General features: G+C 69.8%; 53 protein-coding genes, 1 tRNA gene, 1 pseudogene and 1 riboswitch (1 of these 56 cut by a window edge). Of the genes and pseudogenes, 14 read left to right on the top strand and 41 right to left on the bottom strand.

The window, feature by feature from the left end; translation table 11 throughout:
- Window positions 1-825: the 3' portion of an oleate hydratase gene (locus G6048_RS01465; protein WP_165337562.1), read on the top strand. Its footprint begins 747 nt before the window's first position; only the last 825 of its 1572 coding nucleotides appear in the window; the start codon falls outside the window, past its left edge; it ends in the stop codon at window positions 823-825.
- 345 nt (window positions 826-1170) lie between these two features.
- On the opposite strand, the gene G6048_RS01460 is transcribed toward G6048_RS01465, so the two are convergent.
- From G6048_RS01460 to G6048_RS01430, 7 genes are all read right to left on the bottom strand, one after another.
- Window positions 1171-2349: a PAS domain-containing sensor histidine kinase gene (locus G6048_RS01460; protein WP_165337561.1), complete on the bottom strand. Its 1179-nt coding sequence runs from the start codon at window positions 2347-2349 to the stop codon at window positions 1171-1173.
- Between the two features lie 38 nt (window positions 2350-2387).
- On the bottom strand, window positions 2388-3404 hold the full coding sequence (locus tag G6048_RS01455; protein WP_165337560.1) for a SpoIIE family protein phosphatase: 1017 nt from the start codon (window positions 3402-3404) through the stop codon (window positions 2388-2390).
- Window positions 3405-3417: 13 nt separating this feature from the next.
- Window positions 3418-3849 carry an ATP-binding protein gene (locus tag G6048_RS01450; protein WP_328825646.1) on the bottom strand — a complete coding sequence of 144 codons (432 nt, stop codon included), beginning with the start codon at window positions 3847-3849 and terminating at the stop codon, window positions 3418-3420.
- Window positions 3846-4232 (bottom strand): STAS domain-containing protein, encoded by a 387-nt coding sequence (locus G6048_RS01445; protein WP_165337559.1) that lies wholly within the window; start codon window positions 4230-4232, stop codon window positions 3846-3848. The genes G6048_RS01450 and G6048_RS01445 overlap by 4 nt, the downstream gene beginning before the upstream one ends.
- A complete protein-coding gene (locus G6048_RS01440; RefSeq protein WP_165337558.1) occupies window positions 4229-5449 on the bottom strand; it encodes a PAS domain S-box protein in 1221 nt (406 codons plus the stop codon). The genes G6048_RS01445 and G6048_RS01440 overlap by 4 nt, the downstream gene beginning before the upstream one ends.
- 24 nt (window positions 5450-5473) lie before the next feature.
- Window positions 5474-6568 (bottom strand): tyrosine-type recombinase/integrase, encoded by a 1095-nt coding sequence (locus G6048_RS01435; protein WP_165337557.1) that lies wholly within the window; start codon window positions 6566-6568, stop codon window positions 5474-5476.
- Window positions 6569-6685: 117 nt separating this feature from the next.
- Window positions 6686-6759 (bottom strand) — tRNA-Pro (locus tag G6048_RS01430).
- A 140-nt stretch (window positions 6760-6899) separates the two neighbouring features.
- On the opposite strand from G6048_RS01430, the gene G6048_RS01425 reads away from it, so the two are divergent.
- On the top strand, window positions 6900-7601 hold the full coding sequence (locus G6048_RS01425) for a thiamine pyrophosphate-dependent enzyme (RefSeq protein ID WP_165337556.1): 702 nt from the start codon (window positions 6900-6902) through the stop codon (window positions 7599-7601).
- 76 nt (window positions 7602-7677) lie between these two features.
- Window positions 7678-8595 carry a transketolase family protein gene (locus G6048_RS01420; RefSeq protein ID WP_165337555.1) on the top strand — a complete coding sequence of 306 codons (918 nt, stop codon included), beginning with the start codon at window positions 7678-7680 and terminating at the stop codon, window positions 8593-8595.
- A gap of 18 nt (window positions 8596-8613) precedes the next feature.
- On the opposite strand, the gene G6048_RS01415 is transcribed toward G6048_RS01420, so the two are convergent.
- On the bottom strand, window positions 8614-8973 hold the full coding sequence (locus tag G6048_RS01415; RefSeq protein WP_165337554.1) for an MmcQ/YjbR family DNA-binding protein: 360 nt from the start codon (window positions 8971-8973) through the stop codon (window positions 8614-8616).
- 161 nt (window positions 8974-9134) lie between these two features.
- Here G6048_RS01415 and G6048_RS01410 point away from each other — a divergent pair, with 161 nt between their 5' ends.
- A complete protein-coding gene (locus G6048_RS01410) occupies window positions 9135-11018 on the top strand; it encodes a DUF2264 domain-containing protein (RefSeq protein ID WP_165337553.1) in 1884 nt (627 codons plus the stop codon).
- Window positions 11019-11138: 120 nt separating this feature from the next.
- Here G6048_RS01410 and G6048_RS01405 read toward each other — a convergent pair whose 3' ends face one another.
- The 6 genes from G6048_RS01405 to G6048_RS01380 all read right to left on the bottom strand — a co-directional run bounded on the left by G6048_RS01405 (window position 11139) and on the right by G6048_RS01380 (window position 16891).
- Window positions 11139-11741 carry a GAF domain-containing protein gene (locus G6048_RS01405; protein ID WP_165337552.1) on the bottom strand — a complete coding sequence of 201 codons (603 nt, stop codon included), beginning with the start codon at window positions 11739-11741 and terminating at the stop codon, window positions 11139-11141.
- Window positions 11738-12337 (bottom strand): GTP-binding protein, encoded by a 600-nt coding sequence (locus G6048_RS01400; RefSeq protein ID WP_165337551.1) that lies wholly within the window; start codon window positions 12335-12337, stop codon window positions 11738-11740. Before G6048_RS01400 ends, G6048_RS01405 begins: the two co-directional genes overlap by 4 nt.
- Complete coding sequence (locus G6048_RS01395; protein ID WP_165337550.1) at window positions 12315-12686, bottom strand: DUF742 domain-containing protein; 372 nt, start codon at window positions 12684-12686, stop codon at window positions 12315-12317. Before G6048_RS01395 ends, G6048_RS01400 begins: the two co-directional genes overlap by 23 nt.
- Window positions 12687-12688: 2 nt before the next feature.
- Window positions 12689-13123 (bottom strand): roadblock/LC7 domain-containing protein, encoded by a 435-nt coding sequence (locus G6048_RS01390; protein ID WP_165337549.1) that lies wholly within the window; start codon window positions 13121-13123, stop codon window positions 12689-12691.
- An 83-nt stretch (window positions 13124-13206) separates the two neighbouring features.
- Complete coding sequence (locus G6048_RS01385) at window positions 13207-15333, bottom strand: ATP-binding protein (RefSeq protein ID WP_165337548.1); 2127 nt, start codon at window positions 15331-15333, stop codon at window positions 13207-13209.
- 355 nt (window positions 15334-15688) lie between these two features.
- A complete protein-coding gene (locus G6048_RS01380) occupies window positions 15689-16891 on the bottom strand; it encodes an MBL fold metallo-hydrolase (protein WP_328825645.1) in 1203 nt (400 codons plus the stop codon).
- A 327-nt stretch (window positions 16892-17218) separates the two neighbouring features.
- Between G6048_RS01380 and G6048_RS01375 the strand changes: the two genes are divergently transcribed.
- Window positions 17219-18412 carry a glutamate dehydrogenase gene (locus tag G6048_RS01375; protein ID WP_165337547.1) on the top strand — a complete coding sequence of 398 codons (1194 nt, stop codon included), beginning with the start codon at window positions 17219-17221 and terminating at the stop codon, window positions 18410-18412.
- Between the two features lie 59 nt (window positions 18413-18471).
- A complete protein-coding gene (locus G6048_RS01370) occupies window positions 18472-19071 on the top strand; it encodes a TetR/AcrR family transcriptional regulator (RefSeq protein ID WP_165337546.1) in 600 nt (199 codons plus the stop codon).
- 226 nt (window positions 19072-19297) lie between these two features.
- On the opposite strand, the gene G6048_RS01365 is transcribed toward G6048_RS01370, so the two are convergent.
- From G6048_RS01365 to G6048_RS01350, 4 genes are all read right to left on the bottom strand, one after another.
- On the bottom strand, window positions 19298-20083 hold the full coding sequence (locus G6048_RS01365) for an SGNH/GDSL hydrolase family protein (protein ID WP_165337614.1): 786 nt from the start codon (window positions 20081-20083) through the stop codon (window positions 19298-19300).
- 122 nt (window positions 20084-20205) lie between these two features.
- Window positions 20206-20937 (bottom strand): DUF6250 domain-containing protein, encoded by a 732-nt coding sequence (locus G6048_RS01360; protein ID WP_165337545.1) that lies wholly within the window; start codon window positions 20935-20937, stop codon window positions 20206-20208.
- Between the two features lie 182 nt (window positions 20938-21119).
- Complete coding sequence (locus tag G6048_RS01355; RefSeq protein WP_165337544.1) at window positions 21120-22052, bottom strand: LysM peptidoglycan-binding domain-containing M23 family metallopeptidase; 933 nt, start codon at window positions 22050-22052, stop codon at window positions 21120-21122.
- Window positions 22053-22054: 2 nt separating this feature from the next.
- A riboswitch (cyclic di-AMP (ydaO/yuaA leader) is annotated at window positions 22055-22218 on the bottom strand.
- Window positions 22219-22519: 301 nt separating this feature from the next.
- On the bottom strand, window positions 22520-24619 hold the full coding sequence (locus G6048_RS01350; RefSeq protein WP_165337613.1) for an alpha-galactosidase: 2100 nt from the start codon (window positions 24617-24619) through the stop codon (window positions 22520-22522).
- 192 nt (window positions 24620-24811) lie between these two features.
- On the opposite strand from G6048_RS01350, the gene G6048_RS01345 reads away from it, so the two are divergent.
- Complete coding sequence (locus tag G6048_RS01345) at window positions 24812-25609, top strand: tyrosine-protein phosphatase (protein ID WP_165337543.1); 798 nt, start codon at window positions 24812-24814, stop codon at window positions 25607-25609.
- A gap of 39 nt (window positions 25610-25648) precedes the next feature.
- Here the strand turns inward: G6048_RS01345 and G6048_RS01340 are convergent, their stop codons facing one another.
- The 20 genes and pseudogenes from G6048_RS01340 to G6048_RS01250 form a co-directional block, all read right to left on the bottom strand.
- Window positions 25649-25774, bottom strand: coding sequence for a DUF6126 family protein (locus G6048_RS01340; RefSeq protein ID WP_033329364.1), 126 nt, complete (start codon window positions 25772-25774; stop codon window positions 25649-25651).
- Window positions 25771-25869 (bottom strand): annotated as a pseudogene (locus G6048_RS49130) (XRE family transcriptional regulator); the annotation flags it as partial. The pseudogene G6048_RS49130 and the gene G6048_RS01340, both read right to left, overlap by 4 nt.
- Window positions 25870-25945: 76 nt before the next feature.
- Window positions 25946-27352, bottom strand: coding sequence for an aspartate aminotransferase family protein (locus G6048_RS01330; RefSeq protein ID WP_165337542.1), 1407 nt, complete (start codon window positions 27350-27352; stop codon window positions 25946-25948).
- Entirely contained in the window at window positions 27349-29289 is a 1941-nt protein-coding gene (gene dxs / locus G6048_RS01325) for a 1-deoxy-D-xylulose-5-phosphate synthase (protein ID WP_165337541.1), read from the bottom strand. Before dxs ends, G6048_RS01330 begins: the two co-directional genes overlap by 4 nt.
- 28 nt (window positions 29290-29317) lie before the next feature.
- Window positions 29318-30475: a flavodoxin-dependent (E)-4-hydroxy-3-methylbut-2-enyl-diphosphate synthase gene (gene ispG / locus G6048_RS01320; RefSeq protein ID WP_165337540.1), complete on the bottom strand. Its 1158-nt coding sequence runs from the start codon at window positions 30473-30475 to the stop codon at window positions 29318-29320.
- A 4-nt stretch (window positions 30476-30479) separates the two neighbouring features.
- On the bottom strand, window positions 30480-31502 hold the full coding sequence (gene hpnH, locus G6048_RS01315) for an adenosyl-hopene transferase HpnH (protein ID WP_033327214.1): 1023 nt from the start codon (window positions 31500-31502) through the stop codon (window positions 30480-30482).
- A gap of 5 nt (window positions 31503-31507) precedes the next feature.
- On the bottom strand, window positions 31508-32149 hold the full coding sequence (locus G6048_RS01310) for a phosphorylase family protein (RefSeq protein ID WP_165337539.1): 642 nt from the start codon (window positions 32147-32149) through the stop codon (window positions 31508-31510).
- Window positions 32149-34155, bottom strand: a complete 2007-nt coding sequence (shc, locus tag G6048_RS01305) for a squalene--hopene cyclase (RefSeq protein ID WP_165337538.1) — start codon at window positions 34153-34155, stop codon at window positions 32149-32151. Before shc ends, G6048_RS01310 begins: the two co-directional genes overlap by 1 nt.
- A 119-nt stretch (window positions 34156-34274) precedes the next feature.
- Complete coding sequence (locus G6048_RS01300) at window positions 34275-35348, bottom strand: polyprenyl synthetase family protein (RefSeq protein ID WP_165337537.1); 1074 nt, start codon at window positions 35346-35348, stop codon at window positions 34275-34277.
- Between the two features lie 59 nt (window positions 35349-35407).
- A complete protein-coding gene (hpnE, locus tag G6048_RS01295; protein WP_165337536.1) occupies window positions 35408-36826 on the bottom strand; it encodes a hydroxysqualene dehydroxylase HpnE in 1419 nt (472 codons plus the stop codon).
- A complete protein-coding gene (locus G6048_RS51730) occupies window positions 36823-36963 on the bottom strand; it encodes a DUF6380 family protein (RefSeq protein WP_408056107.1) in 141 nt (46 codons plus the stop codon). The genes hpnE and G6048_RS51730 overlap by 4 nt, the downstream gene beginning before the upstream one ends.
- Window positions 36963-37913 (bottom strand): presqualene diphosphate synthase HpnD, encoded by a 951-nt coding sequence (hpnD, locus tag G6048_RS01290; protein ID WP_165337535.1) that lies wholly within the window; start codon window positions 37911-37913, stop codon window positions 36963-36965. Before hpnD ends, G6048_RS51730 begins: the two co-directional genes overlap by 1 nt.
- On the bottom strand, window positions 37910-38812 hold the full coding sequence (hpnC, locus tag G6048_RS01285) for a squalene synthase HpnC (RefSeq protein ID WP_165337534.1): 903 nt from the start codon (window positions 38810-38812) through the stop codon (window positions 37910-37912). Before hpnC ends, hpnD begins: the two co-directional genes overlap by 4 nt.
- 414 nt (window positions 38813-39226) lie before the next feature.
- Window positions 39227-40009 (bottom strand): ABC transporter ATP-binding protein, encoded by a 783-nt coding sequence (locus G6048_RS01280; RefSeq protein WP_165337533.1) that lies wholly within the window; start codon window positions 40007-40009, stop codon window positions 39227-39229.
- Window positions 40002-40940, bottom strand: a complete 939-nt coding sequence (locus G6048_RS01275) for an ABC transporter permease (RefSeq protein ID WP_165337532.1) — start codon at window positions 40938-40940, stop codon at window positions 40002-40004. The genes G6048_RS01280 and G6048_RS01275 overlap by 8 nt, the downstream gene beginning before the upstream one ends.
- Before the next feature lie 96 nt (window positions 40941-41036).
- Entirely contained in the window at window positions 41037-41921 is an 885-nt protein-coding gene (locus G6048_RS01270) for a glycosyltransferase family 2 protein (RefSeq protein ID WP_165337531.1), read from the bottom strand.
- Window positions 41918-42697 (bottom strand): CDP-alcohol phosphatidyltransferase family protein, encoded by a 780-nt coding sequence (locus tag G6048_RS01265; protein ID WP_206341025.1) that lies wholly within the window; start codon window positions 42695-42697, stop codon window positions 41918-41920. The genes G6048_RS01270 and G6048_RS01265 overlap by 4 nt, the downstream gene beginning before the upstream one ends.
- A complete protein-coding gene (locus tag G6048_RS01260; RefSeq protein WP_165337529.1) occupies window positions 42675-43748 on the bottom strand; it encodes an iron-containing alcohol dehydrogenase family protein in 1074 nt (357 codons plus the stop codon). The genes G6048_RS01265 and G6048_RS01260 overlap by 23 nt, the downstream gene beginning before the upstream one ends.
- Window positions 43736-44488 carry a phosphocholine cytidylyltransferase family protein gene (locus tag G6048_RS01255; protein WP_165337528.1) on the bottom strand — a complete coding sequence of 251 codons (753 nt, stop codon included), beginning with the start codon at window positions 44486-44488 and terminating at the stop codon, window positions 43736-43738. The genes G6048_RS01260 and G6048_RS01255 overlap by 13 nt, the downstream gene beginning before the upstream one ends.
- A complete protein-coding gene (locus G6048_RS01250) occupies window positions 44485-46296 on the bottom strand; it encodes a DUF5941 domain-containing protein (RefSeq protein ID WP_165337612.1) in 1812 nt (603 codons plus the stop codon). Before G6048_RS01250 ends, G6048_RS01255 begins: the two co-directional genes overlap by 4 nt.
- A 291-nt stretch (window positions 46297-46587) precedes the next feature.
- Between G6048_RS01250 and galE the strand changes: the two genes are divergently transcribed.
- The 3 genes from galE to idi all read left to right on the top strand — a co-directional run bounded on the left by galE (window position 46588) and on the right by idi (window position 49763).
- Complete coding sequence (gene galE, locus G6048_RS01245) at window positions 46588-47559, top strand: UDP-glucose 4-epimerase GalE (protein ID WP_165337527.1); 972 nt, start codon at window positions 46588-46590, stop codon at window positions 47557-47559.
- Window positions 47560-47790: 231 nt separating this feature from the next.
- Window positions 47791-49041, top strand: coding sequence for a bifunctional class I SAM-dependent methyltransferase/N-acetyltransferase (locus G6048_RS01240; protein ID WP_165337526.1), 1251 nt, complete (start codon window positions 47791-47793; stop codon window positions 49039-49041).
- Window positions 49042-49169: 128 nt separating this feature from the next.
- Window positions 49170-49763 carry an isopentenyl-diphosphate Delta-isomerase gene (idi, locus tag G6048_RS01235; RefSeq protein WP_165337525.1) on the top strand — a complete coding sequence of 198 codons (594 nt, stop codon included), beginning with the start codon at window positions 49170-49172 and terminating at the stop codon, window positions 49761-49763.
- A 6-nt stretch (window positions 49764-49769) separates the two neighbouring features.
- Here idi and G6048_RS01230 read toward each other — a convergent pair whose 3' ends face one another.
- Window positions 49770-50273 carry an ATP-binding protein gene (locus tag G6048_RS01230; protein WP_165337611.1) on the bottom strand — a complete coding sequence of 168 codons (504 nt, stop codon included), beginning with the start codon at window positions 50271-50273 and terminating at the stop codon, window positions 49770-49772.
- A 212-nt stretch (window positions 50274-50485) separates the two neighbouring features.
- Here G6048_RS01230 and G6048_RS01225 point away from each other — a divergent pair, with 212 nt between their 5' ends.
- Complete coding sequence (locus G6048_RS01225) at window positions 50486-51250, top strand: enoyl-CoA hydratase/isomerase family protein (protein ID WP_165337524.1); 765 nt, start codon at window positions 50486-50488, stop codon at window positions 51248-51250.
- Here the strand turns inward: G6048_RS01225 and G6048_RS01220 are convergent.
- Complete coding sequence (locus tag G6048_RS01220; protein WP_165337523.1) at window positions 51237-51872, bottom strand: DJ-1/PfpI family protein; 636 nt, start codon at window positions 51870-51872, stop codon at window positions 51237-51239. The two genes, G6048_RS01225 and G6048_RS01220, sit on opposite strands and share 14 nt — an antisense overlap.
- A 105-nt stretch (window positions 51873-51977) precedes the next feature.
- The gene (locus G6048_RS01215) at window positions 51978-52970 is read right to left on the bottom strand and encodes a GlxA family transcriptional regulator (RefSeq protein ID WP_165337522.1); all 993 of its coding nucleotides are present in this window, start codon (window positions 52968-52970) and stop codon (window positions 51978-51980) included.
- 150 nt (window positions 52971-53120) lie between these two features.
- Here G6048_RS01215 and G6048_RS01210 point away from each other — a divergent pair, with 150 nt between their 5' ends.
- The 3 genes from G6048_RS01210 to G6048_RS01200 form a co-directional block, all read left to right on the top strand.
- Window positions 53121-53987 (top strand): SCO6745 family protein, encoded by an 867-nt coding sequence (locus G6048_RS01210; protein WP_165337521.1) that lies wholly within the window; start codon window positions 53121-53123, stop codon window positions 53985-53987.
- Between the two features lie 170 nt (window positions 53988-54157).
- Window positions 54158-54301, top strand: coding sequence for an LPFR motif small protein (locus G6048_RS01205; protein ID WP_165337520.1), 144 nt, complete (start codon window positions 54158-54160; stop codon window positions 54299-54301).
- A gap of 139 nt (window positions 54302-54440) precedes the next feature.
- The coding region (locus tag G6048_RS01200) for a Tex family protein (RefSeq protein ID WP_165337519.1) at window positions 54441-56686 on the top strand (2246 nt) is incomplete at its 3' end.

Below are 56686 nucleotides of genomic sequence, written 5' to 3'. Positions count from 1 at the left end.
TCCGGCCACGACGAGAAGATCGCCGTGTCACCCGAGGACCTGATCCTGGTCACCAACGGCTCCATGACGGACGCCTCCAGCCTCGGCTCGCACACCGCCGCGCCCCCGCCGGCTCCCCACCGCTCGGACGCCTGGCTGCTTTGGCACCGCCTGGCCAGGGGACGTGACGACTTCGGTAACCCGGACGCCTTCGACAAGCACGTCAAGGAGTCCCGCTTCGAGTCGTTCACCGTCAGCGCCAAGGACCCGGCCTTCCTCGACGCCCTGGAGAAGTTCAGCGGCCGCGAGACCGGCCGGGGCGGCCTGATGACCTTCACCGACTCCAACTGGCTGCTCACCCTCGTCGCCAACCGCCAGCCCGTCTACCGCGATCAGCCCGAGGGCGTCTCCGTCTGGTGGGGCTACGGCCTGCACCCCGGCCGAGCCGGCAACCACACCCCCAAGCCGATGACGATGTGCTCCGGCCGGGAGATCCTCGAAGAGGTCCTGCACCACCTGCCGTTCGACGAGCCGACAGCAGCCCGGGTCCTGCAGACCTCCACCGTCGTGCCCTGCCTGATGCCGTACGTCACCAGCCAGTTCCTGTCCCGCCGCCGCGACGACCGGCCCAAGGTCGTACCCGAGGGATCGGTCAACCTCGCCTTCATCGGCCAGTTCGCGGACGTGCCGGACGACGTCGTCTTCACCGTCGAGTACTCCGTACGCACCGCCTGGACAGCCGTGGCCCAACTCCTCGACCTCGACAAGCACCCGCCGGCGGTCTACAAGGGCCACCACGACCCCCACGTCCTGGCCGCCGCGCTGGAAACCATGCACCGCCGGTAACCGCGTGGGGCGATCGACCGACGTATTCGGGTGGCGTCGGGCCCTTAACGCCGCATGTGAGCGCCTCGAGCGCCTCCGCCGGACGGTCGGGGTAGCCGACGCGGCGGCAACTCGTCGCGCAGGTGCGGGAGCCGGTGCCAGGGTCGGTCGTGGCAACTGTCGCCTGCCACGCCGCCTCACCGTGCCCGCAGAGTGGCTTGGTAACCGAGGGCGGGAGTCGACGCCATGCCGCAGGCGGCTCTGGATGCGTCGGCCAAGCAACGGAACACCGCCCAGCGGATCTTCGGTCGGCTGACCTTCAGCAGCACGATCATCCAGCCCTCGAGCCGTCCGCTGCCGCCAGGGTCAGCGGGTGCGGGCCGCGTCCTCAGTGGTGAGAGGGATGCGCCAGCGCAGGCGGGTACCGCCTTCGGGGCGGTCGGCGACCTCGAACGTGCCGCCGAGCTTCTCCGCGCGGCGGCGCAGGTTGGTCAGGCCACTGCTTCGGGTGGGCCGGCCCAGACCGCGGCCGTTGTCGGTAACGTCCAGGAGCAGTTCGTCTCCGGCGTGGACGGCGACCCAGGCGGCGGTGGCGTGAGCATGGCGGGCCACGTTGGACAGGGCCTCACGCAGCACAGCGAGCAGGTGCGCGGCGGTTTCGTCGGGCAGGGCGGCGTCGACGGGGCCGTCGAACTCCACCGAGGGGGCGAAGCCGAGCCGGTTCTGTGCGGTGGAGGTCTCGTCGAGGACCTGGGAGCGGAGGCTGGCCGCCTTCTGGGTGGGCTGGTTGAGGTTGAAGATGGTGCCCCGCAACTCCCGGATGGTGGCGTCGAGTTCGCCGATGACCGTGTGGATCCGCGTTGCGGCGTCGGGGCGGGTGATGCGGGCGGTGATGCTCTGCAACGCGAGGCCGGCACCGAAGACCCTCTGGATCACCATGTCGTGCAGGTCGCCGGCGATACGGTCGCGCTCGGCCATCACCTCGCGGTCGGCGCGGGCGGCGGCCAACTCGGCCTGGGCGACCAGCTGGTGGGTGATGTCCCGGGCCACCGTCGAGAAGCCGATCAGGACCCCTTCCGCGTCACGCATCGGCGAGACGGTGACCGCCACGTCGAGGCCCGTGCCGTCGGTACGGCGCCAACGGCTCTGGTAGGAGTCGGCATGCCCTTCGGAACGGATCTGCTCCACCACTGCCTGGAAGACGTGGAAGGCCGCGTCGGGCATGAGCGTGTCGATGGTCTGGCCGACGATGTGCTGCTCGGTGTGGCCGAACAGCCGCTGGGCGCCGGGGTTCCAGGTCTGAATGAGGTGGCTGGGGTCGACCGAGATCATGGCGTCGTCGGAGGAGGCCACGATGGCTGCGAGCCTGGCTTCGGCGCGACGGGCGGCCTCCAGCTCGGTGTGCAGGGCTATCAGGCCGCGATTGGTGTCGTCCAGCTCCTGGCTCAGCTCGTCCACCAGCTGCGCGCGGCGCGCCAGTTCGGCCTGCTGGGCGGCCGCGTCGTCCGTGCCGTCGGCGGTCCGGAGGCCAGATACGTCCCCCATGTCTGACCGCCCTTCGGGTGGTGAAGAGAACCGGTTCATCATGCCATGGCGGTGACTTGGCGGACCACGAGCACGGTGGCGTCGTCGGTGGCCCGGCCGTACTCGCGGTGGAGCACGGCGGCGATGATCGCCGGATGGTGGTCCAGCAGGCCCGGGTGGTCCTCCAGGCTCCAGGCGGAGCGGATGCCGTCGGAGACCAGGATGAGGTTCGATCCTGGCTCCCACGGGCCGTGCTGAAGGCGGACGGCGGGAAGGGTCAGTTGGGTGCCGAGGGTGCCGGGGCGGTCCAGAAGGTGGACGGACCGGCCGCGGGTGAGGACCCGTCCGGTGATGTTGCCGACCGCCGCGTAGGCGAGTTCGCCCCGCCCGGGATCGATCAGGCTCGCGCCGAGGACGCCGCCGCGGGTGGCGCGCATCGCCTCGTGGGTGTGCCGGACGAGCCGGTCGAGGTCGGTGACGGCAGCGCCGTCGAACGTGGTGATCGCGGCCCGGGCCGCTGCGGCGGCTCCCGGACCGTGGCCCAGTCCGTCGACGACCAACGCGGCTGTCCGTGAGCCGGGCGCGACCGCCCAGGCGTCCCCGGACTCGCCGTCGCCGCCGAGGGGCACATTGACCCCGCCGAAGAGCCACCCTGTGTGCCCGGCCGGTGCAGGGGCGCCAAGCCGGGCGTAGACGACGGTGCCACGGCGGGTGGCGTACCAGTCGAACTCGGCGGCGTTCCGCCTGACCACGCTCAGCCCCGCCTTCAGACCGCCCCCGCGGGACGAGGGCAGCGCGACGGGCGACGAGGCGAGCGCCGCGGCGGTCATCCCCGGGCCATGGTCGACGGACAGCAGCTCGATCCCGTCGCCGGCCTTCCGAGCCAATACGTACCCGCCTGGGTGGGCGTGCCGGAGCAGATTGGTGCCCAGCTCGGTGGCCACCAGCTCGGCCACGCCCGGGCGCACCGCGTGCTGTCCGGCGGCCATGCGGGCCACCGCACGGCGCAGGGCGCCGACGTCCTCCTCTGCCGCGACGGCATGGCGGCGGTGTTCGCTCTCGCTCAGGGCCGCCACACCCTTACCACCCTCACCGCTGCCATTTCACGATCACCACGGTCGTGCCCGACCCGGCGGCGGAAGTGAGGGTCATGTCGTCCACCAGCCGCCGCGCCCCCGGCAGGCCCAACCCCATGCTGCCCCGGGTGCTGAAGCCATCGGTCAGCGCCGCCTCGATGTCCTCGATGCCCGGACCGTCGTCGGCGAACGTGGCCCGCACACCCCGCCGACTCTGCCGGTACACCTGCTCGACGGTGACCCGGCCACGGTGGCCGGTTGCGTAGTTGAGGATGTTGCGGGCCAGCTCGCTGCCGGCCGTGATCAGCTTTGTCGCGTCCACCAGGTTGAGCCCCACCGCCTCGGCCTCGGTGCGCAGCACCTTGCGGACGCGGATCAGGTCGGACTCGTCGACGATGTCGAAAACGGACGGTTCCCTGTCCGTCACAGCACCAGCGGCGGTCACGGGCGATCCGTACCGGTATCGGCGCGTCGCAGCCGCTCCAGCAGGGCCAGGCCCTGTTCGGCGTTGAGCGCGGTGTCCAGATGCCCCATCGGCACGCCGAGTTCCACCAGGGTGATGGCGACCGCCGGCTGTATCCCCACCACGGCCGCCTGCGCCCCCAGCAGCCGGACCATTGCCACGATCCTCGCCAGTACCCGGGCGATGAACGAGTCGACCACGCTCAGCCGGCTGACATCGATGAGCATGCCCGACACACCGGTGCGCGCGACCTCCCGGGTGAGCTGCTCCTCGATCTGTATCACCGTGGTGTCGTCCAGGTCGCCCTGCAATGCGACCAGTAGCGTGTCACCGATCTTCATGACCGGAACCACGTCCTCGGTCACAGCGACTCCCCCGACGTCAGCGCCCGGGCAGCCGCCGCTACGGTCCCGGCCCGCTCGGCCAGCACCGCCAACGCCAGCTGCAACGCGTCCTGCAACGTGTTACGGGAGCGCAGGCGTCCCATGTCGATGCCCAGGTGCACCATGGACTGGGCCGTCTCGGGCCGCACCCCGCTCATGATGCTCACCGTCCCCATCAGGGCGGCCGCCTGCACCGTCTTCAGCAGATGCTGGGCGACCTGAGTGTCGATGGTGGGCACCCCGCTCATGTCCAGGATGGCCACCTCGGCCTGGGTCTGCGCGATCTTCTCCAGCAAGCCCTCGGTCAGCCGAGTGGCCCGCAGCGTGTCCAGGGTGCCGATGATCGGCAGGGCCAGCACCTTGTCCCACACCTGGATCACCGGCGTGGACAGCTCCAGGATCTCGTCGCGCTGCCGCAGCAGCCGCTGCTCGGTCTCCCGGCGCTCGGTGACGTCCCGGATCGCCGCCGCCACGAGCGTCCCCTCGGCGGTCTCCAGCGGACTCAGGCTGATCTCGACGGGGAACTCGGTGCCGTCCCGGCGCATCCCGAACAGCTCCAGCCCCGCCCCCATCGGCCGCAGCCGGGGATCGGCGAGGAAGCCGGAGCGGTGGCCGACGTGGCGGTCGCGGAACCGCGCGGGCACCAGCACCTCGATCTCCCGGCCCACCAACTCGGCACGTTCGAAGCCGAACAGCGTTTCCGCTTGCCGGTTGACCAGGACGATCCGTGCGTCCGATCCCACGATCACCATCGCGTCAGGGGCCGACTCCAGCAACCCATGGAACAACGACTCTGCCCGCGCGCTCTCCGTGACGTCCCGGAAGACCTTGACGAAGCCGCTCACCGCACCATGCTCGCCGCGCACCGGCGTCAGGGAGATGTGGGCCAGGAATCGCTCGCCGCCCTTGCGGACCCGCCAGCCCTGGAACTCCCGCCGCCCGTCCTGGCGGGCGGACTCCAGTTCCTGCTCCATCAACCCGGCGCCGCGGTCTTCCTCGGTGTGAAGCGCCGACACCGACTGCCCCACCATCTCGGGCTCCGTGTAGCCGGTCATCGCCTGGGCACTGCGGCTCCAGCGGACCACCTCACCGCCCGGCCCCAGCTTGACGACGGCATGGTCCGTGACCGCGTCCAGCATCGCCTCAAGATCACGCAGGCTCGCCGGCGGATCCTGGCTACCTCCCGGTGGCGTCGTCATGCCCGGCCCCGCCCTTCCGCATCATCAATCCCCAAGCCGGGCCGCCTGCCTGACGGCGCCCCTGATCCCCGGCGCGGCCGATGCTACCCGCCCCCGCTGCAACCGATCAGGAACCCGGCACACCGAACCGGTCAAAGGCCGCGCACCGACAGCCATGGCATCGGCACAGGCAAGGGCACCGGGCGCTGCCTCCGCACCGCACCTCCGGGACCGACAACACCCCGACCGCCTCGGCGCGCCGCTGTTGACCGCTCTGGAAGCGCAGCGAACCGACACGTTCACCGCACTCCAAACTCTCGACGCGCACTCATGCGCGAAGGTGTGCCGCCACCGGTGCGCGTGCAGCTCGACCAGCCCGGCAGCGAGCCCTCGCCGCTTGAGCATGATCTTGATGCCGTTGGGCGCCAGCCCTCGTACACCTCGCTCGGCCAGCCACAGATCCGGCAGATGAGCCGCCTTGTGCTTGGCCCGGGCCCGCAGGTAGCGGCTGACCGCCCGCGCGGTCTTCGGCCCGAAGCGTACGCGCCGGTCCTTGCTGCCCTTGCCGTGGAAGTGCACCGATTCGGTGGTCAGGTCAATGTCGTCGAGCATGAGGTTGCCGACCTCGGACAGTCGCGCCCCCGTGTTGCAGTACAGGCGGATGATCGCCTCATCTCGCAGCTGGACAAAGTCTTTTCCATTGCAGGTGCCGAGGATCTTCGTGGTCTCGTCGTCACGGATGACCGGGACCAGCTTCTGCGGCAGCTTCGGCTGCCTGACCCGCTCCATCGGCGACCGGTCGATCTCCCCCTCGTCGAGCATCAGCCACTTGAAGAACTGCTGCAGACCCTTGTGCTTGTTCAGCGCCGTCGACGCCGACCGCGTCTCGGTCATCCACGCCTGGAAGGCTTCGACATGCGCCCGGCTGACCTCGACCGGATCGTCGGCCGCCGCGTCCGCGTCCGGATCTGGCGAGTACTCCCCCAGGTACCGCGCCAACTGCGCGGCCGCCGGCAGATAGTTGTACCGGGTGGTCTCCGGATAGTTCCCCGACCGCAGCGAGCGGTCCCAGTCCCGCAGGAACCCCGACCAGGTCGTCGACAGCCCCGCAGTGATCTTGTTCAGGTCCAGCAGCGGCATCCTCGCAAACCTCCGAGTAAAGGCGCCTATGAGCGGCGTGCTCAACCTCGAAGATCGGAAACGACCCATACGAAAAGGGCCCTCACAGGCTCTCGCCTGCGAAGACCCTTCACACTGTCGGGACGACAGGATTTGAACCTGCGACCCCTTGACCCCCAGTCAAGTGCGCTACCAAGCTGCGCCACGTCCCGATGCCCGCTGTGACCTGGGGTTTCCCTGGTCGAACGTGCATGGAAACAATACCGCACTCGGACCGGTGGTCGCGCACTCCTTTTGCGCCGGGGAGACGCCACTTGACCTCAATCTTGCTTGAGGTTGCACGATCGTCGGCATGACCAAGACAGCGGAACGGCGATACACATACGAGGACCTTTCCGGGCTGCTGAGCCTGATGAGCGGCGACGAGAAGCACGGGCCCGCCGCCACATCCACCCTCGACGCGCTCTGGGTGCTCTACGACCGGGTCCTGCGAGTCACCCCGGGGCGGGTGGACGATCCGGAGCGGGACCGGTTCCTGCTTTCCAAGGGGCACGGGCCGATGGCGTACTACGCGGTGCTCGCCGCCAAGGGCTTCGTACCGGTGGAGTGGCTGCCGGCGTTCGGCTCGTACGACTCTCCGCTCGGCCACCACCCCGACCGGGTGCTGGTGCCAGGCGCCGAGATCGGCAGCGGTTCGCTCGGGCACGGGCTGCCGATCGCGGTCGGGACGGCGCTGGGGCTGCGGGCCCAGGGGTTGCACGAGCCAGCCGTGTGGGTGCTGGTCGGGGACGCGGAGCTGGACGAGGGCAGCAACCACGAGGCGATCGCGTACGCCGGGCCTGCCGGGCTCGACCGGCTGCACACCGTGGTGATCGACAACTCCTCCGCCAGCTATGCCCGGCCGGGCGGGATCGCCGCGCGGTTCGAGGCCGCGGGCTGGTCCGTCGAGAGCGTCGACGGGCGGGACCACGAGGCCCTGTACGCAGCGTTCACCGCGCCGCATCCCGGGCGGCCGCGGGTGGTCGTCGCGCAGGTCGAGCCCAAGTCCGCCTGAGATCCACATCCCTCAACCACGCACCGCCGCCCTGAGATCTCTCATCAACACCAGACCAGAAAGGCAGTTCCGAATCATGGACACCATGCGTGACCGCTTCGCGCCCGTAGTCTCGCGGCTGCTCGACGAGGATCCGCGCGTCGCGGTAGTTCTCGCCGAGATCGGTATGGCCGACTTCGAGGAGACCCGGACGCGGCATCCGGACCGGGTGATCAACGTCGGCATCCGTGAGCAGCTGCTGGTCGGAGCGGGCGCCGGCCTGGCGCTGACCGGGCTGCGGCCCGTGGTGCACACCTTCGCGAGCTTCCTGGTCGAGCGGCCCTTCGAGCAGGTCAAGCTGGATCTCGGGCATCAGGGCGTGGGGGCGGTGCTGGTCAGCGCCGCCGCCTCCTTCGACTGGCCCGCGGGCGGCTACACCCATATGGCACCCGGCGATGTGGCGCTGCTCGACACACTCGACGGCTGGACCGTCCACGTCCCTGGCCACCCGGACGAGGCGGAGACACTGCTGCGGCAGGCGGTCGCGGCGGGCGACGACAAGGTCTACGTACGCCTGTCGGTGCAGTCCAATGCGGAGGCCCTGCCGGTGGACGGGTCGCGATTCCTGACCGTTCGCGAGGGGCGCGCCGGTGTCGTCGTCGCCGTCGGGCCGATGCTCGACGGAGTGCTCGCGGCCACCGAGGGGCTCGATGTCACCGTGTTGTACGCGACGACCGTACGGCCCTTCGACGCGGCCACCCTGCGCCGCGCCACGGAAACAGCCGGCACCGATGCCGTCCTCGTGGAGCCGTACCTGGCGGGAACGTCGACCTCCGCCGCCAACGACGCCCTCGCGGACCTTCCGCACCGGGTACTCGCTCTCGGCGTCGGCCGCCGCGAGCTGCGCCGGTACGGGCAGATCGCTGAGCACGTGGCCGCGCACGGGCTGGGCGCGGGCTCCCTGCGGACGCGGATCGGAGAGTTCCTGAGGGCCGGAGCGGGCGCCCAGTCGTGATCCGTACCCACAGCACCCTCAGTCGGCCGCCGGAAGGCCCAACTCCGGGTAGGACTCAAGAAGTCGGGTCGGAGCGGCCTGGCGCCAGGAGTCCGCGAGGATGTCCCGCAGCTCGCCGTCGTCCTCCAGGGCGGCGAGCCGGACGCGCACCCAGGCGAAGCCCGCCTCATGGTCGGCGATCCAGAACTTCCCGGGCTCCGCCAGAACGAGTTCGTCCCGCTCCTCCTTCGGGCAGCGCACGGCGATGGACGTCTCGTCCTCGGGCAGTGTGGCGAACATCTTCCCCGCGACCCGGAACGTGGGCATGCTCCACGCGATCTTCTCGGTCGTGTCCGGCAGGGAGAGGGCAACACGGCGTACATCTTCTGCGTCCGGCATGGCTCGCACCGTAGCCAATCCCACTGACATTCACCTGCTCAGCCAAGTTCAAGCCAAGGCTGACGCCTCTGCCCGCTCTATTGATCTATCCAGGGCATCCAGCCGTATCCCTCCTCGGAACCCTCACAACGACCGGCAACCCGAGGAGTCAGGACTCTTACATGCCCGCACCGCATCTGGCCCTGCCACCCACGGACCGCGTCCTGTCGCCGCTCACCGGCTGGACGCGGGCGCACTGGGAGGCGCTCGCCGACCGGCAGTTGGAGGCGCTGGTTCCGTATGCGACGCCGGGCTTGGCGCAGTATCGGCTGCCCGGCAGAACCTCCTGGTCGGGTGTGGTGTCGGACGGCCTTGAAGGTTTCGCACGGTCATTTCTGCTGGCCTCTTTCCGGATCGCGGGAGCGCGCGGCGAGGTGGATCCCCGTCTCATAGAACGGTACGCGCGGGGTCTGACAACGGGCACGGACCGCGACAGCGGCGAAGCCTGGCCCGAACTCACCGACTGTTCCCAGCAGATGGCCGAGGCCGCCCTGATCGCCGTCGGACTGCACGAGACCCGCCCCTGGATCTGGGACCGCCTGGACGGTGATGTGCGGGAGCGAGTCGTGGACTGGCTGTGGGGTTTTGTGGGGCGCCGTACCTGGGACAACCACTGGCGGCTGTACCAGGTGGTGGCCGAGCAGTTCCTGGCCTCGGTCGGCGCGCCGTACCGGCAGGACGACATCGACGCCGGGCTCGACCGCATCGAGGACTGGTACATCGGGGACGGCTGGTACAGCGACGGCGAGGGGCGCGCCTTCGACTACTACAACGGCTGGGCCATGCACCTGTACCCGCTGCTGTGGGCGCGGATGACGGGCGGCGAGGGCGGTGGCCGTGGCCGCGTCTACCGCGACCGGCTCGCCCAGTTCCTCGCCGTCTACCCGCAGTTCTTCGGTGCGGACGGCGCACCGGTGCTCCAGGGGCGCTCCCTGACGTACCGTTTCGCCACCACGGCCCCGGTGTGGCTGGGCGCCCTCGCCGGCTGCACTCCGCTGGCGCCGGGGCTCACCCGCCGAATGGCCTCCGGCGCGGTGAGCCACTTCGTGGAGCGCGGGGTGCCCGATGAGCGGGGGCTGCTGCCGCTGGGCTGGTACGGCACGTTCCTGCCGATGACGCAGCCGTACTCGGGGCCCGCGTCACCGTACTGGGCGAGCAAAGGCTTCCTCGGGCTGCTGCTGCCCGCGGACCACCCGGTGTGGACGGAGCGTGAACTGCCGCTCCCCGTCGAGGAGTCGGACCAGTACACCGCGCTCCCGGCGCCCGGCTGGCTGCTGCACGGCACGAAGCACGACGGCCTCGTCCGCCTCGTCAACCACGGCAGCGACCACAACTCCCCCGACCGGCCTCCCGAAGACGACCCGCACTACGCGAAGTTCGGGTACTCCTCGGCCACCGCTCCCGAGTCGGGCGCGCATGCCTGGGAGCGCACGATGGACGGACACATCGCGCTGCTCGCACCGGACGGCACCGCCTCCCGCCGGCGCCTGATCCTTCCGCTGCACTGTTCCGGGCGTACGGCGGCGTCCCGCTACCAGGCTCAACTGCCGGGCAACGACACCGAGTTCCCGATCGAGACGACGAGTGTGCTGCGCGGTCCGTGGGAGATCCGCGTACACCGGGTACGGGCTCCGGCCGGTGTGGCGGTGCGGGAGGGCGGTTACGCGGTCGCCGCCGAGGACCGGCCCACGGCGGAGCGGGGTTCGGGCTGGGCGCTGGCGCGAACTGCGGACGGGCTGACCAGCGTGGTCGTCGCGCTGCACGGCTGGGACGAGGACGCGGGCATCGCACGCGAGGTGGATGCCAACGCCTTGGGCCCGCATTCGGCGACACCGTACGTGCGTTGTGCGGCCGGTCGTCCGGAAGGCCGCGGTGTGTACGTCACGCTGGTCGCGCTGACCCGGGACGCCATACATCCCCAGGCGCTGCGGGAGTCGGTGTCCTGCGCGGTGGAGGAGCACGAAGTCAGGATCACCTTCCCCGAAGGGGACACCGTTTCCGTGTGAAGGTCCCTAGGAGGCCACTTTCCGGATGAGGACCCTAGGAGGGCACTTTTCAGAGGGTCATCCCTGGAGACCGCCTAAGAAGACCTCTCATATGAAGGGCCCTCAGAACATGAAAGCCCCTCAGAACCCGCCGCTCTCCCGCAGCTCGATCCGCTCGACGAGTTCCGCCGCCATCGCCTTGATGGTGTCCAGGCCCGCCCGCCCCCAGGGCCTCGGCTCGATGTCCTCGACGCACACCGTGCCGAGCACAGTGCCTGTGTGGTCGATGAGCGGGGCGCCGAGATAGGAGCGGATGCCGATCTCGTCGACGACCGGATTCCCGGCGAACCGCGGATAGTCGCGGACGTCCTCCAGGGCCAGCGCCTTCCCCCGGACCACCACATGGGGGCAGAAGCCGTGGTCGCGGGCCATATGGCGACCGAACCGGTACTCCGTACCGTCCGCGGCGAGGATCACGGCGGACCGCCCACCGGAGTCCGCTCCCGTGCCCGCGCCATCAGGAGTATGGAGCCCTGCGAAGAACTGCCCGTTCTCGTCAATGAAGTTGACCATCGCGTACGGCACCGCGGCGATCTGGGCGAGCCGGTCCGCGAAGGCGTCGAAGGCCGGCTCGGCCCGCTCGCCCAGACCGAGCCGGCGCAGCCGCCGCGTCCGGGCGGGGGCGTCCTTGTCCTCGGGGGTGAGCAACAGCCGACCGGCCACGCGCGGCGGGTCGTACCTCATGTGCGGGCTCCGTAACTGGGGGCGCGGGTGGGCGCGTGGGCGATCAGGTGGCGGACGAGGGTCAGCAAGGTCTGCACCCCTGAGCTGGAGATCCGCGCGTCACAGCGCACGATGGGGATCTCCGGGTCGAGGTCGATGGCCGCCCGTACCTCCTCCGGGTCGTAGCGGTAGGCGCCGTCGAACTCGTTGACGGCGACGATGAACCCCAGGCCGCGCTGCTCGAAGAAGTCGACGGCGGCGAAGCATTCCTCCAGGCGGCGGGTGTCGGCGAGGATGACCGCGCCGAGTGCACCCTCACAGAGCTCGTCCCACATGAACCAGAACCGCTCCTGTCCAGGCGTACCGAAGAGGTACAGCACATGTTCCGGATCGAGCGTGATGCGCCCGAAGTCCATCGCGACGGTCGTCTCGACCTTGTTCTCGATACCGTCGAGATTGTCGGTCGAGGCGCTGACCGTGGTGAGCAACTCCTCCGTACTCAGCGGCGCGATCTCGCTCACCGCGCCGACAAAGGTGGTCTTGCCTACCCCGAACCCTCCCGCCACCAGGATCTTCAGTGCGGTGGGAAAGGGGTCAGAGCTGTCGTCGTAGTCCATCGAGCACTGCCTCCAGAAGAGACCTGTCAGTCGGGATGTGGTGGTAAGCCGGGGGCTTCGTCGACAACGCCCCGCAGTCGACGAGGTCGGCCAGCAGCACCTTGGTGACCGCCGCCGGCAGCTTCAGATGTGCGGCCACCTCGGCGACCGAGACGGGCACCCGGCACAGTTCGAGCGCCTGGTTGTGCTCGGGACCGAGGTAACCGAGCGGGGTGGCTCCGGTGGCCCGCATCTGCGACAGGAGATCGAGCGCGGTACTGGGCCGGGTGCGGCCGTTGCTGACGGTGTAGGGGCGTACGAGGCGTCCGGCCGCGTCATCGAGCCAGGGCCCGTCCCCGGCCGCGGTCACGTTCAAGGCCTCATCGCCGAGGGCTCGGCGGTGGACTGCCTGGGCGCGGTCATCAGATACGGGCGGACGCTCTTGACCAGCATCGCCATCTCGTATCCGAGCACGGCCGCGTCGGCCTCGCGTCCGGCGAGCACGGCGAGACAGGTACCGGAGCCCGCGGTGGACACGAACAGCAGGGTGGAGTCGAGTTCGACGACGACCTGGCGTACGTCACCGCCGTCGCCGAAGCGGACGCCCGCGCTGCGTCCCAGGGAGTACAGCCCGGAGGCGAGGGCCGCCATGTGGTCGGCGCTGTCGGGGTCGAGGCCATGGACCGACTTCACCAACCCGTCGCAGGAGAGCAGCACCGCGCTTCTGGTGTGCGGGACGCGCTGCACCAGGCCGCTCATCAGCCAGTCGAGATCGGATACATGGGCGGTCGGCACATCGCTCGCCATGGGGGATCGACTCCTTGAAGTACGTACGTCGGTGGGAGCGGAGGTGTGGGTGGACGGAGAAGTGTGGGTGGGGGTGGCGTTGATCATCCGGCTGATGTGCTCCCGTCGTGCCGGGCGGTGAAGTCCGTGAAGTCAGTGATGTCGCTGAAGTCATAAGAGGGCGCGGGCGCCGGCTCGCGCGCGGAGTGCGCCTCGGGTGATGCGTGCGCGTCTTTGCGCGCCGCGTCCCGCTGCTGGGCCTCGGCGAGGCCGATGCCCCGCTGGAATGCCGCCATCAGTCCGGGGTCGTGTCCGACGAGGAAGTCGGACTCGGGACGGGGCAGGGGTCCCTCGCGCAACTCCGGAACGATGTGCTCCTGGGCGCGCCGTCTGGGCAGTTGGGGCTTGCCCATGGTGCCGCGCACCGCGCCGTTGCGCTGTGTCGACGAGGCGACCGCCTTCGCGATGTTCTCGATCACGACCTGCCGGTCGTCGGACCGGATGCCGGGCAGTGCCTCCGCCGGATTGGGCCGCGCCTCGGCACCACGCACGGGGAGCGGCGCCGAACGACCGCCGTTCACCACCGTCGTACCGGCCGACGCGTCATCACGCGGCTGCTGTGACTCCGCGGTGCTCTCGCCCCGGTGCCCATGCGCCGTCGTCTCCTGGCGAGCGGTCGCTTCCGGGCGAGCGGTCGTTTCCCTGCGCGCAGTCGCTTCCTGACGCCGCGCATGCGATACGTCGCCGGGGGCGCCCGGCGCGATCCCCTGCACCGGAACGGGCGTGCCCGCAACCGGGACCTCCGCCCCACGAGCCGCAACACCATCCGGAGCCGCCGTCCCCTGCCCAGGCTTCCCCTGCCCCGGCGTCCCGTGGCCCGGGGCACCCTGAACCGGAGTGCGGTGCACCGGAACCCCATCAGCCGACGTAACGGCTTCCGACACCACCGTCCGAGGCCGCCCTGCCCCCGAGCGTCCCGCGCCCGACTGCCCGGCCCCCGACTGTCCGGCCCTCGACTGCTCGGGTTCCGCGCCCAGGAGCTCCTGCGGCATGACGAGCACGGCCTGGATGCCGCCGTAGATATTGGTCTGCAGCCGGACCGCGATGCCGTGCCGGCGCGCGAGCTGCGAGACCACGAACAGCCCGATGCGTCCGTCCTGCAGCAGGCTCGCGACGTTCACCTGGTCCGGGTCGGCGAGCAGGGCGTTCATCTTGTGCTGTTCGGCCGGCGGCATACCGAGCCCGCGGTCCTCGACCTCGACGGCGAGCCCCGAAGTGACGAGGTTGGCGCGCAGCAGGACCTGGGTCTGCGGGGCCGAGAACAGCGTGGCGTTCTCCACGAGTTCGGCCAGCAGATGGATCACGTCGGCGACGGCGTGCCCGCGCACCGTGCCTTCGATCGGCGGCACGAGCTTGACCCGCGAGTACTGCTCGACCTCGGCGGTGGCGGAGCGCAGCACCTCGGTCATGGAGACCGGGTTGCTCCACTGACGGCGGGAGACGGCGCCGCCGAGCACGGCGAGGTTCTCGGCGTGGCGGCGGATGCGGGTGGCGAGGTGGTCGACGTGGAAGAGGCCCTTGAGCAGGTCCGGGTCCTCGATCTCGTTCTCCAGCTCGTCCAGGATCGAGATCTCGCGCTGCACGAGGGACTGAAGCCGCCGGGCAAGATTGACGAACACCTCGACCTTCTGCTCGCTTCCCGCCTGGCTGGACAGCTGGGACGCCTGGACGACCGCACTGACGGCGCCGTCGTGGGCGCGCGCGAGGTCGTCGGCGAGCAGGTCGAACTCGTCGGCGTCCGGGGCGGGTTCGCCGCGCTTCCGGCGCGCGGGCGGCCCCTCTCCGCGTCGCAACGCCTCGACAAGGCCGCGCAGTTCGGCCTGGTCACGGGCGCTGGCGGCGCGCAGCGTACCGACCCGCTCGCGTACGGACCTGGCGGCGCGGTTGGCGGCCACGGCGGCGATCACGATGCCCGCGAGGGCGACCGCGACGGCTCCGCCGAGGACGATCCACAGGGTGAGACTGGGCCTGGCCATGGTCGAGCGGATGGTGAACAGCACGGCGGCGCTGGCGCTGAGGGCCACCGCGATGGGTGGCAGAACCGCGAGACGCAGGAGCTGGGGCCGTATGTGGGTCTCGGGCAGCGAGGGGGCGGTACGGGCGACCGGTCGCCCGTGGCGCCCGCCCTCGCGGCGGTCAGCGCGTGCGGCCGGTGCGCGAAGGTGAGACATCGACGTCCTCGTACTGGATATGTCGGGGCCGTGGCGGCTCCCGCGGATCTGCGAGTCGGGCATGCGCCATCGCGGTGCCGTTCGCGCATGCCAAAAAACCGGCCCTGCGTCGCTCGGCGGCCACTCACAGTAGTCGCCAGCGCATCACACTCGGTGGGCAGTTGACAAAGTCCGGCGGGCATCGTCCCGCTCTGGTATGAGCGTTCGTACGACAGACCGATTAGCCCCTCGTACGCACATTCCCGTGCGCGATCGGATCGATCAGACCTGGTCAGAACCGGTCAGCACAAAGGGCGAGGGCCGAGGAGCAGTTTTGCCCCTCGGCCCTCGCCGACGTTCTGCGCTTACGTCCCGGTCACCCGGCCGGGACGGTCTCCGGCTCTCCGGTGTCCTCCGCGGAGTCACCCGGCGTATCGACGACCGTCTTTTTCAGGACAGGCCAGCCACCGGCCGGCGTGAGCGCCACGCCGCGCCACCAGGGCTCGGACGGCACGGTCTCGGCCGTGGGCTCGAAGGGCTCGCCGGGGCGGGGCAGCGCGATCCGCGCACCGGCCGCGTGGGCGGCGGTGATCGTGCCCTCGCCCGGCTCGGCCCACGGGTGCGCCGCCAGGTTGAAGGTCGCCCAGTGGATCGGCAGCATCACTCCGCTGGGCCGCCCGCCCTGGAGGTCGAGGTGGGCGCGCATGCCGTCCTCGGGCGTCATGTGGATGTCGGGCCAGAACTCGGAATAGGCACCGATCTGGATCATCGTGGCGTCGAAGGGACCGTGCTCGGCGCCGATGTCCTTGAATCCGGTGAAGTAACCGGTGTCACCGCTGTGATAGATCCGGTGCTCATCACCGGCGACAGCCCACGAGGCCCAGAGGGTGTGCTGGGTGTTGCGCAGGCCGCGCCCGCAGAAGTGGCGGGCGGGCGTGGCGGTCAGGGAGATACCGCCGAGCTTGGCCGTCTCGTTCCAGTCCAGCTCGCGTAGCCGGTCCGTGGAGACGCCCCAGTGCTCCAGGTGGGCGCCGACGCCGAGGGGCACCGCGAACACCGTGTCCGTATCGGCCAGGGCTTTGATCGTGGGCAGGTCGAGGTGGTCGTAGTGATCGTGCGAGATGACGACCACGTCGACCGGACCGAGCGCCGCCAGCGGCAGGGGCACGGGGTGCAGCCGCTTGGGCCCGGCGAAGGCGAACGGGGAGCAGCGCTCGCCCCAGACGGGGTCGAAGAGCACCCGGTGGCCGTCGATCTCGGCGAGCACGCTGGAGTGCCCCATCCACGTCAGCCGCAGTCCGTGGGCCGGGGGCCTGGCGAGGTCGGCGAGGGTCGTGGCGTGCACCGGCACCGTCCCCGCCGGGGCACGGCGCACCCGCTCTTCCTTGCGGAAGAAGGCCTTCGCGAACTCGCGCATGGCACCGTCGGGCCGGGGGGCACCCTCCGGATTCCGGAAGACGCCGTCCGCGTAGTTCGGCGATCTGCGGATGCGTTCCATGCGCTCACCACTCGGATCCGCGCCGAAGGCGGCGGGCCGCAGAGCACGGAGCCCGGAGCTCAGGGGACGGGAACCGGTCACGGCACCTCCAGGTGGAGTCGGTCTGACATCTCATTATGGTCGCCGCCTCTGACAGCGCCGGGTCGGGCGTATGACGGGGCGGTGTCCGCGCCGGACACGGCGCCGTCCACCACGTACGACGTGCGCTCGTACTGAAGATCCGTTCAGCACGTTGACAGCGCCGCAACTCAACCCCTGCGATACTGACTGTCCATTTAGTAACGGCAGGCCCCGACCGGCACCGGGACACTCTGGGCTCCCGGTCCCACGGCTGGTCAAACGTTTCGACTCCGTTCCCTGTTCCCTGCTTGCCCCCTGTTCCCGATTCCCCGTTCCACAGGAGACCCCATGACAGCTCCGGACAGCAGTCCCTTGATGACGCTCACCTGGACCGACCACGTCACCGGACGCCAGGGGCACCTGGTCGTGGACCGACTGGTGCGCGGAGTCTCCAGCGGCGGGCTGCGGATGCGGGCGGGCTGCACGCTGGACGAGGTCGCCGGCCTCGCGCGCGGCATGACCATGAAGGAGGCGCTGCACTACAACCCCCAGAGCCGCTACATCCCGCTGGGCGGCGCGAAGGGCGGCATCGACTGCGATCCCCAGGACCCCGAGGCGTACGGGGTGCTCGTGCGCTATCTGCGCGCCATGCGTCCGTACATCGAGAACTTCTGGACCACCGGGGAGGACCTGGGCCTCACTCAGGACCTCGTCGACCGGGCCGCGGCGGAGGCGGGCCTCGTGTCGTCGGTTCAGGCCGTGTATCCGCTGCTCGACGACGAGGCTGCGGCCCGGCGCCGGCTGGCGGACGCCTTCGCGGTCGAGGTGGACGGCATAGGGCTCGACGAGTTGGTCGGCGGCTGCGGGGTCGCCGAGTCGGTGCTCGCGGCGCTGGACCGGGCCGGGGTGGCGTACCCGGGGACGCGCGTCGCCGTGCAGGGTCTGGGGACCATGGGCGGGGCCACGGCCCGTTTCCTCGCGCGCGCGGGCCTCACCGTCGTGGCCGTCGCCGACGTGAAGGGAACGATCGCCAACCCGGCGGGACTCGACATCGACGCACTGCTCGCCGCCCGGGACGCGTACGGAACGGTCGACCGCTCGGCGCTGCGCCCCGCCGACCGCGAACTGCCGGACGACGACGCCTGGTTGTCCACCGAGGCCGAGGTGCTGGTGCCGGCAGCGGTCTCCTACACGATCGACACCGTCAACCAGGCCCGGATCACGGCCCGTTGGATCGTCGAGGCCGCGAACATGCCCGTACTGCCCGAGGCGGAGGAAATGCTCACCGCGCGCGGTGTCACCGTCCTGCCGGATGTCGTCGTCAACTCCGGGACCAACGCCTGGTGGTGGTGGACACTGTTCGGCGACATCGGTGCCGACGCGGACGAGGCGTTCGCGTACACGCGACGCTCCATGCGGGCGCTGGTCGACCAGACGCTGACGCGCGCGGAGGCCGACAGCACGACACCGCGGGCGGCCGCGCACGCGATCGTCGCGGACCGACTGCCGCTGATTTCCGAGCGGTTCGGCTGGTACCAGTGACATTCGGCTGGCATCGGCGACATCGGATGCCTGTCCGACCTCGTGTGTAGGGTTGCGGCGTGGCCAGGGTTCGGTTGAGCGTTCAGGAGCGGCGGGAGGAATTGCTGCGGGCCGCGGTCGAGCAGATCGAGGCGCGGGGCGTGGCGGCGGTACGGATCGCCGACGTGGCCGCCGCGCTCGGGGTGAGCAACGCGCTGGTGCTGTACCACTTCTCGACGAAGGAGAAGCTGGTCGCCGCCGCGTTCGCCTACGCGGCCGAGGGCGACCTTGCCCATCTGCGCAAGCTCCTCGCTCGCCGCACGACGGCGCTGCGCCGCCTCCGATCGGCCGTTCGCTGGTACGCCCCGACAGGCCAGGCCAAGGGCTGGCGCCTGTGGATCGAGGGCTGGTCAGCGGCCCTGCGCGACCCCGCGCTACGGGACGTCACGCGCGACCTCGACCGCCAGTGGAAGGCCGCGCTCGCCGAGGTCATCGCGGAGGGGGTGGCTGCCGACGAGTTCCACTGCCCGTCCCCCATGGACACGGCCCTGCGCCTCACCGCACTCCTGGACGGCCTGGCCGTCCAGGTGACGGCATACGACGGGGCGGTGTCCCGCACTCGGACACAGCAGTGGGCGGACGAGGCCTTGGCCCACGAACTGGGCCTTCAGGGGTGGTGAGTTCGGTTCCACGTACAGCGCGGGTTCGTTGTGGCTAGTCGCGCCCCGCGGCGGAGCCGCAAATGTCACAGCCCCGCGCCCCTTAGGTGCGTGGCCGCGACACAACGTGTCACCCCCATCCCGGTAGGCACCCCACCCGCCGAAGGCGCCCACCAGCCGGAGGTATGGGGGCCTGGGGGCGCAGCCCCCAGTTTCGGGAAGAGGCGGGGCTGAGGAAAAGGAACCCTCAAATAGCCGACCGCATGCGCGACTTGATGTCGTCCGGCGACAAACTCCCCTTCGCCACCACCCGATCCCCCGACGACTCCCCCCGAAGCCTCCGCCCAATCCACGGCACCAGATACTCCCGAGCCCAGTGAATGTCATCCCGCCGCACCTCAAGCGTGCCGCGAGGCGGCAACGGCGGCCACGGCTGCTCCGGATCCGCAGGCACCGACAGCCCAATAACCTGCCCGGCGCGCAGCGCAACCCGCGTGTGCCCCTCCGGCGACAGATGCAGCCGATCGCCGTCCCAGGCCCGCCGATCCTGAATGGTCTTCAGCGACCACAGATCGAGTACAGGACACCCGTACCGATCGGCAATCGCCCGCACATGCCCGTTGTACGTAGCGATCTTGCCCCGCAAGTGCTTGAGCACCGGCACTCCCCGGGTGTCGAAGCCGGTCGTCACCAGCACCGTGCCGACAGCCGACGCGAGTTCGGCAACGGCCCGCTCAAAGCGAGCAGCGACCTCGTCGGGATCGGTCCCCGGCCGAAGGATGTCGTTACCACCCGCGGAAAGGGAAACCAGGTCCGGCGCCAAGTCCATGGCCCGCGCAAGCTGGTCCTCGACGATCTGGTCGAGCAGCCTCCCCCGCACGGCAAGGTTCGTGTAGTCGAAGTCGCCCTCAGCGCACTGGTCGGCAAGCAGTACCGCGAACCGGTCGGCCCAGCCGACGAACGCCCCGTCGGGGCCGGGGTCGCCGACGCCTTCGGTGAAGCTGTCCCCCACCGCCACGTACGACCCGATCACTGATCTGTTGTCATTCTTCGAATCGTCTGCCACATCGACCCATGATTCACCTTTCGATGTGAGCTACGCGACCGTAGGAAAGGGTTGACGGACGGTGAGATAAGCCACGCGTAAAGTCCCGGTCAACTCGGAATACGGAGCGCCCACACCCGGAAGTCGGCGATCCGGAAATGGCTCCACACGGTCCGGAACGCGAAGTGCCCGCTCGTGTACGGCTCCTGGTCGGCGTAGTCGAAGACGAGCCGCCCGTTGTTCCACCACTGGACGGTTGAGCCGTGCGAGACGATCCGGACGCGGTGGGGCCGGTTCGCCACGAGCAGGGGCTCGGTGTAGTCGTGGATCAGCGGGCGGACACCTGCCTGGCCCACGTAACGGCGCAGCCGTGTGGTCGTGTTGTAGTTCGCGCCGTAGCCCGAGTAGTACGTCTTGAGGTAGTCGTACTCGTCGAGGGCGCCGCCGCGTTGGGTGGCGAAGAGGTCGTCCGGGGAGCGGACGTCGACGGCGTTCCAGAAGTTGTTGAGATCCGACACCCGGTCGTTGACTCCGCCCGCGGAGACCGGTGTGGCCGTGTACTCGATGACGTACGGCCCCGCGAGCTTCCGCTTGAACCAGACCGTGGCGCCGCTCGGCACATCGATCTCCATGATCCCACGGGACACGGTGACCCTGCCGCCGTCCTGCAACTCCGTTGCCCACTGCCCCAGTCCGTGCCGGAAGTCGTCGCGGGCGATGAGCCGTCCCCGGCGGTGGCGCGCCGACGCGCTCGCGGCATGTGCGCTCGCTGTGTGCGCGGGCGCGAGGGCCGCGAGGGCGGCACCGGCCGCCAGGGCTCCGAAGGCTCTGCGGGTCGTCATGAAGCGTCTCCTTGGCTGGCGTCAGGGCAGGCGGATAGAAAGCGCTTGCCCCGCAGATGCTGGCGGCAGCCCGCCACGTCTGTCGAGCCGTGAACAAGCCGAAGGCCGGACCCGGGGATCAGGGGTCCGGCCTTCGGCGCGAGAGGGAGACGCAAGCCGCCCGCGGCGGCCCTCAGGTGACGTCAGACAGAGACGCCGTGCGAGCGCAGGAACGCCATCGGGTCCACGTCCGAGCCGTAGTCCGGCGTGGTGCGGATCTCGAAGTGCAGGTGCGGGCCGGTGACGTTGCCGGTCGCTCCGGAAAGACCGATCTGCTGACCCGCGGTCACGGACTGCCCCTGCGAGACGGAAAGGGACGAAAGGTGGGCGTACTGGGCGTAGTGGCCGTCGCTGAGCTGGATGACGACCTGGTTGCCGTACGCGCCGCCCCAGCCGGCGGAGACGACGGTGCCCGCGCCCACGGCCTTGAGCGAAGTGCCGGTCGCGGCGGCGAAGTCGACACCGGTGTGGTAGCCGCTGGACCACATGCCACCCGACATCCGGTACGGGGTGCTGACGGTCGCACCGTCGACCGGCATGGTGAAGCCGCTCGAACTGCTGGGCGCCTCAGCGGCCTTGGCGGGCTCGGCCTCCTTCGCGGGTGCCTGGGAAGCCTTCTTCGCGGGCGTCTGGGGGGCCTTGGCCGCCTGGGGAGCCTTGGCCTCGTTGGCACCGGAAGGTGCTGCGGCCTTCTTGCCGATCGTCAGCTTCAGCCCCGGGTGGATGAGTCCCGGGTCACCGCCGACGACCTCGCGGTTGTCGGCGTAGAGCTTCTTCCAGCCACCGCTGACATCCTGTTCGTCGGCGATCCTCGAAAGGTAATCGCCTGCCTTTACTTCATACGTCCTGGTCGCGGCCTTCTTCTGCGCGGCGACCGGAGCGGACTCAACAGCCTTCTGGGAAACGGATTCGGCCTTGTCGGAAACGGACGCGGGCGCGCTCTGCGGAGTAGCCGCATGTGCGCCGGCCGCCCCCAGCAGTGGCAGTGCGAGCGCGGCGCCACCGGTTGAGGCAACGGCGATCGAGCGGGTGAAACGCGCGGACTTCGGGCGGCGGTGCTTACCCTTCGCGGGCATGGCGAATTCCTCTCCGGCGCCTGCGAGGTGAGCTGTCGGGTGCGAGCTGGAGATGCCCGGCCACGCATTCGCGCGGCTTTACCCCAAGCCGGTTCCGGAGACCGGAACAGGCGCTGTACCTGTGGGTCCCCCGCTCCTGCCGTGTACGGATCGGTGTGCGGATTCCAGGCGGCGGCAGGATTAGGCGTCCGCCCGGATTGGTCGTGAACGTAAGCGACTAAGACGCGCAGGTACAAGCTTTGGGTTGCCTATGTGCCCCATTCTCTTGATCCTTGACCGAAATAGCCGTCACGCTCCGTGAATCACCGGTCTTCTGCCTTCCTGAAATCCCCTGTAAACGCGCTTGAATTACGTGAACATGGCGACAGCGGACCGTCACGAATATGACGCTGCTCACGCATCACGGATTCAGGAGTACCCATTCCAGAGCGAGTTGGAATGAAGGCACTCCAATACGGACACAACTCTCAGATGCGACGCAGGCGGAAAACTGCCGCATCAAGGTCCCCGCGCAGACCGGTGCGCAATCCGTGATGCACCAACACGGCACCTCTGTACACTTCGCCCGTTTCGAGGCATTCGTACGTCTCTGCCGGATCGAGCCCCTGCAGTCGTACGGGCGACACGGGCTCGCCGTAGTGCTGAGCCTGGAGCCAGGCCAGAACGACGGCCTGGTCCTCATGGACGTACTGCACGGCACTCAGCCCGCCCTGCGGTGCCCGCAGCCGGTAGAGGTCGCCGCGGCTCACGACGGGCCGGATCTCCTTGTAGAGCGCCACCCAGTCCCGTGCCTCGGCGAGCTCCTCGTCACTCCACTCGGTCAGGTCGCCACCGACCCCGAGCACTCCGGCCATGGAGCTCACAAAGCGGAAGCGCAGCGAACTCACGCGCCCGTTGAGCTGCTTGTTGGGGCTGTCGGTGACCCAGGCAGCCATGGCCCGCGCCGGGTGGACCTGACTGAAACCGTGCTGGATGGCGAGCCGGTCGAGCGGATCGGTGTTGTCCGAGGTCCACACCTGGTCCGTACGCGCCATGACGCCGAGGTCGATCCGGCCGCCACCGCCGGAGCAGGACTCGAAGGCGACCCCCGGGTGCGCGGCCCGCAGCCGGTCCAACAGGCCGTACAGGGCGTGCACATGGTCCACCCACAGCCGCTGCGGATACGCCTCTCCGGGCCAGCCGGCGTCCGTGAAGCAGCGGTTGAAGTCCCACTTCACATAGTCGATCGGGGCACTGGAGAGCAGCCCGTGAAGCTGCTCCCACAGGTACTCCTGGACGTCTTCGCGCGCGACGTTCAGTACGAGCTGATTGCGGAGCTCTGTCTTCTTTCGTCCCGGTTGGTACTGAATCCATTCGGGATGCGCTCGATACAACTCGCTGTCCGCATTGACCATTTCCGGCTCGACCCAGATCCCGAACTGCATGCCCAGGGCGCGCACGTCGTCGGCGAGGGGCTTGAGCCCGGCCGGGAAGCGGTCGGGGTTGGGTGTCCAGTCCCCGAGCCCGGCCCGGTCGCTGGTGCGCTTTCCGAACCAGCCGTCGTCGACCACGAAGAGCTCCACGCCCATCGCCGCGGCCCGCCGGGCGAGCGTCCGCTGCTGTTCCTCGGAGATGTCGAACTCCGTGGCTTCCCAGGAGTTGTAGAGCACGGGCCGGTCCTGGTCCGCGTCCGGGATCACATACGCCCGCTGGTACGCGTGCCAGGCCCGACTCGCCCCGCCGAAGCCGCCATCGCTCCACAGCCCCGCGAAGACCGGGGTGACAAAGCTCTCCCCCGGCTCCAGCCGCACCAGGCCGGATTCGTCGTACCCGGCGCCGCCGGTGATCTGCACGCGCGCGTCCGGGAGTTGGGCCACGGCGATCCGCCATGAACCGGACCAGGCGAGTGCGCACCCGTAGACCTCGCCGTGCTCCTCGGACGCCGCGCCCTCGACGTCCAGTGCGACCCAGGGCAGATGCTGGTGCCCGGTGTGCCCGCGCCGGCTGCCGATGACCTTCTCACCGTAGGTGAGGTCCGTTCGTACGAGCTGGGACTCGGCCGCCCAGCGCCCGTGCAGCTGCGACAGCCGCCAACCCTCGCGCTCCGGCAGCGTCCAGGTGGCGGAGTCGGCGCGCAGGACCTCCAGGACGGGCCCTTCGTTGGCGAGGGTCACCCAGCGCTCGACGACGTCGGCGGCGGGACGCATCCGGTAGTGCAGCGTGATGCCCAGCCCGGAGTCGGAGAACCGCAGCCGCAGTTCGACCTCGTCCGATTCATCGGATTCATCCACTTCGTACGCCTCGAAGCGCCACTCAGTGCCGCGCCGCTCGTCCGTCCGCACGGACAGCGCCGGCCGTACGAAGCGGGGGCCGCCCTCGACCGGGTACTCCTCGTGCCCGTCGAGCGGGGACTCGAAGGGCCAGTACTTCGGCCCGGGAGCTGCGGCCAGCGCCTCGGCGTCCGCCAGGTCGATGCGCGGCCCCCAGTGCAGATGCAGCAGCTCGTCCTGGTCCGTGAGCCGCAGGGCATAACTGCTCGTGGGCCCCGAAAGCAGCCACGTACGACCGTCTTTGCCGATCTCCACCATCAAGTCCTCACAGATCCGAACAAGCTCGCTCAAGCACAACATCATCGCAGGCGCTCGCACCTCGCCGGCACCACCTGTGGACAACACACCGCCCCCGGCTGTGGACAACTGATTGGCCTACGAATCCATGTCGTATCGTCGAGAGCGCGCCCCGCCGACAACAGCGTCGGCCGCCAACTGGGAGGAGCCCTCGTGACGCAGCAGGTCCCGTCGACCGAGCCCGAGCTGACCGGAGTGCGCAACTTCCGCGATGTGGGCGGCCTGCCGACCGAGGACGGCCAACGCGTGGCGCCCGGACTGCTGTTCCGCAGCGGCCATCTCGCGCACGCGACCGAGGAGGATGCCGCGTTCCTCGCCTCGCTGGGCCTGCACACGATCTTCGACTTCCGCAATGACGCGGACAAGAAGCTGGAGGGGGAGGACGTCGAGCTGCCGGGCGTACGGAATGTGAACCTGCCGCTGACCGATCCGGCACACGGCGCCGAGTTCTGGACGATGGTCCGCGACGGCGATCTGGACCAGCTGCGCGCGATCCTCGCCGACGGCAAGGCGGCGAACCGGATGATCGTGTCGTACCGCTCGATCATCAAGGGGCGCACGGCCGAGCACTCCCACGTACTGCACGCGATGGCCGAGGACAGCGTGCCCGCGCTGATGCACTGCGCGGCGGGCAAGGACCGCGCAGGCCTGTCCATAGCGATAACGCTCCTCGCCCTCGGCGTCGAGCGCGAGGCCATCGAGGCGGACTACCTGAAGTCGAACGCCCCCCATCGCCGCTACAAAGTGCGCCGCAGCGGCTCCGCGGCCTCGGTGTACTCCCCCGAGGTGATGGAACTGCTCAGCCCGCTCTTCGACGCACGCGCCGAGTACCTCGCGGCAGCGTTCGACACGATCGAGGAGACCTGGGGCGACGTCGACAGCTACCTGGAGCAGGGCCTTGGCGTGACCCCGAAGACACGGGAGCGGCTCCGGGAGCGCTTCCTCGACTGACCTCCCGGCAGACTGACCCTCCGTCTGCCGCCCCGACGCCTACTGGTTCTGCGCGCCGAGCGTGAACAGCAAGTAGATGAAGGCCGCGAAGAGGTGCCCGACGGCCACATAGATGATGAGCCGCACCCACAGAGCACGCGGGAACTTCTCTTCCATGTCCCTCATGAAGTCGCTCCAGGAGTCGTCGGACCGAGGCACAGCGCTGCCGTAGGGCTCTGCAACAGGGTGTGCACGAAGAGCAGTTCGGCGCCGTCCCGGTCCAGCCGGAGCTTTGCCTCACCGGTAAATCTCTTGCCTCTGAGGCAAAGACCGAAAAGCACCGGAGGCGCGCGCCCCCTACCGGTTGGCCACCGCCTGCTTCACCAGCGTCTTGCCGAAGTCCCACATCAGGCCGCCGCCGTTGTGGGCGTCGTCCATCACGTCGGTGAAGGCGTCCACGAAGCGGTCCACGTCCCGTTCGCCGATGATCAGTGGCGGAATCAGCTTTATCACCTCCAGGTGATCGCCCGAGACCTGCGTGAGGATCCGATGCCGCTGGAGCAGCGGTACGACCACCATCTGCGCGAACAGTCCCTTGCGCGCCGCCTGCAGCATGGTCCAACGGCTGCGCAGCTTCAGGGACTTGGGCCTGCCGAACTCGATGCCGATCATCAGCCCCCGGCCGCGTACCTCACTGAGCAGCTCGTACTTGTCCACGAGCGCGGCGAGCCGGGACTTCAACTCCTCGCCCATGGCGCGGGCGTTCGCGACGATCTTCTCGTTCTCCAGCACGGAGAGCACAGCGAGGCCGGCCGCCATGGCCTGTGCGTTGGCGCCGAAGCTCGCGGAGTGCACGAGGACGCGGTCCATCGAGGAGTAGACCTTTTTGAAGATCCAGTCCTTGCCGAGGGTCGCGCCCACGGGCACATAGCCGCCGGACAGTGCCTTGGCCACACACACCAGGTCGGGCTCGACGCCGGTTTCGTGCTGGTAGGCGTAGAAGTCTCCGGTTCGTCCGAGCCCGGTCTGCACCTCGTCGGCGATGAGCAGCGCCTTGTGCCGGTGCAGCAACTCCTGGGCGGCACGCAGATATCCGGGCGGCGACTCGTGCACGCCCTTGCCCTGGATCGGCTCGACGATCAGAGCGGCGACGTCCCCCTTCCTCAACTCCCTTTCCAGTACGTCCAGATCGCCGAGCGGCACCGCGGTGTCGGGCAGCAGCGGTGCGAAGCCGTCGCGGAACCCGGACTCGCCGTTCACGGACAGCGAGCCGGTGGTCAGCCCGTGGAAGGCGTGCGCGCAGTAGAGAACGCGCGGTTTCCCGGTCGCGTACCGCGCGAACTTCAGCGCCGTCTCGACCGCTTCCGTACCGCTGTTCCCGAAGAACACCCGGTCCAAGTGCGGGCTGTGGGTGAGGAGTTGTTCGGCAAGGAGACCAGGGAGGGGCTGGCAGTCGAAGCGGGTGAGGTCGGCGAGCGAGGCGTCGAGGACGTCGTGCAGCGCCTTGCGGACGACGGGGTGATGACGTCCCAGGCCCATCACCCCGAACCCGGCGAGCATGTCCAGGTAGTCGTTGCCCTCCGCGTCCCAGAAGTACGCGCCCTCGGCCCGTTCGTAGTACTTGTCGAAGCCGATGGTGTGCAGCATGCGCGGAAGCTGGTGGTTGAGGTGCCGGGCGTGCAGTTCGTAGCGCTCGGCCGCACGCCCGGCGAGTAGTTTGCCGAGGTCGAAGTCCCCGGACTGCGAAGGGGTTTCCGCGGTCATGCCTGTTTCTCCTTGGACACGTGCACCTTGACGGCGGCGAGTTCGGTCTCCGAGCCGTCCCGGCTCGCCTCTCGGGTGGCCAGACCCGCGCTGATCCGTCCCGCGATCTCGACGGGAGTGAGGCCGATGTCGGCCAGCACCTCCCCGCGCTTGGCGTGCGCGAGGAACTGCTCCGGAATACCGAACCGCCGTACGGGTACGTCGACTTCGGCATCGCCCAGTGCGAGGGCGACCGCCGCGCCCACGCCGGCGGCCCGGCTGTTGTCCTCGACGACGGCGACCAGGCGGTGCTCGGCCGCGAGCGGCGGCAGTGCGGGATCGACGGGCTTGACCCAACGCGGGTCCACCACCGTGCAGTTGACGCCCCGCGCTTCCAGCAGCTCGGCCGCCTGGAGACACACCGGCGCCATCACACCGACGGCGACCAGGAGTACTTCGGGCCTCTCGCCCCGGTGCAGGACGTCCAGCCCACCCACCCGGTCGACCGCCTCGATCGACGGCCCCACCGACTCCTTGGGGAAGCGGATCATCGTCGGAGCGTCGTCCACGGCCACCGCCTCCCGCAGCTGGGCCCGCAGTTGGTCGGCGTCACGCGGCGCGGCGATCCTCAGCCCCGGCACGACCTGCAGGATGGACATGTCCCACATGCCGTTGTGCGACGGGCCGTCAACTCCGGTGACTCCGGCCCGGTCGAGTACGAAGGTCACGCCGCAGCGGTGCAGCGCGACATCCATCAGCAGCTGGTCGAAGGCACGGTTGAGGAAGGTCGCGTACACCGCGACGACCGGATGCAGCCCGCCCGTCGCCAGCCCGGCCGCCGACACCGCGGCGTGCTGCTCGGCGATGCCGACGTCCCACACCCGGTCGGGGAACCGCTCCGCGAACTTCGCCAGGCCCACCGGGTGCAGCATGGCCGCCGTGATCGCCACGACGTCCTCGCGCTCCTCGCCGATCCGTACGATCTCGTCGCCGAACACCGAAGTCCAGGCAGGTCCGTTGGAGGGCGACAGCGGCTCGCAGGTGAGCGGGTCCATCACGCCGACCGTGTGGAAGTGGTCCTCCTCGTGGGCGAGCGCGGGTTCGTAACCGCGCCCCTTCTCGGTGAGGCAGTGGATTAGTACGGGCCCGTGGAACCGCTTCGCGCGCCGCAGCGCCGACTCCACCGCGCCCACGTCGTGCCCGTCGATCGGCCCGACGTACTTCAGTCCCAAGTCCTCGAACATGCCCTGCGGCGCGAACGCGTCCTTAAAGCCCTTCTTCGCGCCGTGCAGCGATTCGTAGACCGTGTTCCCGATGATGGGCGTGTTCAGCAGTACGTCCTTGCCCCAGGCCAGCACCTTCTCGTAGCTGTCGGTGGTCCGCAGCGTCGCGAGATGGTTGGCGAGGCCCCCTATGGTCGGCGAGTACGAGCGCTCGTTGTCGTTGACGACGATGATCAGCGGCCGGTCCTTGGCGGCGGCGATGTTGTTCAGCGCCTCCCACGCCATGCCGCCGGTGAGGGCGCCGTCCCCGATGACCGCGACGACATGGCCCTTCTCCCCTTGCACCTGGCGGGCCTTGGCGAGACCGTCGGCCCAGCCGAGCGCGGTGGAGGCGTGGCTGTTCTCGACGATGTCGTGCTCGGACTCCTCGCGCGAGGGGTAGCCGGACAGGCCGCCCTTGCCGCGCAGCTTGGAGAAATCCTGACGTCCAGTCAACAACTTGTGTACGTAGCTCTGATGGCCGGTGTCCCACACGATGCGGTCGACCGGCGACTCGAAGACCCGGTGGAGTGCGATGGAGAGTTCCACCACCCCCAGATTGGGCCCGAGATGCCCGCCGGTCCTGGAGACCGCGTGCACCAGGAACTCCCGGATCTCGTCCGCCAGTTGATTGATATCCGCCTCGGACAGCGCCTTCAGGTCGCGTGGTCCCCGGATCGTCTCCAGAATCGTCACGCTAGGGCCCCCTCTCGGTCCGTGCTGTTCAACTCACGGTGACGGCCGGATCCCCCGACGCGACGCCGTCCTTCTGCATCTGCTCGGCGATCTTCATCGCCTCGTCGATCAGGGTCTCCACGATCTTCGACTCGGGCACCGTCTTGATGACCTCGCCCTTCACGAAGATCTGCCCCTTGCCGTTGCCGGAGGCGACGCCCAGGTCCGCTTCCCTCGCCTCGCCCGGCCCGTTCACCACACAGCCCATGACCGCGACGCGCAACGGGACCTCCATCCCCTCCAGGCCGGCTGTGACCTCGTCGGCGAGCTTGTAGACGTCTACCTGGGCCCGGCCGCATGACGGACACGAGACGATCTCCAGGCGTCGCTCCCGCAGCCCCAGCGACTCCAGGATCTGGATGCCGACCTTGCACTCCTCCGCGGGCGGGGCGCTCAACGACACCCGGATGGTGTCGCCGATCCCTTCGCTCAGCAACGCCCCGAAGGCGACCGCCGACTTGATGGTGCCCTGGAAGGCGGGGCCGGCCTCCGTCACACCCAGGTGCAGCGGGTAGTCGCACTGGGCGGCCAGCTGCCGGTACGCGTTGACCATCACCACCGGATCGTTGTGCTTCACCGAGATCTTGATGTCCCGGAAGTCGTGCTCCTCGAACAGCGAGGCCTCCCACAGCGCCGACTCCACCAGCGCCTCGGGCGTCGCCCTGCCGTACTTCTGCAGCAGCCGCCGATCCAGCGAGCCGGCGTTGACCCCGATCCGGATCGGCGTGCCATGGTCCTTGGCGGCCCGCGCGATCTCCTTGACCTTGTCGTCGAACTGCTTGATGTTGCCGGGATTGACCCGCACCGCCGCACAGCCCGCCTCGATCGCGGCGAACACGTACTTCGGCTGGAAATGAATGTCCGCGATCACCGGGATCTGCGACTTCCGCGCGATCGTCGCCAGCGCGTCCGCGTCATCCTGCGTCGGACAGGCCACCCGCACGATCTGGCAGCCCGACGCCGTCAGCTCGGCGATCTGCTGCAACGTGGCCCCGATGTCCGACGTACGCGTCGTCGTCATCGACTGCACGGACACCGGCGCCCCGCCCCCGACCGCCACCGGCCCGACCTGGATCTGCCGCGAGACACGGCGCTTCGCGATCGGTCGGACCGGCAACTCGGGGACCCCCAGGGAAATGGCGGTCATGGCATCACCCGCGGTTTCCGGAGACGGTCTCGCGGGCGGCCCGCAGCGACTCCTTGAGGGAGCCCATGGTGGCCATGACGGCGGTCGGCTCGTAGCCGCAGTGCGCCATGCAGTTGGCGCAGCGCGGGTCCTTGCCCCGGCCGTAGGCGTCCCAGTCGGTGTCCTCGATGAGTTGCTTGTACGTCGTGACGTACCCGTCGGCCATCAGATAGCAGGGCTTCTGCCAGCCGAACAGCGAGTAGTTGGGGATCGCCCACGCCGTGCACGGGAAGTCGACCTTGCCCTCGAGGAAGTCGAGGAACAGGGGCGAGTGGTTGAGCCGCCAGCGCAGCCGGTTGCCGCCCGCGAAGGCCTTCTTGAACAGTTCGCGGGTCTGCTCGACGCCGAGGAAGTGCTCCTGGTCGGGCGCCTTCTCGTAGGCGTACGCGGGCGAGATCATCATCTCGTCGACCTTCAGGTCGTCGTTGAGGAAGTTGAGCACCTCGATGATGGTCTGCGGGGTGTCGGTGTTGAAGAAGGTCGAGTTGGTGGTGACCCGGAAGCCGCGCTTCTTGGCCTCCTTGATGGCCGCCACGGCCTCGTCGAACACACCCTCCTTCGCGACGGACTCGTCGTGCCGCTCGCGCAGACCGTCGATGTGCACGGCGAACGCGAAGAACGGCGAAGGCTTGAACTTGTCCATCTTCTTGCGCAGCAGCATGGCGTTGGTGCACAGGAAGACGTACTTCTTCCTGGCCACCAGCTGCCGCACGATCTCGTCGATGTGCGGGTGCATCAGGGGTTCGCCGCCGGCGATGGACACCATCGGAGCACCGGATTCGAGCACCGCCCCCACGGCCTGCGCCACCGGCATGCGCTGCTTGAGCACTCCGGCCGGGTGCTGGATCTTGCCGCAGCCCTCGCACTTCAGATTGCAGGCGTACAGCGGTTCCAGCTCGACGATCAGCGGAAACTTGTCCCGCTTGCGAAGCTTCTGTTCAAAGAGATACGTCGCGACCTTGATGGTCTGGCGGAGTGGCATGGCCATCTGGCTCACCTCCTGGGGAGCAGCAAAGAACGGTGCCATTCGACGAAAGCGGGAAGGACAGCACTAAGTACGCGGAAAGCCGATATTCCACCGCGCACCGTGCCGATCCGGACGAGTTCATGTTCTGGAGCGTCCACGACCACCCGGACGGCCGCAACCGGGCGCGCGCCCGCGCGGACGGCGCCGTGGAGTGTGGCCGCCGACTCCATGTCGACCGCGATTGCGCCGGTCCTGAGCAGTTCCGACCGTTCGTGTCCGCGGACGACGTGGTCGGAGCCGGTGAGCGGTCCGGTGTGTACGGTGCGCCCGGGCACGGCACGCACCAGTTCCTTGACGAGCAGATCGGTGCCCACGCATGGGGTGCGGCCTCGCGCGTCCCGGGTCTCCTCGGCGACGACTAGGTCACCGGGGTGCATGCCGGGCGCGAGTCCGGCGCAGAAGCCCGTGGCCAGGACGGCCGCGTCCCTCAGCGCCGGACCGGCGAGCGCCCGGTTGATCGCCCGGTCGGCGGCCAGGGGCCCCATGCCGGTACGCAGCACGGTGACCGGACCGTCCGCACCGCCGCGCCCGCCGCCGCGCAGGGCAAGGCGTTCGATGCCGAGCGCGCAGGCAATCAGCAGCGGGGCGGCGGCAGGTGTCGTGGCCATCAACTCCCCTTCGCCTGGGGGCCGGTGAACGGCTCGCCGTGGACGTACCGGCCGAGTGCGGTCAGCGGGAAGACCTGCCGGTAGAGGTGGTAGTTGATCGAGAAGTCCCACGGGAAGCCAGTGCCGGTGAAGTACGGCTCGTCCCAGGTGCCGTCCTCCCGCTGGGTCTGGGCCAGCCAGGCGATCCCGCGCTCCACGGCCTTGGACTCCCGCTCCCCCGCCGCGAGCAGCGCGAGCAGCGCCCAGGCGGTCTGCGAGGCGGTGGAGGCGCCCCGGCCGCTCCATTCCTTGACGTACTTGTACGAGCGCAGGTCCTCGCCCCAGCCGCCGTCGTCGTTCTGCACCGTCTCCAGCCAGGCGACGGCCCGGCGGATCGCCGGATGCGAGCCGGGCAGTCCGGCGGCGACCAGCGCGGGCACCACCGACCCTGTGCCGTATACGTAGTTGACGCCCCAGCGGCCGAACCAGGAGCCGTCCGCCTCCTGTTCGGCGAGCAGCCACTCGATGCCCCGCCGGGTGCGGGGATCGTGGGACAGCCCCTCGACGGCGAGCATCTCCACGACGTGCGCGGTGACATCGGCGGACGGCGGGTCGATGACCTCGCCGAAGTCGCAGAACGGCAGCCGGTTGGGGAAGGAGCTGGTGTTGTCGACGTCGAAGGCGCCCCACGCGCCGTTCTTCGACTGCATGCCGAGGTTCCAGCGCACCCCGCGCCCGATGGCCTTCTCGACGCGAGCCGGGTCGGGGTGCTTGACGCGGCGCAGCGCGAGGACGACCTCGGCGGTATCGTCGATGTCGGGGTAGTTGTCGTTGTGGAACTCGAACGCCCAGCCGCCAGGCGGCAGTTGGGGTCGGCGTACGGCCCAGTCGCCGGGCCGGACGATCTCCTCGCCGAGCATCCAGTCCACGGCCTTCACCAGCTGGGGATGGTCGGCGGGCAGTCCCGCGTCGGCGAGTGCGATGGTCGCGAGGCAGGTGTCCCACACCGGTGACTGGCAGGCCTCGATCATCCGGGCGCCGTCCTCGCGCCAGACGGCGAAGCGGTCCAGGGACTCCAAACCGGCCCGCATGACGGGGTGTTGGAGGTCGTAGCCGAGCAGACGCAGCGCGATGACCGAGTACACGGCGGGCGGCTGGATGCCTCCCCAGCAGCCGTCGTTCTCCTGCCGCTCGATGATCCAGCGGGCGGCACTGTTCATGGCGGCCTTGCGCAGCCGGCGCGAGGCGACCTTCCGGTAGCCGTGCAGCGCCTTGTCGAGCCGCTGGAAGACGCCGCCCCAACTGGCCGCCGGAGCAAGGGGCTTGGCGGGGTTCGGGGTGGCCGGGTCGGTGTGCAGTTCGTCGAGCGGGAACGGCGCGGGCCGTACCGGGCGCTTCGCCGAGACGATGGTGAGGGGCACGATGGTCTGCCGGGCCCAGCACCCGAAGTCGTAGATGTTCAGCGGCATCCACTTGGGGAAGTAGATGAGCTCCGGCGGGAGTTCGGGCAGGTCGTCCCACTTCCACCAGCCGAACAGGGCCAGCCAGATCCGTGTGAAGACCCGAGCGGAGGCGATGCCGCCCTGCTCACGGATCCATGCCGAGGCCTTCGCCATGTGCGCCGCGTCCGGGCTGTCACCGGCCAGCCGCAGCGCTACATACGCCTCGATGGTGGTGGAGAGTTCGCCGGGCCCGCCGTAGAACGTGGCCCAGGTGCCGTCCTCGCGCTGCTCGCCACGGATGAACAGCCCGGCGGCATGCGCGGTCTTCTCGTCGAGGATGCCCAGGAACTGGCGGAGCAGCAGGTCCTCGGCGTCCATCGTGACGTTCGTCTCGAGGTCGCCCTTCCACCAGCCCTGGGCGTCCTGCGTGGTGAGCAGGAAATCGGTGGCGCGCTGTATCGCGCGCTGGGCGGCATCCGATGCGTCGGAACTCCCGGCCGCCACGGGAGTCGTCATACGGGTTTCGCTGGCCGAGGCTGCCCGGGGCGGCAGCGCCCCAGTGCTTCCGTCGGTCGTCGCTGTCATGGCTTCCCCTTCGTGCAGTGTGCAATCGGTGCGTTCTGCTGTGGGTCCGCCGTCGGCCGGTGTTCGTGTTCCCGCGACACCGGCCGGCGACTACGCGAGGGCTATTCGACCGATAGTGATCATCTCTTTCGTACGACGACGAAGTCGGCGAGCGCCACCAGCTCGGCCCGTACCCGGTCCGGCATCGAGATCGAGTCCAGGGCGTCGATGGCGGTCGTGTGCTGGCGGCGGGCCTCCTGAGCGGTCCATTCGCGGCCGCCCGCCTCCTCGATGAGCGCGGCGCGCGTGGCGAACTCCTCCTCGGAGAAGTTCTCGAAGTCGCTGGCCTTGGCGTCCTCGGCGAGCAGCTCGCCGAGCCGCTCGGAGGACGGTCCGCCCGCCGCGAGAGCGGCCACGACCGGCAGGGACTTCTTGCGCTGGCGCAGATCGCTCCAGGGCCGCTTGCCGGTGGCCTCCGGGTCGCCCCAGATGCCCAGCAGATCGTCCACGGCCTGGAAGGCGAGGCCGAGGTGGTAGCCGTACTTCTCCAGCGTGTCGGCCGTGTGGTCGTCGGCGCCGCCGAGCACCGCGCCGATGGAGCAGGCGCAGGCGAGCAGGGCGCCCGTCTTGTTGCCCTCCATCTCCAGGCACTCCTCGACGGTGACCCGCTCGCGGTGCTCGTAGGAGATGTCCTGCGCCTGGCCGTCGATCAACGCGCGCGTGGCGGTGGTGAGGCGGCGGGTGGCGCGGCCCGCCTCGGCCGTGCCGAGTTCCAGGAGGATCTCGTTGGCCAGCGCGAACAGGGCGTCGCCGACGAGGATGGCCTGGGCGGGGCCGTGCACCTTCCACACGGTGTCGCGGTGCCGGCGCTGTTCGTCGCCGTCCATCAGGTCGTCGTGCAGGAGCGAGAAGTTGTGCACCAGTTCAACGGCGACCGCACCCGGTACGCCCACCTCGGGGGCGGCTCCGGCGGCCTGCGCGGACAGGACGGCGAGCGCGGGGCGTACGGCCTTGCCGCCGTCGCCGTCCGCGGGGTTGCCCTCGGCGTCGATCCAGCCGAAGTGGTAGGCGGCGACAGTGTCCATGGGAGGGGCCAGGCGGTCGATGGCCGCCCGCAGTACCGGTGTGGCCAGGGTCCGGCCGCGCTCCAGGAGCGCGGTCACGTCCACCGAGGTCCCTCGAGCGGGCGTTGATGCCGGGGGCACAGTGGGCACAGTCTCTCCTCTATTGGCGATACGGGGGGTGCGGGAGCCTGCTCCGCTCAGATCGAGCGTCACGCCGCCTCCTCGAAGAGCTCGAAGAGGTGATCGCGAGGCCGGCCCAGGGCGCTCAGCGCGGCACCGGCCGCACTCACGCCGCTGCGGACCGCACTCTCCATGGTCGCGGGCCACCCTGTGGCGGTCCACGCTCCGGCCAGGCAAAGGCCGGGTGCCTTGGTGCGGGCGCCGGGCCGCAGCCGCCCGACGCCGGGGGTCGGAGCGAACGTCGCGGTGCGCTCCCTGGTCACGAAGAAGTCCCGTACCTCGGCACCGCGCGTGCCCGGCAGCAGCCGCTCCAGCTCCGGCAGGTAGCGCTCGCGCAGCTCGGATACGGGGGCGTCGATCTCGTCGTGTGCGGCCGACTGCGACAGCGCGAGGTACTGGCCCTCGCGGAGGCCGGATGCCTCGGTCCGGTCGAAGACCCACTGCACGGGGGTGCCGAGCGCGGCGAAGAAGGGCTTGGCGAGCACCTTGCGGTCGTACACGACATGGATGTTGAGGATGGGTGCGGTGCCGATGGCGAGCAGCCGCTCGGGGGCGTCGAGCGCGCCTTCGGGCAGCAGATCGTGGGCTTCGCGTTGGGGTACGGCGAGCACGACCGCGTCGGCGTGGAGCGTCTCGCCGGGAACCTGAACCCTCCAACGTCCGTTCCCGTGTTGGGAGATGGAGGTGACCCGTGTTCTCAGTTCGGTACGGACGCCCGCGGAGTCGAGCGCCTTGCGCGCCCTCAGGTCATGCAGTTCACCCAACGGGACGCGCGCCCAGCCGATGTCGGCCGCGCCCGGGTCGGACAGCAGACCGGTCTTGAACACCATCGCGGCGAGCCCGAGCGAGGCGTCGCCGGCCACCGCGTTGAGGGTGGCGATCCCGACGAGGTCCCACAGTGCTTCGACGGCACGCGCCGACTGACCGTGCCGGGTCAGCCAGCTGCCGAAGTCCTCGGTGTCGAGGGCCGGGTCGGCGAGGTCGAGTGCCTGGAGCGCGAGCGCGGCACGCCCGACCTTGGCGCGCTCGGCGAGCGAGAGATGCGGGTACGTGGCGAGGCTGCGTCCGAGATGCAGCGGTACAGGCAGCGCGTCGCGCCGTAGTCTGCCGAGTCGGCTCCCCACCCGTTTCGCCAGGTCGAGTACGGGCACGTCGAGCCGGTCCTGGAGCGGTGCGAGTTCGGCTCCGTCGACGCGGTCGAGAAACCAGCGGTATGCGGTGCAGCAGCGCAGGTACACATGCTGGCCGTTGTCCACGGTGAGGGCGCCGCGCTGGAAGGAGAAGGCGAGCCCGCCGAGCCGCGGCCGGCCTTCGAGCAGCGTGACGCGTACACCCGCGTCGGCGAGTGCCAGCGCGGCGGTGATGCCGGCGAGCCCTCCGCCGACCACGACTGCGGCCCGTTCATGGCAGTCCGCGTCGAACCCCTCGGCCTGTGTGGTGTCGCTCATCGTGCACCCTCCCCCGCGGCCGAGCCGTGGCGATGGAGCGGTGCACGGCAGGCCGTTGAAGTCAGGGACGCCGTCCAGGACCGGAGGGTTGCGCACCGTTTCCCGGGAGTTGTGTCACCTTGGCCCAGAGTGTCCATCAGGCGCGCCTCCTGACGGTTCGGCGGGAGACGTGCCGGGCGTCGAGGCCGGAGAGGCCGCGCACGGCGACGTACGCCTTCTCGCGTCCGGGCAGTGAGACCCGGCCGCGCAGCACTGCTTCCGGCTCGCGCTCGATGCGTTCGAGCAGGCGACGGTAGATGCCGGCCATCGCGGCGACGCAGGCGCCGCTGCGTCGGTCCAGCATGGGCAGCAGCCGGTAACCCTCCGCGAAGAATGCGCGGGCCCTGCGCACCTCGAAGTGCACCAGGCCCTCGAAGTCGGAGCCCTCCGGTGGCCGGGTGTCCTTGAACCCGGCCGAGCAGCCGAACTTGGCGAGATCGTCCGCGGGCAGATAGGTCCGCCCGTCTTCGGCGTCCTCGCGAACGTCCCTGAGAATATTGGTGAGTTGGAGCGCGAGGCCGAGTGTGTCGGCGTACTCGGGCGCGCGCTCGACTCCGCGCGCCCCTGGTTCGGTGCCGAACACGCCGAGCGAGAGCCGCCCGATCGCCCCGGCCACGCAGCGGCAGTAGACCTTCAGGTCGTCCCAGGTCTCGTAGGTCTCGCCGCGTACGTCCATCAAAACGCCGTCGATGAGTTCGTCGAGGCCGCCGAGCGGAATGGGGAAGTGGTCCGCGGTGTGGCTGAGGGCGACGGCCACCGGGTCGGTGTCGTCCTCGGCCACGGAGCGGTCCCGGACCCGGGCGAGCAGTGCCCGGGTGTCCTCCAGGCGGGCCGCCTTGACCTCGGGGGCGAGCGCGCCGTCGCCGATGTCGTCGACACGTCGCGAGAACGCGTAGAGCGCCGACATGGCCCGGCGCTTGTGCGTCGGCAGGAGTCTGATGCCGTACGCGAAGTTACGGGCCTGCTGGCCGGTCACTGCCTCGCAGTAGCTGTATGCGGCGAGTACCGGTGCGGACACGTGCGTGGGAGACTCCACGGTCCGGATCACCCCTCTCCTCGCAGAGTCATGCCCGCCTCGCGGAGCAGCCGGAGCGTGCCGGGTTTGGGCGGGCCGGGAAGAACGTCGTATTCGGCGGTGCGCATCGCGTGGATTGCCGCCTTCCCCCCTGCCACGAATCCGGCGAGCAGCAGCCTCAGCCTGCCGTGGACGCTACCCACGAGGGGGGTGCCTTCATTCAGGAGGTTCCGGGCGCGTTCGGCTTCGAATGCGACAAGTGCGCGCACCGATGCGCCGGCGGTGGGCAGGGCGAGATCCGCCTCTTGGACATGGAACCGTTTCATGTCCTCGGCCGGCAGATAGACGCGGTCGCGGCCGAGGTCCTCTCTGACGTCCTGGAGGTGCTCGACGATCTGGAGTGCCGTGCAGACGGCGTCGGAGAGCCGCACCCGCTCCGGTGTCGAGGTGCCGGTGACGGCGAGGACGAGGCGGCCGACCGGGTTGGCGGACAGTTCGCAGTAGGCGAGCAGGTCGTCGTACGTCTCGTACCGCTTGACGAGCTGGTCCTGGCGGTTGGCCGCGATCAGCCCGAGGAACGGCTCGGGGGTGAGGCCTGCGCGGCGGACCGTCGGCTGGAGGCGGCGCAGGAGCGGGTGGCGCGGGCTCGCGTCGAAGACCCTGCGGAGGTCGGCCTCGAAAGCGTCGAGGAGGACCAGACGGTCCTCGGCCTGCTCGGGGGCCACACCGAGGAGGCGGGCGTCGGCGCCGCCGGGGGCGAGGTCGCCGTCGCCGATGTCGTCGACGAGCCGGGCGAAGCCGTACACGGCCATGAGGTCGGTGCGCCAGGCCCTGGGCAGGAAGAAGGGGGCCACGGGGAAGTTCTCGTGCGCGGCCTTGTCGAGGGTGGTGCGCTCCGGGCCGGGGGCGCGTGCGGTCCCGGCGGCCGTCACCGCTCGCTGCCTAGTACGGGGACGGCACACGCTTCGCGGAGCTGGAGAGTTTCCGTAGCCATTGCCGTCACGTCTCCCGTTCTACACCGCCGACCCAATAAGCGCCCATTTCGGACACGCCGCCCGGACGCCCGCGCCTTCGCCGGGCGCCGGTCTCGCGCATTATCGCCCTACTTGCCGCGAATAAGCACCGGTACAGCTTACGTTGTACAACGTTCCGTGCTTCGCCTGGGTGTCCTGCACATCACAACAACACACCGATTGGCGCCAAGCTTCCTGCGGCGAACCAGAGTTGGCTTCCTCTTTGCCCGGCTTGATCGTCCCCTGCTCGAACCTTGAGCAGGCCTTTCACGGGCCTGGCACGCGGGACCCCGCCGGAGGCGTCCCGGCGGGGTCGTCAGGGTGTGGCCCGGCCTACCTGCCGGTGAACTTCTCGTACTCCTTGAGGACCTCGTCGGTCGGGCCGTCCATCCGCAGCTCGCCGCGCTCCAGCCACAGGACGCGGTCGCAGGTGTCACGGATCGACTTGTTGTTGTGACTGACGAGGAAGACCGTGCCCGCGCTCTTGCGCAGCTCGCGGATGCGGGCTTCGGAGCGCTTCTGGAAGGAGCGGTCGCCGGTGGCGAGTGCCTCGTCGATCATCAGGACGTCGTGGTCCTTGGCGGCGGCGATGGAGAAGCGCAGGCGGGCGGCCATGCCGGAGGAGTACGTCCGCATGGGCAGCGTGATGAAGTCGCCCTTCTCGTTGATGCCGGAGAAGTCGACGATCTCCTGGTAGCGCTCGCGGATCTGCTCGCGGGACATGCCCATCGCGAGGCCGCCGAGGATGACGTTCCGCTCGCCGGTCAGATCGTTCATCAGGGCCGCGTTCACGCCGAGGAGCGAGGGCTGGCCGTCGGTGTAGACCTTGCCCTCCTCGGCGGGCAGCAGTCCGGCGATGGCGCGCAGCAGCGTGGACTTGCCGGAGCCGTTGGAGCCGATCAGGCCGATGGCCTCGCCGCGGTAGGCGATGAAGGAGACGCCGCGCACGGCGTGCACCTTGCGGACGCCGCGCTCCTCGCCGCCTCGCTTGAGTATGCGGCTGAGGGCGGCGGTGGCGCTTCCCTTGCCGGTCTTGGTGCCGTTGACGCGGTAGACGATGTGCAGCTCGTCCGCGATGACGGTGGGGATCCGGGTGTCGGTGATCTGCTCAGCCACGGCCGTACCGCTCCTCCGCCTTCCAGAAGTACACGAACCCGCTCGCGGCAACGAGTACGGCCCAGCCGACGGCGACCAGCCAGGCGAACGGCGGCAGATTGACGTCCCACTCGTAGCCGTCGATCAGCGCCCAGCGCATCAGGTCCATGTAGATGGCGGCCGGGTTCCACTGCAGGACGTCCGTGATCCAGACCGGCAGGTCGCGGTCCTCGAGCATGAGCGGGATCGAAAACATGACGCCGGACGCGTACATCCACGTACGCAGCACGAACGGCATCAGCTGCGCCAGGTCCGGCGTCTTGCTGCCGAGCCTCGCCATGATCATCGCGAGACCCATGTTGAACAGGAACTGCAGGGCCAGGATCGGGAGGATCGCCAGCCACTTGAGCGAGGGGTAGCTGCCGAAGCCGATCGTGACGCAGAACAGCACGAGCATCGAGAACAGCAGCTGCTGGAGCTGCTGCAGCGAGAACGAGATCGGCAGCGAGGCGCGCGGGAAGTGCAGCGCGCGCACCAGGCCGAGGTTGCCGGAGATCGCCCGGACGCCGGCCATCACCGAGCTCTGCGTGAAGGTGAAGACGAAGACGCCGGTCACGAGGAACGGGATGTAGACCTTGATGCCCATGCCCCGGTCGGCCTGGAGGATCAAGCCGAAGATGAGGAAGTAGACCGCCGCGTTCAGCAGCGGGGTCGCCACCTGCCACAGCTGCCCGAGCTTGGCCTGACTGTACTGGGCGGTCAGCTTCGCCTGTGAGAAGGCGAGGATGAAGTGACGCCGTCCCCAGAGCTGGCGGACGTACTCGACGAGTCCGGGCCGGGCTCCGCTCACGGCGAGCCCGTACTTGGCGGCGAGGTCCGCCGCGGAAAGCCCGTCATCGGGCGACGGGGGGGCGCTCACCGCGACTGACCCGTCATGCGTTGTCTCACTCACAGATGGAAACTTTCGTCCTCTTTGTGCGCAGCCTGGTTCGGGCCTGGGCAGGATCCAGGGACCGGGTACCGCCGATGCTCTCAGATACCGAGCTTGTCAGATGACGGGTGGGCGGCCCAGTCGAGTCAGGCGCCATACCGTACGCCACTTCATGGGGCGCCGTGGGCCGCATGAAGTGGTCCAGCCCTCCACGAAGCCGCCGAACCAGGCCTTCAGCGCAGGTCGCGAGGGGCGGCGGGCGAGGGTGAGCAGCATCCAGACACCGAGGTATACGGGGACCAGGGGGGCGGGCAGGTTGCGGCGGGCGAGCCAGACGCGGTTGCGGGCCACCATGCGGTGGTAAACGGCATGCCGGGAGGGGGCGGTCGTGGGGTGGTGGAGCACCATGTCCGCGCGGTAGTCGATCAGCCAGCCGGCGTCGAGGGCGCGCCAGGCGAGGTCGGTCTCCTCATGGGCGTAGAAGAACTCCTCAGGCAGTCCGCCGACCTCGGCGAAGACCTTCGTACGGACCGCGTTGGCGCCGCCGAGGAACGTGGTGACCCGTGAGTTGCGCATCGGGTCGGCGGCGCGCAGGCGCGGGACGTGGCGGCGCTGGGTGGTACCGGTGTCGGGGTCGGCGATGCGGAAGCTGATGATCCCGAGCTTCGGGTCGGCCTCGAAGGCCTGGCGGCACAGTTCGGCGGTGTCGTTGCGGGCGAGCAGGCCGTCGTCGTCCAGGAAGAGGAGGACGTCCACGTCGGTGCCGCCGGGGCCGAAGGCTTCGACGCCGACGTTGCGGCCGCCGGGGATGCCGAGGTTCTCGGGCAGCTCGATGGTCCGTACGCCCTCGGGGACGTCCGGCACCGGGGAGCCGTTGCCCACCACGACCGCCTCGACCGGGTCGCCGTCCTGCTTGGCGACCGAGTCGAGGAGGGCGCGGAGTTCGTCGGGGCGGTTGCCCATGGTGATGATCACCGCGCCGACCTTCATGGCGGGGGTCACTTCAGCCTGCTCGACGCCAGGATGGACACCAGGTGCAGCAGGGTCTGCAGGAGTGCGATGCCGGCCAGCACGGCGACTCCGAGCCGCGAGAAGAACAGGTCGTCCCTGACCGTGTCCAGGACCGCCAGGACCAGGATCAGCAGTGACGCCTCGACGCCGAGTACGAGCCGGTGGAACTTCAGCGCGGCGGCGGCCTTGCGGGCCAGCGCCATCCCGGAGGCGCGCAACTCGGAGGCCGACTCCTGGACCGGCGGCTTGCCGGTCTGGTGACGCGCGACGCCTACGAGGTCGGTCTCGGCCTTGATCAGTATCGCGCCGAGGGCGGCGAGGGTTCCGAGGAAGGCCCACAGCCAGTCGATCCGCCCGGAGCCCCACAGGTCGGCGGCGCGCAGTCCGAAGCCGACGAGGACCGCGGCGTCGCACAGATAGGCGCCGACCCGGTCCACGTAGACGCCGGCGAGCGAGTACTGCTTGCGCCAGCGGGCGAGTTCGCCGTCGACGCAGTCGAACAGCAAGTAGAGCTGGACCATCAGCACGCCGAGCACGGCGCCCGGGATGCCCGGCACCAGCAGGGCCGGGGCGGCGAGGACGCCGAAGACGGTCATCAGGTAGGTCAGCTGGTTGGGCGTGACCTTCGTGTTCACCAGGTGCCGGTCGATACGCAGCGACAGCTCGCGCATGTACAGCCGGCCGGCCCAGTGCTCGCCGCTCCGCCGGTCCTTCACACCCGGGGGGTGCACGACCGGCCGGAGCTCAGCTACCGATGGCTTTTGCATAGTCGGCTGCATAGTCGGCGTATGCGTCCCTGATCTGGTCGGTGGACAGGTCGAGGTGCTCGAGGATCGTGTAGCGGCCCGGCCGGGTCTTCGGAGCGAACTTCACGACCTCGACGAACTCGTCGACGGTGAACCCGATGTCCTCCGGGAGGACGGGCAACCCGTGGCGGTGCAGCACCGTGGCCATGTGCGCCGACTCCTCATGGGCCCCGCGCAGGTGCATCGCGAAGGCCGCGCCCAGGCCGCACTGCTCGCCATGGCTGGCCGCGCGCTTGGGGTGCAGGAGGTCGAAGGCGTGGTTGATCTCGTGGCAGGCACCGGAAGCGGGGCGGGAGTCGCCCGCGACCGACATGGAGATGCCGGTGAGCACCAGGCCCTCGGCGAGCACCTGGAGGAAGCCGTCGTCACCGACGCCGCCTGGGTGCCGCAGCACGGCCTCGCCAGCCTGGCGCGCCATGGCGGCGGCCAGACCGTCGATCGCCTCGCCCTTCTCACGGTTGGCGAGCTCCCAGTCCGCGACCGCGGAGATGTTGGACAGGGCGTCGCCGATTCCGGAACGTACGAAACGGACCGGCGCCTCACGGATCACATCGAGGTCGATGACGACCGCGATCGGGTTCGGTACGCCGTAGGAGCCGCGGCCCGCGTCGTTGTCGAGGGTCGCGACCGGCGAGCACAGACCGTCGTGCGAGAGGTTCGTGGCGACGGCGACCAGCGGGAGGCCGATCCGCGCCGCGGCGAACTTCGCACAGTCGATGATCTTGCCGCCGCCGAGGCCCACGACTGCGTCGTAGTGCCCCGACTTCATTTCGTCGGCGAGCCGGATCGCGTCGTCGAGGGTGCCGCCGCCGACCTCGTACCAGCTCGCGCCGGGCAGGGCAGGGGCGAGCCGCTCGCGCAGCTTGGCCCCCGAGCCGCCGCTGATCGCGACGGCCAGTTTGCCGGAGTGTGAGATGCGCTGGTCGGCGAGAACGCCCGCCAGGTCGTCCAGGGCGCCCGGGCGGATGTCGACGACGACCGGCGAGGGGATGAGCCTCGTCAGTACTGGCACGCGATCACACGTCCCTTGGCGAGGTCGTCGTGGTTGTCGATCTCGACCCAGCTGACGTCGCCGATGGGCGCCACGTCGATGCGGAAGCCGCGGTTCACGAGCTCCTGGTAGCCGTGCTCGTAGAACTGCTGCGGGTCGGTCTCGAAGACGGCCTTCAGGGCGTCGGCCAGCTCGTCGGCGGCCTCGCCCTCGATGAGGGTGACGCCGATGTACTCACCGGTGGCCTCGGCCGGGTCCATCAGCTTGGTGATCTTCGTCATGCCGCCCTCGGGGCCGACGACGACCTTCATCTCCTCGTCGGCGAGGTCCTTCACCGTGTCCAGGGCGAGGATGATCTTCTTGCCGTCGCCGCGGGCGGCGAGCAGCGTCTTTTCGACGGAGACCGGGTGCACGGTGTCGCCGTTGGCGAGGATCACCGAGTGCTTGATGGCGTCACGGCCGCACCACAGGGAGTAGGCGTTGTTCCACTCCTCGGCCTTGTCGTTGTCGATGAGGGTGATCTTGAGGCCGTACTTCTGCTCGAGGGCCTCGCGGCGCTCGTAGACGGCCTCCTTGCGGTAGCCGACGATGATCGCGACCTCGGTCAGGCCGATCTCGGCGAAGTTGCCGAGGGTGAGGTCGAGCACGGTGATGCTGTCCTCGCTGCCCTCGGGTCCCACCGGCACCAGTGCCTTGGGCAGGGTGTCGGTATAAGGGCGCAGACGCCGTCCGGCGCCGGCCGCCAGCACGAGGCCGATCATGCGGGTTCTCCTTCATCGTGTACGGCGGGTGCGCCGCGCTTGTGGGCGGTCACCCAGAAACGGATGCTCTCCACGAGCACCACGAGGGCCACGGCCACGGCGAGCGCCGTGAGCGCGACCTTGAAATCAGTGGCGGCGAGCAGCGCGGCCAGAACGGTGACCAGCAGCGTCCTGCCTTCGTGCCCGCCGATCGCCCGCACCAGCCAGTTCGGCGGCGCGCCGGCGTTGCCGCGGATGCGGTACACCGTGTCGTAGTGATGGTAGGCGACGGCGCCCACCAGGCCGAAAGCCGCTGGAAGGGCTCCGTTTACGTCGGCTTTGGCCGCCAGTATCAGAACGGTGCAGTATTCGGCGGCGCGGAAGACCGGCGGAATCAGCCAATCGAGGGCGCCCTTGAGGGGGTGCGCGACGGCGGCGCCGGCGTTGAGGACGTAGATCAGCGCGAAGATGACGGGCAGCCAACTCCCGTAGGGCTCCGCCCAGGTCCAGAACACCAGGAGGACGACGGCGCCCGCGGCACCCGACAGCCGGGCGCCGGACTTGTCCGCCTTGACGCCGATACGGCGCCACACACGCACCACCGCTTCGGCGAGCGGCCCCGAGTCCGCGAGGTCCGCCAGCGCCTGCGCCGCCCGGTCCGTGCGCTGCGCCTTGCGCGTCAGCGAGCGCAGAACTCGGCCCGCCGTCGTGTACGTCGCCGCGAAGGCAGAGCCGATGAGCAGCGCGTAGAAGGTGATACGCGGAGTGGTGACCGCCGTGAGGACGGCGATCATCGCCCAGCGTTCGCCGATCGGCAGGACGATCATCCTGCGCACCCAGACCGTCCAGCCGACGCTGTCGAGCCGACCCGAAAGGGTCGCTGTGGGGCTGGTGTTGGCGGTGGCGTCGTGATTCGCCTCGTTGAAGGAGAAGTCGACGACATGTCGACAGGTCTGCAGAACCATCGCGCCGAGGGCGAGGGCCCATACGTCATCACCGCCGCGGGCCGCGCCGAGCGCGAGGCCCGCGTAGTAGGCGTACTCCTTGGCGCGGTCGAAGGTCGCGTCGAGCCAGGCGCCGAGCGTGGAGTACTGCAGCGAGTAGCGGGCGAGCTGTCCGTCCGTGCAGTCCAGGACGAAGGAGAAGAGGAGCAGTAGACCGGCGGCGACGAAGCCCGTCCGGGTGCCGGTCGCCGCACAGCCCGCCGCGATGAGCGCGGTGAACAGCGAGGCAGTGGTGACCTGATTCGGGGTCAGTCCTCGGCGGGCGCACCAGCGGGCGAGATAGCGGGAGTACGGGCTGATGAAGTACGTGGTGAAGAAGCCGTCGCGGGACTTCACGGCCGTACGCAGCCTGATCGCCTCGTCGTCGACGGCGGCCACAGCCTGCCGGGCTTCGTTGCGGGCCTGCGGGTCGCGGGGGACTTCGGCGACGAGTTCGCCGAGTTCGGGGCGGTGCAGTTCGGTGTCGAGCAGCTCGGCGACGCGGTCGGCGACGATGCCGACGACCACGGAGCCATTAGAGGCGTCACCGGCGGCCGTGCGCAACGCGCGGTCCAGCGCGGGACGGGCGGCGGGGCGGACGGTCACGGCGCCGGGGATCGCGGCGGCGGCGAAGCGGGGGTCAGTGAGCCCGAGGCGCAGCGCGTGGACGTGGCCCACGAAGCGGGCGTCGACGACGGCGACCCGTTCATCCGCGGGTACGGCGGCCAGGAGCGTCTCGGCGTCGGCCGCGTCAGAGGCGACCCGCACGTCGAAGCCGAGCGACCGCAGATCGCCCTCGAGCGACGATCCGGGGACCGGCTGACCGGTGAGGATGGCGGTCGACAGACGAACTCACTCCCTGGGTTCCGACGCGTCCGCGGCGCCGGGCATGTACGCGATGGGGGCACCCAGAGCGGGGCCCCGGGCGGCGTGTCGGCAGAGGCTATCGGATGATGGGAATCCGCCGTTCACCGCCTGTTCACGGCCCGATCAGCGTGATCTGTATGCCGCGTCCGCTGCGATCATCATCAAGGATCGGGGCCCCGCGCCCCAAATCGCGATCCCAGAACGGGGCTTTTCAGGGCAAGAATCGCGGCCCGCTCCGGAGTCGATCGGTCCGGCATAGGGTGAAGGACCATGACATGGCTGATCACAGGCGGAGCAGGCTATATCGGTGCACATGTGGCGCGGATCATGGCCGATGCGGGAGAGCGGGTCATCGCGCTCGACGATCTCTCGGCCGGGGCTCCCCATCGGCTGTCGCCGGACATCCCTCTCATTCGGGGCTCATCGCTCGACGGAGAGCTACTGAAGCGGACGTTCGCTGAACACACGGTGACGGGAGTGGTGCATCTCGCCGCGCGCAAGCAGGTCGGCGAGTCCGTGGCCCAGCCCACGCGCTACTACCAGGAGAACGTGGGCGGCCTCGCCACCCTCCTCGAAGCGGTCGCCGAGGCAGGCATCCAGCGCTTCGTCTTCTCCTCGTCCGCGGCCGTCTACGGCAACCCGGATGTGGACCTCATCACGGAGGACACCCCCTGTGCCCCGATGAGCCCGTACGGCGAGACGAAGCTCACCGGTGAGTGGCTGGTACGCGCGGCGGGCCGGGCGCACGGTATCGCCACGGTGTGCCTGCGCTACTTCAACGTGGCGGGCGCCGCGGCACCCGAACTGGCCGACACCGGTGTCTTCAACGTCGTACCGATGGTCTTCGACCGGCTCATCCGCGGCGAGGCCCCGCGGATCTTCGGCGACGACTATCCGACGCCGGACGGCACGTGCGTACGCGACTACATCCACGTCGCCGATCTCGCCGAAGCCCACCTGGCGGCAGCCCGGCGGCTGACCGCGGCCGGCCCGGCGGGCGACCTGACGGTGAACATCGGCCGCGGTGAGGGTGTTTCGGTACGCGAGCTCGTGACACTCATCAGCGAGGTCACCGGCGACACCCGCCCCGCGATCGTCGAGCCCCGCCGCCCGGGCGACGCCCCGCGCGCGGTGGCCTCGGCCGCGCTGGCCGCCGAGGAACTGGGCTGGACCGCGCGGCACGGGGTGCGCGAGATGGTCGAGTCGGCCTGGCGGGGGTGGCGGCTCCACCACTCCGGCTGAGCGCGCAACGTACGCGCAGGCATTGAGGGTCGGCTTATTGGGAGGCGACGCCAACACCCTCGGTGCTAACGTGACCTGCGATCTGGGAGGTGGGTTGATGACCGTCGTGTTCCGCGCTGCCGCGCGCAGCGACTCAGGCATCCCCAACTCCCGGGCCCGCGGCTGACATTCGTCGACTCTCGCTGTCCTTACGCAATCGTCGGCCGGGCCCCTCACCCAAGGGTTTCCACGTTGACCGACAACGCTGAACACAACGCCTTCTTCACCCTGCGCCACGGACTTCCGCGGCAGGCCCCCGGATCCGACGCCACCACCCGTCGCCTCCTCTCGCTCGCGGGCCCGCTGCCCGCCCGTCCGCGCGTCCTCGACCTGGGCTGTGGCCCCGGCCGCTCCGCACTGCTGCTCGCCGCGGAGGCGGGCGCCGAGGTGACCGCCGTCGATCTGCACGAGCCGTTCCTCGCCGAACTGCGGGCCGCCGCCGAGGAGCGCGGGCTCGCCGACGCGATCCGCACCGTCCAGGGGGACATGGGCGAACTCCCTTTCCCAGAGGGTTCGTTCGACCTCCTCTGGGCCGAGGGCTCCGCCTACATCATCGGCTTCGACACCGCGCTGCGCTCCTGGCGGCGCCTGCTCGCCCCCGGCGGCACGCTCGTACTCACCGAGTGCGGGTGGACCACCGACACACCTTCGCCGGAGGCCCGCGCCTTCTGGGCGGACCACTTCGAGCTGCGTACGACGGGGGAGAACCGCCGGGCCGCCGAAGCCGCCGGGTACACCGTCCTCGGCGTGTACCAGCAGCCGGAGTCGGACTGGGACGAGTACTACGGTCCGCTAGCCGCCAAGGCCGATGTGGCCGATCTCGCCCGGCCCGGCATGCCCGAGGCCGTCGCGGGCGCCCGCGCGGAGATCGCGCAGCGCCGGGAGCACGGTGGCGAGTACGGCTACGTGGGGTACGTACTGCGGCCGAAGGTCACCTCCGGCTGGCTCACCCGCCCGGAGACCGCCGCGGACCACGCCGAAGTGCACGCGGTCAACGCCGCGGCCTTCCCGACCGAGGCAGAGGCCGACCTGGTGGACGCGCTGCGCGCCGACCCAGCGGCCTGGCTGCCGGGTCTGTCGTACGTGGCCGAGGCCCCGGACGGCACGGTGGTGGCGTACGCGCTGCTCACCCGCTGCCATGTGGACGGCGCGCCGGCGCTCGCGCTGGCTCCCGTGGCGGTGCGGCCGGCGTATCAGCGTCAGGGCGCCGGAGTAGCCGTCGTACGCGCCGTACTGGAGGCGGCACGAGCGCGTGGGGAGGGGCTGGTGCTCGTGCTCGGGCACCCGGAGTACTACCCGCGCTTCGGCTTCACGTCCGCTTCGGGGTACGGCATCCGGCCCGGTTTCGAGGCCCCTGACGAGGCGATGATGGCCTTGGTTCTGGACGATTCTGTGCCGGTGCCGACGGGCACGATCAGGTATCCGGCCGCTTTCGGCGTCTGATCGGTGGTGGCCCGCTTGTCCGATTCGGCCGCGTGGGCGGAACCGGACAAGCGGGACACCGCGTGGTGTCGGGAGTGCCGGATTCGTACGGCAGACTTGGGTCCCGAAATCCGATGCGAAGGATGGGTATGCCGATCACACGTGGCACCGCGACGCACACCTCGTCGAACGGCTCCGCCGAAGCGATCCTGCTGGAACTGGTCGACGAGGACGGCACGACGATCGGCACCGCGGAGAAGCTCGCCGCGCATCAACCGCCCGGGCAGCTGCACCGGGCGTTCTCGGTGTTCCTGTTCGACGAGCGCGGCCGGCTGCTGCTGCAGCAGCGCGCGCTCGGCAAGTACCACTCCCCCGGCGTCTGGTCCAACACCTGCTGCGGCCACCCCTACCCCGGTGAGGCGCCCTTCGCGGCGGCCGCACGACGCACGTACGAGGAGCTCGGGGTCTCGCCGTCCCTGCTCGCCGAGGCGGGCACGGTGCGCTACAACCACCCGGACCCGCACTCCGGCCTGGTGGAACAGGAGTTCAACCACCTCTTCGTCGGCATGATCCAGTCGCCGCTGCGGCCGGATCCGGAGGAGGTCGGCACGACGGTCTTCGTAACGCCCACCGAGCTGACGGAACGGCATGTCAGGGATCCGTTCTCCACGTGGTTCATGACGGTCCTGGACGCGGCCCGCCCCGCGATCAGGGAAATGACGGGCCCGAGCGCCGGGTGGTGACCAGCTCTACGGCGCGGGTTTGAGGGGCAGGGCCGCCCAGATCACCTTGCCGCCGGTCGCGGTGTGTTCGACGTCGCACGCTCCGCCCGCTTCCCTGGTGATCTCGGTCACCAGGAGCAGGCCGCGGCCGCCGGTCTGGGCGTGGTCGGCCTCCAGGGCGGTCGGGCGGTAGGGGTGGTTGTCCTCGACGGCGACCCGTACCCACTCGGCGCCGACGGCGACCTCCACGGCGAGCATCGGCGAGAGCAGCGCCGCATGCCGCACCACGTTGGTCACCAACTCGGAGACGATCAGCAGCAGCCCCTGGACGAGGTCGTCCGAGGCGGGCACGCCCTGGCGGGCCAGCAGATCGCGGACGGCATGCCGTGCCTGCGGCACCGAGGCCTCGACGGAGGGCGCGGTGAACCGCCAGACCCCCTCGTACGGCAGCGGGTCCGGCGGTCTGCTGTCGCCGTCCGTGTCCCCGCCGCCTTCAGGGCGAGGGTCGCGCCCCCGCCCATGATCGTCCATCGTCCGGTCGCCACCCTTGCGCTCGATCGTCACCACACGTCGAGTGTTGGTAACGCAGTGGTGCGAACCCAAGTACTGAACGGAAGTCAGCGAGTATCGACGCTTTCTGACCGTCTGCATATGACACCGACAGTCCGCGAGACCGCTCCCTGCCCTTCTTGTGCCGAATTCGGAACTCTTCGGTTTGTACGGGTACGGATAGCATCCGGCGTATGGAGCCGCAGTTGTTGCACAGCGTCACCGACGGGGTCGCCACCGTCGTGATCCACCATCCGGCGAAGCGCAATGCCATGACGGCCGGCATGTGGGCCGCGTTGCCGCCGCTGCTCGACACGCTGACCGCCGACCCCACCGTACGGGCGCTGGTGCTCACCGGCGAAGGCGGGACCTTCTGCGCCGGGGCCGACATCTCGACGCTGCGGGGTTCCGCCGACGAGGCGCAGGGTCTCGCGGTACGCGCCGAGGACGCGCTCGCCGCCTTTCCCAAGCCGACGCTCGCCGCGGTACGCGGTCACTGTGTGGGCGGCGGCTGCCAGTTGGCGGCGGCGTGCGATCTGCGGTTCGTGGACGAGGGCGCGCTGTTCGGTATCACTCCGGCGAAGCTGGGGATCGTGTACCCGGCTTCCTCCACGCGGCGGCTGGTGTCGCTGGTGGGGCCCGCCACCGCCAAGTACCTGCTGTTCTCGGGCGAGTTGATCGACGCGGAACACGCGCTGCGGACCGGCCTGGTCGACGAGGTGCTGCCGGAGGGCGAACTCGACAAGCGGGTCGCGGAGTTCACACGCGTACTGGCCACCCGCTCGCAGCTGACGCAGGCGGCGGCGAAGGAGTTCGCCGACGGCCGCACGGACCGGGACGCGTACTGGGCCGGGCAGGCGCGCGGCAGCGGCGACACCGCGGAGGGCGTCGCCGCCTTTCTGGAGCGCCGTCAGCCACGCTTCACGTGGACCGCCTCGGGGTCAACTACACAAGAGTGAAGCGGCTGTTGGTGCGGAACTCCTCGACGAGATGCGCGGGCGCCTTCTGCGGGGCCCCCGCGTCGTAGGGCGGCTGCGGGTCGTACTCGATCATCAGCTGTACGGCCTGGGCGTGTTCGTCGCCGGCGATCCTGCCGACCAGGGTGAGCCCCATGTCGATGCCGGACGAGACTCCGGCCGCGGTGACGTACTTGCCGTCGGTCACGACCCGCTCCCCCGTCGGCTCGGCGCCGTACTGCTTGAGGAAGTCGAGGGCCAGCCAGTGGGAGGTGGCGCGGCGGCCGTCCAGCAGGCCGGCCGCGGCCAGCAGCAGGGAGCCGGTGCACACGGAGGTGGTCCAGGTGCTGGTGGTGTCGGTGGTGCGCAGCCAGTCGAGGAGCGTCTCGTTCTCCATCTGCGCGAACTGGCCGGGCCCTCCGGGGACCACGACGATGTCGGGGCTCGGGACCTCGGCGAGGGTCTTGTCGGCGGTGATCGCGAGGAAGCCGGTGTCGGTGCGGAGAGGGCCCGTCTGCTCGGCCACGAAGACGGTCTCCGCGTCGGGGAGGCGGCCGAGGGTCTCGTACGGGCCGACGGCGTCCAGGGCGGTGAAGCGGTCGAAGAGAACGATCGCGATCTGCATCGGAGTCCTTCCGGTTCGGTGAGTTCGGTTTCGGCTCGGTCGGGTTCGGCGGATGGGCCGGGGAGCTCAGGCGGTGGGCCCGGCCGGTGAGTTGAGTCGGCGGCCTCAGTCGACGGGCACGGGGCGGAAGCGGCGGCGGTACTCCGCCGGGGCCGCGCCGAGGGTCCGTACGAAGGCGCGGCGCATCGCCTCCGGGGTGCCGTAGCCGCAGGCGCGGGAGATCTCCTCGATGCCGTCGGCGGTGTCCTCCAGGAGACGCCGGGCGTGTTCGAGGCGGACGCGTTCGACGTACCGACCGGGGGTCATGCCCGTCTCGGTCTGGAAGGCGCGGGCGAAGTGGCGCGGGGAGAGGTTGGCGCGGGCGGCGAGCGGCTCGACGGTCAGGGGCTCGCCGGGGTGTTCGCTGATCCTCCCCCACTGCCTTAAGGGCGTGGGAGGTGCCCCCAGCTGGACATCGCGGAGCGGTTGGCGCTGGGCGGTCTGCGCGGCGAGCTGGGCGCTGAACTGCGCCTGGTTTCCCGGGCGTCGGAGGAACACGACCAGATGGCGGGCGATGGCGAGGGCGGTCTTGCGGCCGAGGTCCTCCTCGACGAGCGCGAGGGCGAGGTCGATTCCCGAGGTGACTCCCGCCGAGGTGGCCACGTTCCCGTCGCGCACGAAGATGGGGTCCGGGTCGACGTCGATCGCCGGGTGGTCGCGGCCGAGCATGTCGCAGGACGCCCAGTGGGTCGTCGCCCGGCGGCCGTCCAGGAGGCCCGCCGCGGCGAGCAGGAGCGCGCCGGTGCAGACGGACACCAGGCGCTCCGCGCGCGGGCCGTGCTCACGCAGCCAGTCGACGAGGTCCGGGTCCGGCTTCCGGGTGCCGTTGCCGCCGGGGACGAGGAGGGTGTGCGGGGCGGGGGCGTCGGCGAGGGCGTGGTCCGGGACCAGGGTGAGGCCGCTGGTGGCGCGCGCAGGGGCGCCGTCCAGGGTGGCCGTGCGGATGCGGTACGTGCCGGGGTGGCCGGTCTCGGCTCCCGCGAAGACCTCCACGGGGCCCGTGACATCGAGACTCTGGATGCCCTCGAAGAGGACGACGAGAACGGTTCGGGGTGCCATGTGCTCGATTCTTGGCGCGCGCTGTGACGGCCGCAATGACGAGCACCCCACCTTTCCTGCCACGCCGACGCCCCTGCCGAAGGAACCTGCCGAGATGGATCGAGGGCACGGCATTCCGTTCATACTGAGCAGTCGGTTAGCCTGCGCCTCATGACCAGTGCACTCCAGGAACGCGCCGGGCGGCGCTGCCACAACGTCCTCAATCCGCTTCACTCCGCGCTCTACTTCTCGCCGGACCTGGGGCGGGAACTGGCCGATCTCGGGGTCGCCGACCGCAATGCCGCGTACTTCGCGACGCGGGCCGCGGCCATGGGGGCGGTGGGTCCGGGCGTGGTGACCGCGACGTTCTACAACTTCCGCCACCAACTGGTGGCGAAGCACGTACCCGAGGTGTGGCGGACCGCGTCTCCGGAGGCCGTGCTTGCGGCACGCGCGCGTGCCGCCGACTCCACGCTGCGGCGGCTGCTCGGTGACGAGGTGATCGAGTCTCCGGAGATGGCGGAGGCGGCTCAGCTCGCGCTGCGGGCGACCGAGGCCTGCGTACGGACCGCACGCCCGCTGTACGCGGCTCACGCGGACCTGCCCGTGCCCGACGAGCCCCATCTCGTGCTCTTTCACGCGGCCACGCTGCTGCGCGAGCACCGCGGGGACGGGCACCTCACGGTGCTGCTCGGCGCGGAACTCGACCCCGTGGAGGCGCTGGTGAGCCACACCGCGACCGGCAAGGGCATGTCGCCGAGGTGGGCCCTCGCCACCCGTGGCTGGCGGCGCGAGGACTGGGACGCCGCGACCGGGCGGCTCCGGGAGCGCGGACTGCTCGACGCCGAGGGCGAGTTGACGGCGGACGGCGTCGACCTGCGCCGGGAGATCGAGTCGCAGACGGACCGCCTGGACCGGGGCCCGTACGAGCACTTGGGCGCGGAGGGGGTGGAGCGCCTGAGGGAGCTGGCGACCGGGTTCCTGATGACCGCGCTGGCGGCGGGGGCGTTTCCGGAGGACATGATCGGCAAGGGCTGAGGGCTTGCAGCGTGCGTACGGGGGAATGGCGCGACGAGCGGCAATCACCCCGCACGCGACACGAACCCAACCGCCCGACCTCCGGAGGCCCACGTATCAGAACGGTTCTCCGAGGTACCCGGACGTCCCCGGCCGCGACCCAACGGGCCGGGAGACGAAAGGAGAAGCACGTGCTCCGTGCGATCGCTGACGTGTTGCGACAGATTGGCGCGGCGCTCGCCACAGTGGTGACGCTGCCGTTCCGGGCCGTGGCCCGGCTGCTCGGCGGCGCCTCGCACTCCACGCGACGTACCGGGCGGGCCCGCAGGGTGTGACCTCGGACCGCCCGCTGAGCCGGACCGCCCAGGGCGTGTCCGGCTCTCCTGGTAAACCGCCGCGCCGCCCTGATCCCCCGTTGTCGGTGCCACCTGCCACAATTGCCGCGCAACCTCAGTGAGAAGGCGGTACGGGATCGTGACGACACCCGGATCCAGCGGGTCCACCAACGTAGGGTCCATCGAAGGCAGGATCGCCGAGGAGCTCGGCGTACGGGAGCGGCAGGTCAAGGCTGCCGTGGAGCTGCTCGACGGCGGTTCGACGGTGCCCTTCATCGCCCGCTACCGCAAGGAAGCGACCGAGATGCTCGACGATGCGCAGTTGCGCACGCTCGAGGAGCGGCTGCGCTATCTGCGGGAGCTGGAGGAGCGGCGGACGGCGATCCTCGAATCGGTGCGCGAGCAGGGCAAGCTCACCGATGAGTTGGAGGCGCGGATCCTCGGCGCGGAGACGAAGGCGCGCCTGGAGGACATCTATCTGCCGTTCAAGCCGAAGCGGCGGACGAAGGCGCAGATCGCGCGCGAGGCGGGTCTTGAGCCGCTGGCCGAGGGCCTGCTCGGCGACGCGTCCGTAGAACCCCTGGCCGCGGCGGCGGCGTTCGTCGACGCCGACAAGGGCGTGGCCGACCCGCAGGCGGCCCTCGACGGTGCCCGCGCGATCCTCACCGAGCGCTTCTCGGAGGACGCCGACCTGATCGGCGAACTGCGTGAGCGCATGTGGGTGCGCGGGCGGCTGGCCGCCAAGGTGCGGGAGGGCAAGGAGGAGGCGGGCGCCAAGTTCGCCGACTACTTCGACTTCGCCGAGCCCTTCACGGAGCTGCCCTCGCACCGCATCCTGGCCATGCTGCGCGGCGAGAAGGAGGAGGTCCTCGACCTCGTCCTGGAGCCCGAGGAGCCCACGGACGGGCCTTCGTCGTACGAGGGGATCGTCGCGCACCGCTTCGGGATCGCCGACCGGGGCCGGCCCGGCGACAAGTGGCTGACGGACACGGTCCGTTGGGCCTGGCGCACCCGCATCCTCGTGCACCTGGGCATCGACCTGCGCCTCCGGTTGCGTACGGCCGCCGAGGACGAGGCGGTCAACGTCTTCGCGGCGAACCTGCGCGACCTGCTGCTCGCCGCCCCCGCTGGCACGCGCTCGACGCTGGGGCTCGACCCCGGATTCCGTACGGGCGTGAAGGTGGCCGTCGTCGACGCGACCGGCAAGGTCGTCGCCACGGACGTCATCTACCCGCACGTCCCGGCGAACAGGTGGGACGAAGCCATCGCCAAGCTCGCGCGGCTCGCCAAGGAGCACGCGGTCGAGCTGATCGCGATCGGGAACGGCACGGCGTCCCGAGAGACGGACAAGCTCGCCGGTGAACTCATCACCAAACACCCGGAGTTGAAGCTCACGAAGGTGATGGTGTCGGAGGCCGGCGCCTCCGTCTATTCGGCCTCGGCCTTCGCCTCGCAGGAGCTGCCCGGCATGGACGTGTCGCTGCGCGGCGCCGTGTCCATCGCGCGGCGCCTCCAGGACCCGCTGGCCGAGCTGGTGAAGATCGACCCGAAGTCGATCGGTGTCGGGCAGTACCAGCACGATCTGTCCGAGGTGAAGCTGTCCCGGTCGCTGGACGCGGTGGTCGAGGACTGTGTGAACGGCGTCGGGGTGGACGTGAACACGGCGTCCACGCCGCTGCTCGCGCGGGTGTCCGGCATCTCGTCCGGGCTCGCGGAGAACATCGTGGCGCACCGGGATGCCAACGGCCCGTTCAAGTCGCGGTCCGAGCTGAAGAGCGTGGCGCGGCTGGGTCCGAAGGCGTACGAGCAGTGCGCGGGGTTCCTCCGGATTCGCGGGGGTGACGATCCGCTGGACGCGTCCAGCGTGCACCCGGAGGCGTATCCCGTGGTGCGGCGGATGGTGAAGACGGCGGGCAGTGAGGTGGCCTCGCTGGTCGGTAACACGGGTGTGCTGCGCTCGCTGAAGCCGGGCGACTTCGTGGACGAGACGTTCGGTCTGCCGACGGTGACGGACATCCTGAAGGAGCTGGAGAAGCCGGGGCGTGACCCGCGGCCGGCCTTCAAGACGGCGACGTTCAAGGAGGGTGTGGAGAAGATCTCCGACCTGGCCTCCGGGATGGTGCTGGAGGGCGTCGTGACGAACGTGGCGGCGTTCGGGGCGTTCGTGGACGTCGGTGTCCACCAGGACGGCCTGGTGCACGTCTCCGCGATGTCGAAGACCTTCGTCAAGGACCCGCGGGACGTGGTCAAGCCCGGCGACATCGTCAAGGTGAAGGTCCTTGAGGTCGACATTCCGCGGAAGCGGATTTCTTTGACGCTGCGGTTGGATGACGAGGCCGCGCCCAAGGAGGCGCGCGGGCTCGGCGGGGATCTGCTGGGCGCGCT

The organism is Streptomyces ureilyticus (assembly GCF_011045025.1).
GTDB classification, from domain to species: domain Bacteria; phylum Actinomycetota; class Actinomycetes; order Streptomycetales; family Streptomycetaceae; genus Streptomyces; species Streptomyces ureilyticus.
Note: the sequence above shows the minus strand (reverse complement) of the source record. Positions and strands in the feature narration are given on the sequence as shown.

Excerpts from the sequence above, each read along its gene's own strand:
- G6048_RS01460 (WP_165337561.1), bottom strand. The coding sequence starts at position 2,349 with ATGGGGGACGTATCTGGCCTCCGGACCGCCGACGGCACGGACGACGCG.
- G6048_RS01440 (WP_165337558.1), bottom strand. The coding sequence starts at position 5,449 with ATGACGACGCCACCGGGAGGTAGCCAGGATCCGCCGGCGAGCCTGCGT.
- G6048_RS01435 (WP_165337557.1), bottom strand. The coding sequence starts at position 6,568 with ATGCCGCTGCTGGACCTGAACAAGATCACTGCGGGGCTGTCGACGACC.
- G6048_RS01425 (WP_165337556.1), top strand. The coding sequence starts at position 6,900 with ATGACCAAGACAGCGGAACGGCGATACACATACGAGGACCTTTCCGGG.
- G6048_RS01420 (WP_165337555.1), top strand. The coding sequence starts at position 7,678 with ATGGACACCATGCGTGACCGCTTCGCGCCCGTAGTCTCGCGGCTGCTC.
- G6048_RS01415 (WP_165337554.1), bottom strand. The coding sequence starts at position 8,973 with ATGCCGGACGCAGAAGATGTACGCCGTGTTGCCCTCTCCCTGCCGGAC.
- G6048_RS01410 (WP_165337553.1), top strand. The coding sequence starts at position 9,135 with ATGCCCGCACCGCATCTGGCCCTGCCACCCACGGACCGCGTCCTGTCG.
- G6048_RS01405 (WP_165337552.1), bottom strand. The coding sequence starts at position 11,741 with ATGAGGTACGACCCGCCGCGCGTGGCCGGTCGGCTGTTGCTCACCCCC.
- G6048_RS01400 (WP_165337551.1), bottom strand. The coding sequence starts at position 12,337 with ATGGACTACGACGACAGCTCTGACCCCTTTCCCACCGCACTGAAGATC.
- G6048_RS01390 (WP_165337549.1), bottom strand. The coding sequence starts at position 13,123 with ATGGCGAGCGATGTGCCGACCGCCCATGTATCCGATCTCGACTGGCTG.
- G6048_RS01385 (WP_165337548.1), bottom strand. The coding sequence starts at position 15,333 with ATGTCTCACCTTCGCGCACCGGCCGCACGCGCTGACCGCCGCGAGGGC.
- G6048_RS01375 (WP_165337547.1), top strand. The coding sequence starts at position 17,219 with ATGACAGCTCCGGACAGCAGTCCCTTGATGACGCTCACCTGGACCGAC.
- G6048_RS01360 (WP_165337545.1), bottom strand. The coding sequence starts at position 20,937 with ATGACGACCCGCAGAGCCTTCGGAGCCCTGGCGGCCGGTGCCGCCCTC.
- G6048_RS01355 (WP_165337544.1), bottom strand. The coding sequence starts at position 22,052 with ATGCCCGCGAAGGGTAAGCACCGCCGCCCGAAGTCCGCGCGTTTCACC.
- G6048_RS01350 (WP_165337613.1), bottom strand. The coding sequence starts at position 24,619 with ATGGTGGAGATCGGCAAAGACGGTCGTACGTGGCTGCTTTCGGGGCCC.
- G6048_RS01340 (WP_033329364.1), bottom strand. The coding sequence starts at position 25,774 with ATGAGGGACATGGAAGAGAAGTTCCCGCGTGCTCTGTGGGTGCGGCTC.
- G6048_RS01330 (WP_165337542.1), bottom strand. The coding sequence starts at position 27,352 with ATGACCGCGGAAACCCCTTCGCAGTCCGGGGACTTCGACCTCGGCAAA.
- ispG (WP_165337540.1), bottom strand. The coding sequence starts at position 30,475 with ATGACCGCCATTTCCCTGGGGGTCCCCGAGTTGCCGGTCCGACCGATC.
- hpnH (WP_033327214.1), bottom strand. The coding sequence starts at position 31,502 with ATGGCCATGCCACTCCGCCAGACCATCAAGGTCGCGACGTATCTCTTT.
- G6048_RS01310 (WP_165337539.1), bottom strand. The coding sequence starts at position 32,149 with ATGGCCACGACACCTGCCGCCGCCCCGCTGCTGATTGCCTGCGCGCTC.
- shc (WP_165337538.1), bottom strand. The coding sequence starts at position 34,155 with ATGACAGCGACGACCGACGGAAGCACTGGGGCGCTGCCGCCCCGGGCA.
- hpnE (WP_165337536.1), bottom strand. The coding sequence starts at position 36,826 with ATGAGCGACACCACACAGGCCGAGGGGTTCGACGCGGACTGCCATGAA.
- G6048_RS51730 (WP_408056107.1), bottom strand. The coding sequence starts at position 36,963 with ATGGACACTCTGGGCCAAGGTGACACAACTCCCGGGAAACGGTGCGCA.
- G6048_RS01265 (WP_206341025.1), bottom strand. The coding sequence starts at position 42,697 with ATGCAAAAGCCATCGGTAGCTGAGCTCCGGCCGGTCGTGCACCCCCCG.
- G6048_RS01255 (WP_165337528.1), bottom strand. The coding sequence starts at position 44,488 with ATGATCGGCCTCGTGCTGGCGGCCGGCGCCGGACGGCGTCTGCGCCCT.
- galE (WP_165337527.1), top strand. The coding sequence starts at position 46,588 with ATGACATGGCTGATCACAGGCGGAGCAGGCTATATCGGTGCACATGTG.
- idi (WP_165337525.1), top strand. The coding sequence starts at position 49,170 with ATGCCGATCACACGTGGCACCGCGACGCACACCTCGTCGAACGGCTCC.
- G6048_RS01230 (WP_165337611.1), bottom strand. The coding sequence starts at position 50,273 with ATGGACGATCATGGGCGGGGGCGCGACCCTCGCCCTGAAGGCGGCGGG.
- G6048_RS01225 (WP_165337524.1), top strand. The coding sequence starts at position 50,486 with ATGGAGCCGCAGTTGTTGCACAGCGTCACCGACGGGGTCGCCACCGTC.
- G6048_RS01220 (WP_165337523.1), bottom strand. The coding sequence starts at position 51,872 with ATGCAGATCGCGATCGTTCTCTTCGACCGCTTCACCGCCCTGGACGCC.
- G6048_RS01215 (WP_165337522.1), bottom strand. The coding sequence starts at position 52,970 with ATGGCACCCCGAACCGTTCTCGTCGTCCTCTTCGAGGGCATCCAGAGT.
- G6048_RS01210 (WP_165337521.1), top strand. The coding sequence starts at position 53,121 with ATGACCAGTGCACTCCAGGAACGCGCCGGGCGGCGCTGCCACAACGTC.